At 45.8% G+C, this 56,903-nt stretch carries 57 protein-coding genes (2 of these 57 running past the window's edge); 39 read left to right on the top strand and 18 right to left on the bottom strand.

Annotated elements, in window-relative coordinates:
• Positions 1–1,394, top strand: the 3' portion of a protein-coding gene (gene gatB, locus Q369_RS0113920) for an Asp-tRNA(Asn)/Glu-tRNA(Gln) amidotransferase subunit GatB (RefSeq protein ID WP_031528411.1). 103 nt of this gene lie to the left of the window's left edge; 1,394 of the gene's 1,497 nt are visible here — the last part of the coding sequence; its start codon lies off the left edge, out of view; its stop codon occupies positions 1,392–1,394.
• A gap of 30 nt (positions 1,395–1,424) precedes the next feature.
• Entirely contained in the window at positions 1,425–2,576 is a 1,152-nt protein-coding gene (locus Q369_RS0113915) for a TlpA disulfide reductase family protein (RefSeq protein ID WP_031528410.1), read from the top strand.
• A gap of 70 nt (positions 2,577–2,646) precedes the next feature.
• Here Q369_RS0113915 and Q369_RS0113910 read toward each other — a convergent pair whose 3' ends face one another.
• On the bottom strand, positions 2,647–3,522 hold the full coding sequence (locus Q369_RS0113910; protein WP_031528409.1) for an NAD-dependent epimerase/dehydratase family protein: 876 nt from the start codon (positions 3,520–3,522) through the stop codon (positions 2,647–2,649).
• A 20-nt stretch (positions 3,523–3,542) separates the two neighbouring features.
• On the opposite strand from Q369_RS0113910, the gene Q369_RS0113905 reads away from it, so the two are divergent.
• Positions 3,543–4,553: a gliding motility protein GldB-related protein gene (locus tag Q369_RS0113905; protein ID WP_031528408.1), complete on the top strand. Its 1,011-nt coding sequence runs from the start codon at positions 3,543–3,545 to the stop codon at positions 4,551–4,553.
• 45 nt (positions 4,554–4,598) lie between these two features.
• Entirely contained in the window at positions 4,599–5,687 is a 1,089-nt protein-coding gene (locus tag Q369_RS0113900) for a complex I subunit 1/NuoH family protein (RefSeq protein WP_031528407.1), read from the top strand.
• Here Q369_RS0113900 and Q369_RS0113895 read toward each other — a convergent pair.
• From Q369_RS0113895 to Q369_RS0113885, 3 genes are read right to left on the bottom strand one after another with little or no spacing between them, the layout of a single operon-like run.
• On the bottom strand, positions 5,680–6,132 hold the full coding sequence (locus Q369_RS0113895) for a YEATS domain-containing protein (protein ID WP_031528406.1): 453 nt from the start codon (positions 6,130–6,132) through the stop codon (positions 5,680–5,682). The two genes, Q369_RS0113900 and Q369_RS0113895, sit on opposite strands and share 8 nt — an antisense overlap.
• A 52-nt stretch (positions 6,133–6,184) precedes the next feature.
• Positions 6,185–7,414, bottom strand: a complete 1,230-nt coding sequence (locus Q369_RS0113890) for an ABC transporter permease (RefSeq protein ID WP_031528405.1) — start codon at positions 7,412–7,414, stop codon at positions 6,185–6,187.
• 40 nt (positions 7,415–7,454) lie between these two features.
• Positions 7,455–8,081: an ABC transporter ATP-binding protein gene (locus tag Q369_RS0113885; RefSeq protein WP_031528404.1), complete on the bottom strand. Its 627-nt coding sequence runs from the start codon at positions 8,079–8,081 to the stop codon at positions 7,455–7,457.
• Between the two features lie 243 nt (positions 8,082–8,324).
• Between Q369_RS0113885 and Q369_RS0113875 the strand changes: the two genes are divergently transcribed.
• Genes Q369_RS0113875 through Q369_RS0113855 form a run of 5 tightly spaced genes read left to right on the top strand, consistent with a single transcriptional unit; the run spans position 8,325 to position 12,378 of the window.
• The gene (locus Q369_RS0113875) at positions 8,325–9,335 is read left to right on the top strand and encodes a DUF6089 family protein (RefSeq protein ID WP_229206835.1); all 1,011 of its coding nucleotides are present in this window, start codon (positions 8,325–8,327) and stop codon (positions 9,333–9,335) included.
• A 10-nt stretch (positions 9,336–9,345) separates the two neighbouring features.
• Entirely contained in the window at positions 9,346–10,044 is a 699-nt protein-coding gene (porG, locus tag Q369_RS0113870) for a type IX secretion system protein PorG (protein WP_229206834.1), read from the top strand.
• Between the two features lie 4 nt (positions 10,045–10,048).
• Positions 10,049–10,591 carry a DUF2911 domain-containing protein gene (locus tag Q369_RS0113865; RefSeq protein WP_031528401.1) on the top strand — a complete coding sequence of 181 codons (543 nt, stop codon included), beginning with the start codon at positions 10,049–10,051 and terminating at the stop codon, positions 10,589–10,591.
• Between the two features lie 24 nt (positions 10,592–10,615).
• Entirely contained in the window at positions 10,616–11,503 is an 888-nt protein-coding gene (locus tag Q369_RS0113860; protein ID WP_031528400.1) for a trypsin-like peptidase domain-containing protein, read from the top strand.
• 50 nt (positions 11,504–11,553) lie between these two features.
• Positions 11,554–12,378, top strand: a complete 825-nt coding sequence (locus Q369_RS0113855; protein WP_031528399.1) for a phytanoyl-CoA dioxygenase family protein — start codon at positions 11,554–11,556, stop codon at positions 12,376–12,378.
• A gap of 3 nt (positions 12,379–12,381) precedes the next feature.
• Here the strand turns inward: Q369_RS0113855 and Q369_RS0113850 are convergent, their stop codons facing one another.
• Complete coding sequence (locus tag Q369_RS0113850) at positions 12,382–13,077, bottom strand: YjjG family noncanonical pyrimidine nucleotidase (RefSeq protein ID WP_031528398.1); 696 nt, start codon at positions 13,075–13,077, stop codon at positions 12,382–12,384.
• Positions 13,078–13,457: 380 nt separating this feature from the next.
• Here Q369_RS0113850 and Q369_RS0113845 point away from each other — a divergent pair, with 380 nt between their 5' ends.
• From Q369_RS0113845 to Q369_RS0113830, 4 genes are all read left to right on the top strand, one after another.
• On the top strand, positions 13,458–14,057 hold the full coding sequence (locus tag Q369_RS0113845; RefSeq protein ID WP_026632052.1) for an RNA polymerase sigma factor: 600 nt from the start codon (positions 13,458–13,460) through the stop codon (positions 14,055–14,057).
• Complete coding sequence (locus Q369_RS0113840; RefSeq protein ID WP_031528397.1) at positions 14,032–14,280, top strand: hypothetical protein; 249 nt, start codon at positions 14,032–14,034, stop codon at positions 14,278–14,280. Before Q369_RS0113845 ends, Q369_RS0113840 begins: the two co-directional genes overlap by 26 nt.
• 81 nt (positions 14,281–14,361) lie before the next feature.
• Positions 14,362–15,024 carry an endonuclease III gene (gene nth, locus Q369_RS0113835; protein WP_031528396.1) on the top strand — a complete coding sequence of 221 codons (663 nt, stop codon included), beginning with the start codon at positions 14,362–14,364 and terminating at the stop codon, positions 15,022–15,024.
• A gap of 77 nt (positions 15,025–15,101) precedes the next feature.
• Entirely contained in the window at positions 15,102–15,959 is an 858-nt protein-coding gene (locus tag Q369_RS0113830) for an FKBP-type peptidyl-prolyl cis-trans isomerase (RefSeq protein WP_031528395.1), read from the top strand.
• A gap of 50 nt (positions 15,960–16,009) precedes the next feature.
• Here Q369_RS0113830 and Q369_RS0113825 read toward each other — a convergent pair whose 3' ends face one another.
• From Q369_RS0113825 to Q369_RS0113810, 4 genes are read right to left on the bottom strand one after another with little or no spacing between them, the layout of a single operon-like run.
• On the bottom strand, positions 16,010–17,140 hold the full coding sequence (locus Q369_RS0113825) for a DegT/DnrJ/EryC1/StrS family aminotransferase (RefSeq protein ID WP_031528394.1): 1,131 nt from the start codon (positions 17,138–17,140) through the stop codon (positions 16,010–16,012).
• A gap of 9 nt (positions 17,141–17,149) precedes the next feature.
• Positions 17,150–17,737, bottom strand: a complete 588-nt coding sequence (locus Q369_RS0113820; RefSeq protein WP_031528393.1) for an acetyltransferase — start codon at positions 17,735–17,737, stop codon at positions 17,150–17,152.
• Between the two features lies 1 nt (position 17,738).
• A complete protein-coding gene (locus Q369_RS0113815; protein ID WP_031528392.1) occupies positions 17,739–18,299 on the bottom strand; it encodes a sugar transferase in 561 nt (186 codons plus the stop codon).
• Positions 18,300–18,310: 11 nt separating this feature from the next.
• A complete protein-coding gene (locus Q369_RS0113810; protein ID WP_031528391.1) occupies positions 18,311–20,719 on the bottom strand; it encodes an alpha-ketoacid dehydrogenase subunit alpha/beta in 2,409 nt (802 codons plus the stop codon).
• Between the two features lie 203 nt (positions 20,720–20,922).
• On the opposite strand from Q369_RS0113810, the gene Q369_RS0113805 reads away from it, so the two are divergent.
• A complete protein-coding gene (locus tag Q369_RS0113805; RefSeq protein WP_031528390.1) occupies positions 20,923–21,321 on the top strand; it encodes a DUF1573 domain-containing protein in 399 nt (132 codons plus the stop codon).
• Positions 21,322–21,408: 87 nt separating this feature from the next.
• Here the strand turns inward: Q369_RS0113805 and Q369_RS0113800 are convergent, their stop codons facing one another.
• Entirely contained in the window at positions 21,409–24,321 is a 2,913-nt protein-coding gene (locus Q369_RS0113800; protein ID WP_031528389.1) for a putative LPS assembly protein LptD, read from the bottom strand.
• A 75-nt stretch (positions 24,322–24,396) separates the two neighbouring features.
• Here Q369_RS0113800 and Q369_RS0113795 point away from each other — a divergent pair, with 75 nt between their 5' ends.
• The 4 genes from Q369_RS0113795 to Q369_RS0113780 all read left to right on the top strand — a co-directional run bounded on the left by Q369_RS0113795 (position 24,397) and on the right by Q369_RS0113780 (position 28,911).
• Entirely contained in the window at positions 24,397–25,191 is a 795-nt protein-coding gene (locus Q369_RS0113795; protein ID WP_031528388.1) for an N-acetylmuramoyl-L-alanine amidase family protein, read from the top strand.
• 131 nt (positions 25,192–25,322) lie between these two features.
• A complete protein-coding gene (locus Q369_RS0113790; RefSeq protein WP_031528387.1) occupies positions 25,323–26,288 on the top strand; it encodes an MlaD family protein in 966 nt (321 codons plus the stop codon).
• Positions 26,289–26,376: 88 nt separating this feature from the next.
• The gene (locus Q369_RS0113785; protein ID WP_031528386.1) at positions 26,377–27,990 is read left to right on the top strand and encodes an acyl-CoA carboxylase subunit beta; all 1,614 of its coding nucleotides are present in this window, start codon (positions 26,377–26,379) and stop codon (positions 27,988–27,990) included.
• A 42-nt stretch (positions 27,991–28,032) separates the two neighbouring features.
• Positions 28,033–28,911: an NAD(P)-dependent oxidoreductase gene (locus tag Q369_RS0113780; protein ID WP_031528385.1), complete on the top strand. Its 879-nt coding sequence runs from the start codon at positions 28,033–28,035 to the stop codon at positions 28,909–28,911.
• Positions 28,912–28,978: 67 nt separating this feature from the next.
• Here Q369_RS0113780 and Q369_RS0113775 read toward each other — a convergent pair whose 3' ends face one another.
• Positions 28,979–29,263 carry a hypothetical protein gene (locus Q369_RS0113775; RefSeq protein ID WP_031528384.1) on the bottom strand — a complete coding sequence of 95 codons (285 nt, stop codon included), beginning with the start codon at positions 29,261–29,263 and terminating at the stop codon, positions 28,979–28,981.
• 94 nt (positions 29,264–29,357) lie between these two features.
• Between Q369_RS0113775 and Q369_RS0113770 the strand changes: the two genes are divergently transcribed.
• The 5 genes from Q369_RS0113770 to Q369_RS29870 all read left to right on the top strand — a co-directional run bounded on the left by Q369_RS0113770 (position 29,358) and on the right by Q369_RS29870 (position 32,498).
• Positions 29,358–31,298: an SGNH/GDSL hydrolase family protein gene (locus Q369_RS0113770; protein WP_031528383.1), complete on the top strand. Its 1,941-nt coding sequence runs from the start codon at positions 29,358–29,360 to the stop codon at positions 31,296–31,298.
• 149 nt (positions 31,299–31,447) lie between these two features.
• Positions 31,448–31,603 carry a DUF4160 domain-containing protein gene (locus tag Q369_RS29485; protein WP_310589003.1) on the top strand — a complete coding sequence of 52 codons (156 nt, stop codon included), beginning with the start codon at positions 31,448–31,450 and terminating at the stop codon, positions 31,601–31,603.
• The gene (locus tag Q369_RS0113765) at positions 31,603–31,932 is read left to right on the top strand and encodes a DUF2442 domain-containing protein (RefSeq protein WP_051664062.1); all 330 of its coding nucleotides are present in this window, start codon (positions 31,603–31,605) and stop codon (positions 31,930–31,932) included. Before Q369_RS29485 ends, Q369_RS0113765 begins: the two co-directional genes overlap by 1 nt.
• Before the next feature lie 54 nt (positions 31,933–31,986).
• Positions 31,987–32,199 (top strand): hypothetical protein, encoded by a 213-nt coding sequence (locus Q369_RS0113760; RefSeq protein WP_031528381.1) that lies wholly within the window; start codon positions 31,987–31,989, stop codon positions 32,197–32,199.
• A gap of 29 nt (positions 32,200–32,228) precedes the next feature.
• Positions 32,229–32,498, top strand: coding sequence for a type II toxin-antitoxin system RelE/ParE family toxin (locus tag Q369_RS29870; protein WP_084165743.1), 270 nt, complete (start codon positions 32,229–32,231; stop codon positions 32,496–32,498).
• 6 nt (positions 32,499–32,504) lie between these two features.
• Here the strand turns inward: Q369_RS29870 and Q369_RS0113750 are convergent, their stop codons facing one another.
• Positions 32,505–33,416, bottom strand: a complete 912-nt coding sequence (locus Q369_RS0113750; RefSeq protein WP_031528380.1) for a DUF1338 domain-containing protein — start codon at positions 33,414–33,416, stop codon at positions 32,505–32,507.
• A 39-nt stretch (positions 33,417–33,455) separates the two neighbouring features.
• Positions 33,456–34,259, bottom strand: coding sequence for a pyrroline-5-carboxylate reductase (gene proC / locus Q369_RS0113745; RefSeq protein WP_031528379.1), 804 nt, complete (start codon positions 34,257–34,259; stop codon positions 33,456–33,458).
• 314 nt (positions 34,260–34,573) lie between these two features.
• On the opposite strand from proC, the gene Q369_RS0113740 reads away from it, so the two are divergent.
• From Q369_RS0113740 to Q369_RS0113715, 6 genes are all read left to right on the top strand, one after another.
• On the top strand, positions 34,574–37,975 hold the full coding sequence (locus Q369_RS0113740) for a transglutaminase family protein (protein ID WP_031528378.1): 3,402 nt from the start codon (positions 34,574–34,576) through the stop codon (positions 37,973–37,975).
• A 25-nt stretch (positions 37,976–38,000) separates the two neighbouring features.
• Positions 38,001–40,559: a circularly permuted type 2 ATP-grasp protein gene (locus Q369_RS0113735; RefSeq protein WP_031528377.1), complete on the top strand. Its 2,559-nt coding sequence runs from the start codon at positions 38,001–38,003 to the stop codon at positions 40,557–40,559.
• On the top strand, positions 40,549–41,424 hold the full coding sequence (locus Q369_RS0113730; RefSeq protein ID WP_031528376.1) for a transglutaminase family protein: 876 nt from the start codon (positions 40,549–40,551) through the stop codon (positions 41,422–41,424). Before Q369_RS0113735 ends, Q369_RS0113730 begins: the two co-directional genes overlap by 11 nt.
• A gap of 205 nt (positions 41,425–41,629) precedes the next feature.
• Complete coding sequence (locus Q369_RS0113725) at positions 41,630–42,610, top strand: pyruvate dehydrogenase complex E1 component subunit beta (RefSeq protein ID WP_031528375.1); 981 nt, start codon at positions 41,630–41,632, stop codon at positions 42,608–42,610.
• 191 nt (positions 42,611–42,801) lie between these two features.
• Positions 42,802–43,185 (top strand): TraR/DksA family transcriptional regulator, encoded by a 384-nt coding sequence (locus Q369_RS0113720; protein WP_374754354.1) that lies wholly within the window; start codon positions 42,802–42,804, stop codon positions 43,183–43,185.
• 187 nt (positions 43,186–43,372) lie between these two features.
• On the top strand, positions 43,373–45,202 hold the full coding sequence (locus tag Q369_RS0113715; protein ID WP_031528373.1) for a YncE family protein: 1,830 nt from the start codon (positions 43,373–43,375) through the stop codon (positions 45,200–45,202).
• Positions 45,203–45,239: 37 nt separating this feature from the next.
• On the opposite strand, the gene Q369_RS0113710 is transcribed toward Q369_RS0113715, so the two are convergent.
• A complete protein-coding gene (locus tag Q369_RS0113710) occupies positions 45,240–46,460 on the bottom strand; it encodes a metallophosphoesterase family protein (RefSeq protein WP_031528372.1) in 1,221 nt (406 codons plus the stop codon).
• Positions 46,461–46,504: 44 nt separating this feature from the next.
• On the opposite strand from Q369_RS0113710, the gene Q369_RS0113705 reads away from it, so the two are divergent.
• Positions 46,505–47,323 (top strand): polysaccharide deacetylase family protein, encoded by an 819-nt coding sequence (locus Q369_RS0113705; protein WP_031528371.1) that lies wholly within the window; start codon positions 46,505–46,507, stop codon positions 47,321–47,323.
• 3 nt (positions 47,324–47,326) lie between these two features.
• Here Q369_RS0113705 and Q369_RS0113700 read toward each other — a convergent pair whose 3' ends face one another.
• From Q369_RS0113700 to Q369_RS0113685, 4 genes are all read right to left on the bottom strand, one after another.
• Complete coding sequence (locus Q369_RS0113700; protein WP_031528370.1) at positions 47,327–48,442, bottom strand: acyltransferase family protein; 1,116 nt, start codon at positions 48,440–48,442, stop codon at positions 47,327–47,329.
• Between the two features lie 11 nt (positions 48,443–48,453).
• Positions 48,454–48,975 (bottom strand): KdsC family phosphatase, encoded by a 522-nt coding sequence (locus Q369_RS0113695; protein WP_031528369.1) that lies wholly within the window; start codon positions 48,973–48,975, stop codon positions 48,454–48,456.
• 63 nt (positions 48,976–49,038) lie between these two features.
• Positions 49,039–49,842: a Rossmann-like and DUF2520 domain-containing protein gene (locus tag Q369_RS0113690; protein WP_031528368.1), complete on the bottom strand. Its 804-nt coding sequence runs from the start codon at positions 49,840–49,842 to the stop codon at positions 49,039–49,041.
• Between the two features lie 53 nt (positions 49,843–49,895).
• Complete coding sequence (locus Q369_RS0113685; RefSeq protein WP_031528367.1) at positions 49,896–50,627, bottom strand: 3-keto-disaccharide hydrolase; 732 nt, start codon at positions 50,625–50,627, stop codon at positions 49,896–49,898.
• A gap of 140 nt (positions 50,628–50,767) precedes the next feature.
• Between Q369_RS0113685 and Q369_RS0113680 the strand changes: the two genes are divergently transcribed.
• The 9 genes from Q369_RS0113680 to murD form a co-directional block, all read left to right on the top strand.
• Positions 50,768–51,466, top strand: a complete 699-nt coding sequence (locus tag Q369_RS0113680; RefSeq protein ID WP_031528366.1) for a hypothetical protein — start codon at positions 50,768–50,770, stop codon at positions 51,464–51,466.
• 131 nt (positions 51,467–51,597) lie between these two features.
• The gene (gene rplM, locus Q369_RS0113675) at positions 51,598–52,041 is read left to right on the top strand and encodes a 50S ribosomal protein L13 (protein WP_031528365.1); all 444 of its coding nucleotides are present in this window, start codon (positions 51,598–51,600) and stop codon (positions 52,039–52,041) included.
• Positions 52,042–52,044: 3 nt separating this feature from the next.
• Entirely contained in the window at positions 52,045–52,431 is a 387-nt protein-coding gene (gene rpsI / locus Q369_RS0113670; RefSeq protein WP_026631735.1) for a 30S ribosomal protein S9, read from the top strand.
• 154 nt (positions 52,432–52,585) lie between these two features.
• Positions 52,586–53,413: a 30S ribosomal protein S2 gene (rpsB, locus tag Q369_RS0113665; protein ID WP_031528364.1), complete on the top strand. Its 828-nt coding sequence runs from the start codon at positions 52,586–52,588 to the stop codon at positions 53,411–53,413.
• A gap of 127 nt (positions 53,414–53,540) precedes the next feature.
• Positions 53,541–54,377, top strand: a complete 837-nt coding sequence (tsf, locus tag Q369_RS0113660) for a translation elongation factor Ts (protein WP_031528363.1) — start codon at positions 53,541–53,543, stop codon at positions 54,375–54,377.
• A gap of 135 nt (positions 54,378–54,512) precedes the next feature.
• Positions 54,513–55,100 carry an RNA polymerase sigma factor gene (locus tag Q369_RS0113655; RefSeq protein ID WP_035333436.1) on the top strand — a complete coding sequence of 196 codons (588 nt, stop codon included), beginning with the start codon at positions 54,513–54,515 and terminating at the stop codon, positions 55,098–55,100.
• Positions 55,101–55,196: 96 nt separating this feature from the next.
• Positions 55,197–56,132, top strand: coding sequence for a DUF3078 domain-containing protein (locus tag Q369_RS0113650; RefSeq protein WP_031528361.1), 936 nt, complete (start codon positions 55,197–55,199; stop codon positions 56,130–56,132).
• A 20-nt stretch (positions 56,133–56,152) separates the two neighbouring features.
• A complete protein-coding gene (gene mscL, locus Q369_RS0113645) occupies positions 56,153–56,485 on the top strand; it encodes a large-conductance mechanosensitive channel protein MscL (protein WP_031528360.1) in 333 nt (110 codons plus the stop codon).
• A gap of 141 nt (positions 56,486–56,626) precedes the next feature.
• A protein-coding gene (gene murD, locus Q369_RS0113640; RefSeq protein WP_374754353.1) for a UDP-N-acetylmuramoyl-L-alanine--D-glutamate ligase crosses the window boundary here: on the top strand, positions 56,627–56,903 show its 5' portion. 1,067 nt of this gene lie beyond the right edge of the window; only the first 277 of its 1,344 coding nucleotides appear in the window; the start codon lies at positions 56,627–56,629; its stop codon lies off the right edge, out of view.

Genomic DNA, 56,903 nt, shown 5'->3' with positions numbered 1-56,903 from the left:
CCAAGCTTTTTACCCGGGATATCAATCTTTTTGGAACAGAACCGAATACGAATATTGGTCCGCTGACACTTGCATTGCCTGGAACACTTCCTAAAATCAATAAAAAAGCAGTGGAATATGCAGTTCGGCTGGGGCTAGCGTGCGGCTGCTCTATCAGCAGAAAGACTGTTTTTGACCGTAAAAATTACTTTTACCCGGATCTTCCAAAAGGATACCAAATCTCGCAGGATAAAAAGCCCGTTTGTGAAAATGGAGGAGTGACCATTTCGACTAAGGATCCCGCAGGAAAGGCGACTGAAAAGACAATACGTTTCCACCACATTCACTTAGAAGAAGATGCAGGAAAATCTGTTCACGAAGGCGATCAGGTTGAAACCTTGCTGGATTATAATCGTGCGGGAACTCCATTGGTAGAAATGGTATCAGAGCCGGATTTGCGGTCAGCAGAGGAAACTGGCGCTTTTGTTACCGAGATACGCCGGCTCGTTCGCTACCTTGGTATCAGCGACGGTAATATGGAAGAAGGTTCGCTGCGTTGCGATGTAAATGTGTCGGTAAGGAAGCATGGCGCCGAGCAGTATGGTACCAAGGTCGAGATCAAGAACATGAACTCGATCCGGAATATGATGCGGGCGATCAGTTTTGAAGAAAGAAGGCAGGTTGCATTGCTGGAAAGCGGAGGGACTGTACAGCAGGAAACCCGGATGTTTGACGTAGAAAATGGTCAGACGTATGGAATGCGCGTAAAAGAGACGATGAACGATTACCGTTACTTCCCTGATCCGGACCTGGCTCCGGTGGTAATTTCGGAAGAGTGGCTAAACGAGATAAAGAGTAGCATGCCTGCATTGCCGCATGAATTAAGGGAGAAATTTGTAAATCAATATGGTATCCCTGCTTACGACGCAATGGTGCTGACGGATACCAAAGAGATCGCGGATTATTTCGAGGCAGTGTGCAGTAAAACGTCGGCTTACAAAGCTGTTTCTAATTGGTTAATGGGACCTGTAAAGTCATTTCTGAATGAGAATGGCGGAAATATCGCACTGTTCCCAATCAGTCCGCAAACCCTGGCAGATCTGATCGAACTATCAGAGTCGGGTACGGTGAGTAACTCGGTAGCGACGCAAAAGATATTTCCGCTTCTGCTTACTGAGCCGCAGAGCGTGCCAAAGGAAATTGCATCAGCTAATAACTGGCTGCAAAACAGCAATACAAACGAGCTGGAATCGTTGGTAGAAGAGGTAATTAATTCAATGCCAGACAAAGTATCAGCTTACCGGAAAGGCAAAAAGGGGTTGATCGGGTTGTTTGTTGGAGAAGTAATGAAAAAATCAAACAATACTGCTGATCCTAAGCTGGTAAACCAGTTGCTGGCGCAAAAATTATCATAAAATAGTTTCTTAACAGAAATTCTCAGGCTTATGAAGGGGTTTTTAAAAGGTAGTATATTGTCTGTATTGCTCGTCGCCGGGGTACAATCCTGGGCGCAGCAGCTTGATCCAAAGGATTTTACAGTAACTGGCAAAGTTAAAAATGGTGCGAAAGGTGAGAAGGTTATACTTGCCAAGTCCACAGCTGCCGGATCTTCGGTTAAGCTCGATTCGACCCAATTGGCTGCTGATGGCAGTTTTACGATAAAAGGGACAGAAAGAGACCGGGGCAGTTTTTTTACGCTCAACATTGCCGACCGTCAGAAAGTAGTTCTTCTTGTTGAAGGTGGCGAAAATTTGAATGTACAGGCAGATGGTACCACCCGGGATGCCAAAGGTAATGGTGGAAAAGCCGAGGTGTCCGGTTCTAAAAACATGGAATATTATGGGCAGCTTGACAAGCTGATGCAGTCTTTTGCAGCCAAGGTGACGGTTTGGAATGAAGAATATGCAGCCGCAGAAGAGAAAAAGGATACCAAGAAAATAGCTGAGATCCAGCAGAATTTCACAAAGGCAGATCAGGAACGTTTGACGGCTATCAAATCGATGCTGCCAGAGATGGGCACTTCGCTGGTTGCCTTGTTCGCGGCAAACAACTTTCTAAATCCGGAAACGGATATTGAAACATTGAAAAAGCTTGCCGATGATTATGAAAAGGTACAGCCAACTCCTACACTGGCCAAAGGTTTTATTGGCCAAGTAAAGCGTTTTGCAGGTGTATCAATCGGTCAGGAAGCGCCTGATTTTACACTCAATAGCCCGGAGGGAAAACCGGTTTCATTGTCTTCGCTTCGTGGCAAGTATGTACTGATCGATTTCTGGGCTTCCTGGTGCGGACCATGCCGAATGGAAAATCCCAATGTGGTCAGAATGTATGATAAGTTTAAAGACAAAGGTTTTGATATCTATGGAGTGTCGCTAGACGATAATGAGAAAGCCTGGAAAACTGCGATTTCAAAAGACAATCTGAAATGGCAACACGGATCAGAGTTGAAAAAATGGAATTCCGGCGTAGCGCAAACCTACGGGGTGAATGCGATACCAGCTACTTTTCTCGTTGATAAAGACGGAAAGATCATCGCTAAAAACCTGAGGGGGCCTGCTCTTGAAAGCAAGCTGACAGAACTATTGGGCGCCCAATAATTGCTTTTTTGGTTATATCATAATAAAACCCGCAGAGAAGCTTCTTGCGGGTTTTATGCCTTTGGTATCCTCAAAGAGGATCTTCCAGGGAATAGAAGAAATGTAATGGATCCGGATATATAAAGTTGTACCGGTAGCTCTCGGTCAATTTGTTATTTGAAATAATCTTAAAATCAACTTGCGGTCCTTCGGCGAATGTGGGTGCTTCCCAGCCGAATTGAGCACAGGTAGCAATATAGATTTCGCTACGGGTTGGATGAAGCGGGGCTACTATGTTGAAAGTTTCATTGCTAACGCCCTGTTGGAGCATCGCCAGGATAATCGCGGCGCCATCGTCCCTGTGAATGTAGTTGACAGGGACCGTTCCCGTAGTCATATCTTTCTTTCCCTTCACATATTTCCCGGGAATGCGGTTGTAGCCAAGCAGCCCGCCGAAGCGGAGAATACTCGCGGTGCATTCCGGCCGCAAAGAAGTTATTAAGTTCTCAGCCTGCACCATTTCGGGATATGCTGATTCTTCCGGTGTAGTTACGTCATCTTCGGTAACAATCCGGTTCAGGTCGGGGTAAATGCTGGTTGAACTAATAAAAAGGACTTCTTTAACCTGAGATACCCTGATCGCTGCTACCACTGCTTGTACTTGCTGTGCATAAAAACCAGGGTCATTCTGACTGGAACGCGGTGGCAAAGAGATGACCAGTGAATCCACGTCAAAGAATGCATTTAGCTTTTCAGCATCTGCCGAAAAACCGGGAGTAAGATCAAGCAAAAAACCGTCCAGCCCGAGGGCATTGAATTTAGCGAGCTTGGATTCGGACGTAGTACTGCATTTGATTTGCAATGTAATAGGATCAGCAAGCAAACGTTGTGCTAGTGAAATCCCCAGCCAACCGCAGCCTAGAATGCCTATTCGTTTTTTTTCTACTTTTGAAGCTTCACCTGACATATTATATTTCCGATAGTCGAATGGTTTATTTAAAACAAATCAGTCTTATTGCCCTGCTGGCAGCCTTTTCATTTTCCTGTAAGCCCGACAACAGAGCTGTTGCTGATATCAGTGATATAGATTTAAAGGTTACTTCTGAAAACCTAGACGAGGAGCTATTTGCTTGTAAATCGCAGACAGAAGTACAAAATTTTTTGAACAAACATCCGCATTTAGGCAGGTATTACTTTTCTGAAGCGCCGGTTGAGCCTGGTAAGCTGGCAGGTTATCTGTTCAATATTCTTCAAAATCAGGATTTCAGGACATTTAAGACACAGCTTGATTCACTGATCGGCGACCGGCAAGCCGTGATTGTAGATTCCCTGACCAAAGCTTTCAAACACATTAAATACTATTACCCCAAATTCCAAGCACCGAAAGTCGAGTTTATGGTTTCGGGTTTTGCAGGAAATGATCTTTATATATCAGACTCTCTGATCATCATCGGTCTCGACTATTTTGGCGGCCCGAATGCAATGTACCGCCCCGACGTATTTGACTATCAGTTACGCCGCTACCAGAAAGAGTACATTGTTCCTTCTATCATTTTCTTTATTTCAAACAGGTTCAATAAGATAAGCCCTGGCGATCAGACTTTACTTGCAGATATGATCGGCTATGGAAAAGGCTACGAATTTGTGAGATACATGATGCCCGGAACACCGCAGAGCCTCATTATCGGCTACTCGGAGGATATTCTGAGAAAGACCTATAACAGTCAGCAGGATATCTGGGCTTATTTCATTGCGAGCAAGCTTTTGTATGAAAAGAATGTACTGCAAAAACGCAAGTTCATCGAAGAGCGGCCATTTACAACTGAAATCGGACAGAAAGTACCAGGTGCTATTGCCCGGTGGGTAGGGTGGCGCATTGTCAGTGTATTTATGAAAGAAAACAAGGATATATCCATTGTTGATTTAATGGAGATTGAAAATGCGAGCCGGATCCTGCAGGAGTCGGGTTATAGCGGCCAGCCGGACAAAGTAGAATAGTTTTTATTTACTTTTGCCAAATCCAGTTAACTCAACTAGCCTTTAATGCCATTTACCCTTATCATTTTCCTGCTGCTGGTACCCGGCTTCGTGGTGATCGGCGTATACCTTGAGAGGAAGGTATCCGCTTTCATTCAGGATAGAATGGGGCCGATGGAGGTAGGTAAGTGGGGGCTTTTGCAGCTTTTTGCAGATTTGCTCAAACTATTGCAGAAAGAGGATATTGTTCCCAAAGCAGCTGACCGGCGTCTCTTCCTGATCGCGCCATTTATCATTTTCATCTCCGTTTTCGCAGGTTTCGCGGTTGTTCCGCTCGCTCCGGAGCTTGCAGGTTCAGACGCAGCAGTCGGTGTTTTCTTTCTTTTGACAATTGTCTCGGTGGATGTTGTCGGGTTGTTAATGGCCGGCTGGGGTTCGAATAATAAGTTTGCATTGTTCGGCGCAATGCGCGCGGTAGCACAGATTATTTCCTACGAAATTCCACTGGGCCTTTCAATCCTTTGTGTAGTAATGTTGACGCAAACGCTTGACTTGCAGGTAATCAGCTTTCAGCAAGGTATTTACTCGCCAGACCCGGTTTACCTTTTTGGAATGAAACAATTGGGCGTAGATGTAACCCAGATAGGCGGGTTCCTGACCTGGAATATCATCCGGAATCCTTTCTTGTTAATAGCTTACGTCATATTCTTCATAGCCTCATTGGCTGAATGTAACCGCGCACCGTTTGACTTACCAGAAGGCGAATCCGAGTTAGTAGCCGGTTTTCACACAGAATATTCCGGAATGCGCTGGGCGCTCTTTATGCTTTCTGAATATGGAATGATGTTGCTGGTATCGCTGCTGGGCGCAATTCTCTTTCTGGGAAGCTGGAATACACCTTTGCCAAACATTGGGCCGCTCCGCCTGGCAGAATGGACAAGCGGAGAACCTGGGACTTGGTTTGGTTACATTACAGGTCTTTTCTGGATTTTGAGTAAGGCCATGTTCGGTATCCTACTGCAAATGTGGGCACGGTGGACTTTGCCACGCCTCCGCGTAGATCAGCTGATGTATTTAGGCTGGAAGGTGTTGACACCGATTGGTCTTGTGCTCTTTTTTATCTCCGGCATCTGGCGATTGATCGGTATCAGTTAGCGATTTCTGCGCCGTCCAGAATGTAGTTCATCTGGTAGATATCGTCTGCATTCAGCTTCAATGTACCCGTAAAAGTAAGCCGCTCATCGGTTTTGAACTTCCGCCCATCTTTCTTTTTAAAATTAAGCGTCATGACAGTTTCCGGTCCTGCGCCTCCGCAAAAGAAGCACGCGCTGAATGGGAATGCAGAAAGTACATACAGATTTGCGTCCAGATCAATGGGCAGAATGTAGCCTGTAATTGCTACCTGCTGGTTTTTCAACTTCTGAACACTTGGCCCGAAAGTGGGATGGAGCATGTAAATGGATTCTTCGGCATACCACTTTTTCTTGAAAGTCACATCGCGCAAAGTTTCCCAGGTCACCTTCACAGGCTCGTTGGCCGGCTTAAATGCAAGTAGTGTTGTAATGCAAAAAAATAGTATGGTTGCTTTCAAAGCTTTCATTGCTCTTCTATTTAAAAGGGATTGAACCTGATAAACAAATTTAAGCAGATTATCATTCCTCCGCCAGTGTGCGGGATATATTCAGCCGGTAAATTCCAGCCGAAGGAAGCGCCGCCGCGATTGCGCCAACAGCGAGAGCGGCAAAAAGAAGATAAATTTCCTCAGGCAGCAGTGCGAACTTGCCCAGCGTATAATGGAAATCCTGTTCAGCTGCTTTTGAGAAAAACCACAACCCGACCCTGCTGAGGATAATGCCGGAAAAGAAGCCGATAACCGCCAGGAACAAGCCTTCGATAAGAAGCATCAGAAAAAGGAAAGTTCGTGTAGCGCCGAGAGAAAGCATCAATGCCATTTCGTACTTGCGCTCTTTCAGGGAATTGTAAAGCGACACAAAAACACTCACACCAGCAATGGTAATTATGATGAGGGCGATCGCCCTTAATGTCTCGATGCCTACGCCCAGCAGCGAGAAAAGGCGGTTAATTTCAATACTCGGCAATGCGGCTTGCATGGAGGTATTCTGGTTGATTTGCCGCGGGATCGTCATTAAACCCATTGGATTACGGAACTGGATTAATGCGCTGGTAACATCCCGTCCATCTTCGTCGGGCTCGCCACCTGCCTGTTCTTCAGAATGGTTCTCGTGCTTTTCAGCTGTGGGTCCTTCGTGATCATGGATATCCCAGATACTGGATAATCTGGTAAGGATCAATTGATCTACTACCGAGCCACTTGGCTGAAAAATGCCGGTGACTTTGTATTTACGGTCCCCGTGTACATCGCCTGCACCATCCAGCCCATGGGAGCTCGCGAAAGTATCGCCGATTTTCAGCCCTGAAACCCGCGCCACTTTGCTCCCCAGCGTTACCTCCATGGATGCATTATATATGTGGCCTTCGCCGATCTTGGCTTTATAGTGTTCAATGTATTTAGGTGTGGTCCCCACTATCCTGAATCCCTGAAAATTATCTCCCATAGAGAGCGGGATCACTGTTTTAACAAAGGGATTTTTTCTCAATGCATTCACTTCTGCCAGCGGGACATTGCCTGTTGGCGCATCGATCTGATAAATGCTTGACAGGATAAGCTGCAGCGGGCTGCCTTTCGCGCCCACAACCATATCAATACCCTTGATGTTTTTGCGGAATTGTTCATCGAGCTGCTTGTTCAGAAGCAGAAGCAACGAGATCATCCCGATACCCAGTGCAAGCAAAAGTGCGCTCAGGAAGCTGTTAAGCTTTTTTTCTTTGATATTGGCGATGCTGATCTTGAGAAGGTTCATTGCTTTGATTTTTGCTGCCAAAAGAAACAGCCTTGATCCGTTATAAAATCACCTGGTTGGAAAATTCATCTTTCAGCCGCTGATCGTGTGTAACCACCACCAGGCTTGCACCTATCAGGGCCGACTGCGTTTTGAGTAAATCGATAACGCGCTGGCAATTGATATCATCCAGGTTGGAAGTTGGTTCGTCGGCCAGGATCACATTGGGTTCGTTCATCAATGCACGCGCGATACTTACCCGCTGCTGCTCTCCCTGACTGAGTTGTGCTGTTTTCTTGTTCAAGTGTTCGGCAAAGCCCAGTTCATTGGCCAGGAAAATCGCTTTTTTCCTATCCTGCGCCTTTTCTGCAAGGAAATTGGATAACAGCAGGTTGTCGATTACTGTCAATGCACTTACAAAATGAGCCCGCTGGTAAATGATCCCTATGTTTTTTGCCCTGATCAATGCAATCTGCTCAGGTTCGAGGTGGCTGATAGACCGCCCGGCAACAGACACTTCCCCGGATTCGGGCCGGAGGAGTAATGCGAGGAGATGGAGCAATGTGGTTTTACCCTTTCCGGATTGGCCTAAGATCAGCAAAGTTTCCTTGTCACCGCAATTGATATCAGGAAATTGGAATGTTTTTTGTGGAGAATACGAAAACCTGAGATTGTGACTCGTAATCATTTCCTGGATCTTTTTTAGTCTGCAATGATAACAAAGTTTTTGCGGCCTTCACAATTTAGGACGTGTGTTAATGCACTGTTCAAGCTCCGGTATTCGTTTTCCGCACACTGAAAATCGATCGGCGGTAGTCCGTTTTAAAAAAATTCCCTCCCACAAATAAATCCATGGTAAATACGTTGAAATGGTGTTGAAGCCGTAATAAAACCGACAACTATCCTATTTTTGCAAAAAAACGATCTGAAAATGCGTAGACATTTTGAATTCAAAAGAGTACCGGGGGCGCTGGCAGTGATCATGACTTTTGGACTTTTATTAACAGGAAAGGAAGCCAGTGCGCAAAGCAGAGGCATTTTCGTCCCTTACTCTACAGCAGGCGTTGGCATAGGTACATCCAGCTACTTCGGTGATTTCGCTCCATATAGACGACACTTTGCATCTGTATTCAACATGATGCGCTGGAGCGCCGGGGCAAATTACACGAGACACTTTACACCACGTTTGGCAGCAAGGGCCAGTTTCACTTACGGACGTATTGCTGGTGACGACTACATAATGAACCGCAAGCCTAAATACGAAACAAATATCTTTTATGCCCGCAACCTGCATTTCAGGAATGATTTAAAAGAGTTTTCTGTACAAGGTATCTTCAAGCTTATTCCTGATAACAGAAGTTATGACAGAAGACCTCAGTTTGGAGCCTATCTTTTTGCAGGAGTAGCATTAACGGCGCATAATCCGAAAGCATTGGATTCATTAAATGGGGATTGGGTTAAGTTGCAGCCGCTTGGTACAGAGGGGCAAGGGAATGAAGGTTATGCCAAGCCGTATTCACTTGTTCAATTTGCTATACCGGTCGGAGTAGGATTGCGGTATAAAATCAATCAGCGGTTTGATGTTTCGGTAGAGCTAGGTTTCAGAAAGACTTTTACGGACTACCTTGATGATGCGCACGGGAATTATGCTGACCCAGCAGTGTTCGCGGACAACCCACTTGCACTGGCATTGTCAAACAGAACTACCGAGAGGGTAGCAGTCAGGAAGGGAGCAGATCGTACCGAAGCTTTGACCAAGTTTTTACAAGTTAATTATCAGGTTGAAGCAAATGATCCTTTTGCAGCGCTTCCGGCCACGGGCTTTGCGGCACCGGGAACAACGCGTGGAAACAGTCCTACATTAACCGACAATTACCTTTTCGGCATGATCCACCTGAATTACATGCTGCCTTCGCAGATCAAATGTCCTCCGCTTAAATAAGAAGCACACATTGAAATCAATATTTCTAAACAGAATTGATAAATACTTGCTTTACCTTCTGGCAGCAGGTATTTATTTTTTTGTCCCGATCAATTCCGTAATCGCTCAGAAAATTGAGCTAGGCGGTGGTGTTGGCGCGTTCAATTATAAAGGGGATATCTCACCTTCGCAGCGGCTCCGCTTCATTAAGCCGGGGGGGAGCTTGTTTTTCCGTTACAATCCCAGTCAGGCACTATCGCTGCGGGCTGAGGTAGCAGCAGGGGTTATCAGCGCCAGCGACAAGCACAGCAAGGACCCGTTTCAGGTTGCGCGCAATAAATCTTTCAGATCAGGAATCTTTGAGGGCAGCGCAGTAGCGGAATACAATTTCCTCAATTTCCAGGATCGCCGTTTTGCGGTCAACTGGAGCCCGTATCTTTTTGGTGGAGTAGGCTATTCCAGGTTTAATCCTCAAACCAAAACCAGCGATTATAAAACATCCTCATTCATTCTGCCCTACGGCGTTGGTATCAAATATCAGATCCGGCGTCCCTGGAATATCGGTCTGGAATATGGTGCGCGAAAGACTTTTACAGATTACCTGGACGATTTGGGAGGAAAGCCAGTGAACACAGACAAATTACAGCAGGGAGACCCTTCGCTGAAAGATAACTATTACTATATTAGACTTTCGGTAAGCTACACATTCTACAAAATCGTTTGCCCCTGATTCTATGAAAAAACCTCTGCTGATCGTTTTGATTGTTATTATTGCTGGGCTAATCGGGTTTATCGGTATGCGAATGTATACCAAGTCATTCAGTCCCGAGGCTGTTGCTGAAACAAGTAAGAATGGGGTTAACATCAAAGTCACATACAGCAAGCCGAGCAAGAAGGGGAGGTTGATTTTTGGGCGCGAACAAGACAATGCTTTGCTGCCTTATGGGAAGGTCTGGAGAACGGGTGCAAATGAAGCAACTCTCATTGAGATCGGCGAGGGACTTACAATTGCTGGAAAGCCTATAGAGGCTGGTACCTATTCCCTCTACTCCGTTCCCGGCCAGGGAAGCTGGAAGATCATCCTGAACTCGGAGGTAGGGCAATGGGGAACAAATTATAAGGACGGGAAAGATGTACTTCGTGTAGAGGTTCCCATTCGCATTCGCTCCTCGGTGCAGGAGCTGTTTGACATTTACTTCGAGGAAATTCCAAATGGTGTAAATATGATCCTCAGCTGGGACCAGACAGAAGCCGTTGTTCCTTTTCTACACAAATAGGATTGGTTTGCTACCTTTGCCGGCATGTTTGTTGGAGCCATTGAGAAAGTAGACCAGTTTACCCGCCCGATCCATTTTATATTCCGGTATTACACGGGCAGCGACATTGTACCTGGCACAGCTACCTTATTTTTTGTAAACGAAGACGGTTTTGCGATTACCTGCAGGCACGTAGCGCGTCAGATACTATACGCCAATTCCATCTACGAGAATTATCTCAAATTCAGGGGAGAACTTAGAAAGTTCGAGAAAGATCCTGGTTTTGAGACGCAGCGGGCAAATCTTGAAAGTAAATACAAGATCTCTGCCGCCAATCCGATTCGCGTGCTCTTCAATTTCATTCAATGCGTCTCTGCCTATAAAGCGATGACGATACATCTGCACCCCACGCAGGATCTCGCAATTATACAGTTTCGGGAATTTGAGTCTGTGCAGTACCAGGGTTATGCGCAATTCCTGAAAGATTCGCGTCTTGTAAAGCAAGGCAGGTATTTGTGCAGGCTAGGTTATCCCTTTCCGGAATTTACCAATTATCAATACAACAAAATTTCCGGCGATATTGAATGGACCAAAGAGGGTCGCTCAAAAACACCGAGTTTTCCTATCGACGGAATCATAACCCGGCACATTGGAGAAGGTAGTGAAGTGACCGGAATAGAAATGAGCACGCCGGGGCTGCGGGGGCAAAGCGGCGGGCCGCTCTTTGACCCGAACGGAACCATTTACGGAATGCAAAGTGCGACGCGGCACCTGCATCTTGGATTTGATCAGGTTAATAGGGAAGTGGTATCTGACGGGCAGCGGCGGAGAGTATCCAATTATCCTTTCCTGAATGTAGGTCAATGCGTGCATGTGGACGTGATTAAACAGTTTTTGAGAGAGAAAAAAATCAAATTCTACGAACAGGATTGACCAGGTAGTTTTCAGGAAGTCAAATCTTTTGTAATCATAAAGATCTGACTATGACTGACCTGCAACACGATCTCCTTCAAAGCGAACTTTCGGAACCATTCATTCTTCCTGACGAAGCTGTCGCGCATTTCAATACTTACGGATACGTCAAGCTCAAAAATGTGCTGAGTGAAAGTGTGCTCGCCTACTACGGAGAATTGATCACCGAACTTGTTTTTAAGCTTAATAAACTCACTAAGCCAATGGAAGAGCGCACGACCTATGAACGCGCTTTTTTGCAGGTGATGAATCTTTGGAGGGAGAGTGACGAAGTGAAAGAGTTCGTTTTTTCTAAAAGGCTCGCAAAAATCGCCGCCGACTTGCTGCAGACTTCCGGTGTAAGGTTATATCATGACCAGGCGCTTTACAAAGAATCATCAGGTGGTATCACACCTTGGCATGCAGATCAATTTTACTGGCCGCTCTCTTCACCGAAAACGGCGACAGTTTGGATACCGCTTCAAGCGACATCAATGGAAATGGGCCCGCTTGCATTTGCAGAAAAGAGCCATCACGTTGAAATTGGACGCAATTTGGAAATCAGTGATGAAAGTGAGGCGCTGATGAATGAGGCGTTAAAGCAATTTGAACTGAACGAAACGCCCTTTGATCTTGGGGAAGTCAGCTTTCACGCAGGCTGGCTGTTTCACAGGGCCGGAGCCAATACTTCGGGAAGTCCGCGTAGGGTAATGACAATGATTTACATGGACCAGGATCAGAAAGTGGCGCAGCCCAGAAATGAGTACCAGCAGGCAGACTGGGAAACCTGGCTTTTATCCCGACCTGTCGGCGGCCTGGCTAACAGCGAGTTCAATCCGGTGTTGTTTGCTTATTGATTATTATAAAATAAGCAGGAGCTCTTCCAATCTCCTGATATCGTAAGTTGGGCTTTCGTCAAATTGCAATCCTGCGGGATTAAGGTAGGCAGTATCAATTCCCATTTGTTTTGCGCCCAAAATGTCGGCGATCCAGTTGTCACCGACCATCATGCATTCTTCAGGAGTAGCCTGGGCCGCATTCAATGCGAATTCGAAAATTTTCGGGTCGGGCTTCTTGGCACTGGCAGTTTCGAAGGTAATCACGTTCTCGAAAAAGTGTCCGATCTGAGAACCGGCGAGCTTTCTTGCCTGGATTTCATTGAATCCATTGGTGATAATGTGCATTCGGTAGCCTGCATTTAAAGCATAATTGAGCAGATCAAGCGCGCCTTCAAGCAAATGCTTCTTATCGGGAAGGGTGTTCAGATATAATTCTCCGATTTCTTCATGATTTTCCGGACACTGAATGCCCAGATCTTCAAAAACAAGACGAAATCTGTTCTGACGTATATAGGTGTGGTGAATCTGCCCGCGATCAAATAAGTCCCATAAAGACAGGTTGACTTTCAGAAAACATTGTATGAAATCTTCCATTGAGCTTATTCCATGGTTCTGGAGTGTGAGCTTATGGAAAATCTCTTCCAGGGACTCGGATGAATTTCTATCGAAATCCCATAGCGTGTGATCCAGATCGAAAAAAATATGCTTGTACTTCATTCTGGGAAAAGTTCAATATTTATTAAAAAAGTTAAATTTCGATTTTTGTGAGCTACACAATAAAGATAATGCGGACAAATAAGTCGATCTCCTCGGGTTAAGCGTATATTTATATGATAAGTTCTATTAAATATTTTAAAAGGGACATATATACGTGGTAAATTGCTATTAGTGCGCAAAAAGCTGCTTAGTTGTTAACATGTGTTAATGAAAATCGATTTCGAAAAAAAAGAAACTCAAACATTTGCAAATTATTTGCTAAATCTATTTCTTTGATTCGTATAATTTGAAATACAGATAATACTTCAATTTTTTCACCAGACAGAAAGGAGAAACAATATCGACGAACCGCTCTACGTTAACTAAATCGAATAATAAAAATGGAGAAAGTCCAAGTTAGCGACAGTGAGTTGGTGACGTTGTATATCCGCGGGAATGAGAAAGCTTTCGAAAAACTCGTCCAGCGCCACAAATCAAGAATATACACCACTATTTATCTAATTGTTAAGGACCAGTATGTAGCCGAGGATTTATTACAGGATACATTTATTAAGGCCGTCGATACGATAAAGGGAGGTAGATATAACGATGAAGGCAAATTCCTGCCATGGATTATACGGATCGCACACAATCTCGCCATTGATTATTTCAGACGCGATAAACGCTACCCCAATGTAGTGTTCGAAGATGGAAGCAGTGTTTTTAATACGCTGGATTTTTCGGAGGATTCCGTTGAGTCAATCCAGATTCGTCAGGAAACACATGAACAACTGCGGGAGATGATCCAGCGGTTACCCGATGTGCAGAAGCAAGTACTGATCATGCGTCACTATGAGGACATGAGCTTTCAGGAAATTGCAGATGCCACGGGGGTGAGTATTAATACGGCATTGGGGAGAATGCGTTACGCGTTGATAAACCTGCGTAAGCAATTTAACCAACGTGCCCCACAGTATGACAAAAACTTTTACCTACGATGATGTTGTAAGGTATTTATATGCCGAGACAACAGAGAATGAAAATGAACTGATTGTTGAGGCGCTTGCGCTTGACGATAATTTGATGAACTTCTACCTGGATTCTTTGGAGATCCAGACACAGATGAACAAAATCACCCGGACTCCTTCCGATAAGGTGGTTTCAGAAGTATTCAAATATTCCCGGCAATTCACATCGAAAACACCTGCTGCTTTTCTCTATTGAGCAAAGCGGCAGGTATTTTTTTGCCAGCTATTCACAGAATAGCTGGATTTTGTTGTTTCTATCAGAGTATGATTTCTCTTTATGCATAGACAGGAGCGTTTTAAATTATTTCTGGATTATTTCACTAAGAACTTTCCTGAACCCGAAACCGAGCTGCATTATTCAAGTCCGTATGAGCTCCTGGTTGCAGTAATTTTGTCGGCGCAATGCACAGACAAGCGCGTAAACATTGTAACGCCGCCTTTGTTCGAGCGTTTTCCTGATCCCGAGTCACTTGCAGCTTCCAATGTAGAAGAAGTCTTTACTTACATTCGCTCCATTTCTTATCCTAATAATAAAAGCAAACACCTCGTCGGAATGGCGCGGATGCTGGTGGAGCAGTTTGGTTCGGAGGTACCTGCGTCTGTGGAGGAGTTACAGAAATTGCCAGGAGTAGGAAGGAAGACAGCCAATGTGATTGCTTCCGTTATTTTCAATCAGCCTGCAATGGCGGTGGATACGCACGTTTTCAGGGTATCGCACCGGCTCGGACTGGTTCCGAAAACTGCGACTACTCCGCTAAGCGTTGAAAAGGTACTGGTGAAGTATATTCCAAAACAGCTTGTTCACAAAGCACATCACTGGCTTATCCTGCACGGTCGCTATATCTGTATCGCAAGAAGCCCGAAATGCATGCAGTGCCCGCTTTCACCCTTTTGTAAATTCTTTGAAAAAAATGTACTTACAGAAGTTTCGAAATTGTAGTTACAACCAATATTCCTTTTGCAGGGTCTATCGTTTAAAATATCTATCCCATTAAATTTAAGAAAGGAAGCAAGCAAATGAAGCGTACAAAGTTAGCATTGTTTATTTTACTGGCTATGGTAGTTAGTTTGTCCGGTTGCATGAACTCGGACAAAAATCAGGATGAAGAAAAAATTGCTGAAAACGATACCCAGATCCAGGAGTTTTTAAAGACAGACAGCCTGGGTACCTCGGCAATTCGTGATAGTACAGGACTTTATTACATCATTAGAAAGTCAAACCCGAGCGGGCAAAAGGCGAAGAGAGGTGAGGCAGCAACAGTACGGATCAATGGTTACCTGCTAAACGGAACCAAGGTGCTTTCAATAGAAAAGGATTCAACGTTGAGCTTTCCTGTTGACGGATTTTCTACTCAAATCTACGGTTTGGAGTTTGGCATCAAGCTGATGCGGACCGGTGAAAAAGCAACATTTCTGCTCCCATTCTATCTGGCTTTCGGGAATGTAGACAGAGTTAATATTCCCGCCTATTCTGTGATCAGAATGGAAGTTGAATTGATTAAAACGCGCACAGAGGTGCAGCAGATAGATGATTTCCTAGCTAAAAAGCAATTTCCGGTATCGGAACGTACAGCAGATAATCTCGTGATTATTAGAACAAATACCGTAACCGGGGACACGCTTGGACCTGGTAAGTCGGTAAGTGTGAAGTACGTTGGAAAGATGTTGAATGAAAAGGAGTTCGACAAGAACACTATTCCGATTACAACAGGAACAAATGGTACAATTCCCGGCTTCGACAGGGCGATTCGCAAACTGCGTAAGACCGAAAAAGCGATTATCATTTTCCCTTCTGCATTAGGGTATAAAGAGCGTGGATCGGGTTCAATTCCGCCATATACACCAATCATGTTTGAAGTTGAGGTATTGCCTTAATCATTGCTGAAAACATTCTAAAAGAGCTGCCGGAGAATTCTGGCAGCTCTTTAATTTTTACCGGCTTTAATAATGCACTCACATATATTATTAATGTCTTGTTTATCCAGGGTAGAGCCGGACGGGAGACAAATTCCGGCACTAAAAATCCGCTGAGCAACGTCCCCGCCAAAGTACTCTGCGTCTTTAAATAAAGGTTGCAAATGCATTGGCTTCCAAACGGGTCTTGTTTCAGTGCGCTGCTCCTCGAACATTGTTCTAAGCGCTTGCGGCAGAATCCCTGATGTCTTCGGGTCAAAAACAATGGTTGTCAGCCACCGGTTTGAAAAGGCACCCGCGGGCTCTTTCTGAAAGCTAATACCAGGAATATTCATTAGTTGATTCTTATACAGTTCGAAATTGAAACGCCGTTTTTCAACACGCGCTTCCAGAACTTCCATTTGCCCGCGTCCAATTCCCGCACAAATGTTGCTCATCAGGTAGTTATAGCCTATTTCAGAATGCTCATAATGCGGTGCATAATCCTTTGCCTGTGAAGCTAGGAACCTGGCTTTTTGCATGTAATCCAAACGCTGGCAGAGCAATGCGCCCCCGCCAGAAGTAGTGATAATTTTATTTCCATTAAATGAAAAAACTCCCATATATCCCAAGGTTCCCAAGCTGTGTCGCTGGTAAGAAGAGCCTAGCGCCTCAGCGGCATCCTCAATGAGTGGAATATCATATCTGGAACAAATCATAATAATTTCTTTGAGTTTCGCGGGCATTCCGTAAAGATGTACCAACATGACAGCCTTTGGTTTTTTGCCAAGCCTGATATAATGCCTGATGGCCGTCTCTAATGCCTCTGGGCACATGTTCCATGTTTCTGCCTCGCTATCAATAAACACGGGTACCGCTTGCAGGTAAAGGATCGGATTAGCGGAGGCAACGAAGGTAAGTGATTGACAAAGAACGATATCATCTCTTTGTACCCCTAACACTTGCAGCGCCAGGTGGATAGCAGCCGTTCCGGAAGAGACAGCCAATGCATACTTACTACCGGTAAATAGACAAAGATCCCGTTGTAAAGCATCTATATTAGGCCCGACGGGTGCAATCCAGTTACTTTCAAATGCGTCCTGAATGTACTTCAATTCATTCCCTCCAAGATGCGGAGGCGATAGCCAGATTTTGTAATCCATGTGTGTGTGTTAAATTTTAAGTTTTCGTGCGGGAATTCCGACGACTGTTGAATTATCAGGAATATCTTTTGTGACCACACTTCCGGCACCTACAATGCAGTTTGCGCCAATAGTAATATTAGGTAAAATGATGCAGCCGGCGCCGAGCAACGTATTTTCTCCAACCCGTACATTCCCGCAAAGAGTAGCTCGTAGTGCAACATGTACAAAGTTTCCAAGATGGCATTCATGCTCGATGATAGCGCCTGTATTCACAATAACGTGTTCGCCAACTTGCGCTTCAGACTGGATTATAGCTTGGTGAAATACCATCGAACCTATGCCAATGATTGTGTCAGCGCCAATTAATGCAGTTTTGTGAATCAATTTGCCAAAATGATGCGTCACCTTTTCGGCAACACTGCGTCTCGTGTGATTATCTCCGATCGTGACCAAAAGCAGCTTTTCGGGGAAGATTTCGGGATCGTAAGGCCTAACCCGATGATTTAGGAAAATGGATGAAAACTGATCATCGAAAATAGCTTCAACTTCAAACCCTTTTTCCAAAAGCATTTGATAAACAACCTTCGCGTGGCCGCCAGCTCCGTATAGCAGCATATCAATTTCCTTTAAATTCTTCGATAGAAGTCGAGGGCGCATCGACATTCCGGTCAAGTATTCTGGATAACGTAAGCCAAAGAATCTTTAAATCAAGCTTTAAAGAGACATTTTCTGTGTACCAGACGTCGTATTCAAACTTCTTCTGCCAGCTGATTGCATTGCGCCCATTCACCTGCGCCAATCCGGTTATACCCGGCAAAACAGCATGTCGCCGGTTTTGAAATGGATCATAAAGCGGAAGATAACTGGTCAGCAACGGGCGCGGACCAACAATGCTCATTTCACCTCGCAGTACATTCCAGAGTTGCGGGATTTCATCAATGGAAGTTTTTCTGAGTACGAGACCAATGCGTGTAGGGGCTCCGTCACGCATTGTCCGGAGTTTGATCAATGTAAAAAGCTTTCCATTCAGTCCTGGTCTTTTCTGGAAGAAAAGTGGCTTACCTCGGGAGTCAATGCAAACAATGAATAGTATCCAAACAAAAAGCGGCCACAGGAGGAGAATCCCTGTCGCCGCAATTGTGATATCTAAAATTCTTTTTCCTGATTTTTGATACATGTAATCAAACGCTAAAACAGTTCCGGATAGATCTCGGGCTCTGCTTCGCGCATGATTTGATAAACAGTTTCAAATATATCGTCCATATTAGGTTTCGAGAAATAATCACCGTCCGACCCGTAAGGCGGGCGGTGATCTTTGGCAGAAATCGTCACCGGCGCTGAATCCAGCCAGCGGTAAGCATTCTGTTTTTCCAAAACCTGCTGCATCATGTAACCTGACGCGCTACCTGGCAAATCCTCGTCAGCGAAGATCACCCTGTTCGTTTTCTTAATGGATTCTACAATGCTGCTGTTAATATCAAATGGTAAAAGTGTCTGCACATCGATTACTTCAACTTCAATGCCTACACTTTGCAATTGAGAAGCGGCCTCCATTACTATACGACACATTGAGCCGTAGGTCACAATTGTAATATCATTTCCTTCCTTTAAAATTTCGGGTTGCCCCAGCGGAATGCAGATTTCGCCTATATTATCAGGTAAAATTTCTTTTTGGCGATAAGAATTAAGTGGTTCAACGATTAAACCAGGATCGTCACCGCGCAATAATGTATTGTAAAAACCGGCTGCCTGTACAAAATTCCTCGGTACAATCACGTGCAAACCGCGCAAGCTGCTGAGCATAGTGCCCATTGGGGAGCCGGAATGCCAGATACCTTCCAGCCGGTGGCCTCTTGTTCTGATGATCAAAGGTGCTTTCTGTCCTCCGGCAGTACGGTAACGCAATGAAGCCAGATCGTCAGTCAGTGTGGCCAGTGCGTAGTAGATGTAATCGAAGTACTGGATTTCAACAATCGGCCGCAAGCCGCGCATGGCCATTCCGATACCCTGTCCGATGATCGTCGTTTCGCGGATACCTGTGTCTGTGATACGGAGCACGCCGAATTTCTCCTGCAAGCCTGCAAATCCCTGATTTACGTCACCGATCATCCCGATATCTTCTCCTAATGCAACTACTTTCTCATTTTTCTCAAAAGTCGCATTGAAAAAGGTCCGTATAACCTCGCGTCCGTCAACTACCGGGCTGTCTTCGGAAAATTCCGGTGCTACCGGCTGTACATGTAAAGGAGATTCAGAGGTTTCACTATAAAGGTGCGTATTGAACCGCGCCTGGTTCTCCTGAATGCTGGTTCTCAGGAAATCTTTCAATGCAGGTTTGAGCGGGATATCTTCTTTCCCGATAATCCGAAGCACTTTTCGGACACTCGCAATCATATCCCGGCGCACAGGCAGGTAAGTCCGCGATAGCTCGTTGACCACATTGCTGAGCTCCGTAGTGAACCGACTCTCACGTCCTGCATTCTGGATTAGCTGAATGGTTTCCAGGTATTCTCTATCTAAATCTTTCCGGTAAGCTTGCCACGCTTTATTCCGGGACTGAGAAGCAGTTTCTTTCGCCTCCACTTCAATTTGTTCCAGTTCCTCGTCCGTGGCATAGCCATTTTTAAGGATCCAGTTGCGGAAACGCACATTGCAGTCGCGTTCGTTTTCCCAGCTCAGTCTTTGTTTTGACTTATATCTTTCGTGGGAGCCGGAAGTGGAGTGGCCTTGCGGCTGGGTGAGTTCGGTAACATGTACCAAAACCGGTACGTGCTGAGTCCGGCAGATATTGGCTGCTTTTTCGTAAGTTTCAATCAAAGCCGGGTAATCCCAACCATGTACAGTCAGGATCTCGATACCTGGCTCATCTTCATTTCGCTGTAACCCTGCCAACGCTTTCGAAATGCTGCCTTTTGTAGTCTGATATTCAATCGGTACAGATATTCCGTAACCATCATCCCAAACAGAAACGAGCAATGGAACTTGCAGTACCCCGGCCGCATTCATTGCTTCCCAAAACATTCCCTGGGATGTAGAAGCGTCGCCGATGGTCGCGTAAGCAATTTCATTGCCCTGGCGTGAGAATTTTGTTAGGTTATGTAGCTGTTTGTTTGATTTGTATAATTTGGAAGCGTAAGCAAGACCTACTGCTCTGGGCATCTGGCCTGCTGTTGAAGAGATATCGCAAACAGAATTGTACAATTTTGTCTGGTCGAGCCACTGCCCGTTTTCATCCAGCCAGCGTGTCGAGAAGTGGCCGTTCATAGACCTGCCGCCTGTGTTTGGCTCGTGTTCAACGTCGGCGTGCGCGTACATTTGCGCAAAAAATTGCTGCCAGGTCAGGTTGCCAACTGCGGCCTCGATCGTCTGGTCCCTGTAATAGCCGGACCTGAAATCGCCGGGCCTGAAAGTGCGCGCGAGCGCAATTTGGGCTACTTCTTTACCGTCTCCGAAAATGCCAAATTTAGACCGTCCGCCCATGGTATCCTTTCTGCCCAGCAAACTTATCTGGCGACTCTCACACGCAAGACGGTAGTCGCTGATAATGTTTTCTTTACTTAAAATACCGGCACCAGTCAAACTATCATTTTGAAGCATAAGCAAAATTTTCGGGTATGAATCCGTAGTTAAATTACATTTTTTTGAATGCAAGCCAAAATTATGTGTCAAAATAATAATCGCCTCAGGCACGTTCAATCACTGCCTTCTGTTAATATTGGTTAACGATTATTAAATTTAATTTTTAAACATTAATCTTGTTTGCTAAATAGTTTTTCACCACTAAATGTATAGTCAAAGTTATGAAAGTATTTTTTTCAGCGCTGGTTCTATTGGTAGGCCTAAGTACCGTTAGTTTTGCTCAAAAAGGTGTTTTGAAATTCAAAGAGGAAACGCACAAGTTTGGTAAAGTACCTCAGGGAACACCAGTTACTCACGAGTTCGTCTTTACAAACACGGGCAGTGATCCGGTAGTTCTATCAAATGTGACAGTGTCTTGCGGATGTACTACTCCGGTTTGGTCAAAAGAGCCGGTACTACCAGGAAAAACAGGATCTGTAAAAGCTACTTTTAATGCAGCAGCAGCTGGTCCTTTCAATAAGCCTGTAACTGTTTTCAGTAACACAGAAGGTGGCTCTATTACACTTTACCTGAATGGCGAAGTTGTTCCGAAATCGGCAGCGAAGCCTTCTTCCAAGTAATCAAGCCAGAAGATCTTTTCAGGGCTGCCTTTCAGGCGGCCCTTTTTTGTGTGCAATGCAGGGCTTTACCGTTGCCAGTCTTGTAAGTTAGTAAGCCGATCTGTCGTAGAATGAGCGGCGGCGGGTCACTTTCAAATCTTGCAGAATGGCCGATTTAACCTTTAATGTGAAGCTGTAATTGCTCATACGTGCCGAGCTGCCGGCAAATGGAGTCCAGCTGAAACTCATATCCCAGCAATGCAAATCCCTGTAAAGGGTAAGTTGTGTGATCGTTGGAGAGAATGCGACAAAGTCAAAACCGCTGCTTACGCTGATTTTGAAGTTCTTGGACAAGCTCAGGTCGCCCGTCGCCTGCACCGCCTGGATCAGGCTGGCGCGTGATAAGCCGGGCTTTGTCAGGCCGAAGTTATAGTTGAGCGAAAGCGTCCAGGGTACATTGAAATCTACATACAGCTCCGGGTTTTGCGCAATGAATTCCCGCTGCTCCTCTGTGGCTGTGTTAGCCGGGTCAGTCGTAGCGCCATTCACTGCCGGTGTTTTGGTTTTGTCAGAACCTTTCGGTGCAAAGCTGGTACCTAATGTAAAGCCCAGGTTTTGAAGATTGGCCAAGCCCTGCCCCTGCGTAATTGCGTATTTATTCACCCGGTATCCTACCTGATTGGTCATAATGTTCGGGTTAGCCTCGTAGGCGTACGGATCGAGGTTCATATTGAAGTTAAGATTCAGGTTGCGGCCGATCCTTGCATTCGCATTGACAGTTATGTTGGAAAGATTAAGAGAGTCGGCCAGCAGGTTATAGCTTCCGCCCAAACTCAAATTGTCCAATAAGGATACCTTCTCAAACTGTGCCGCAGCCGTGTCGCTTTTCGATTTAAGCTTCATTTCAAACGAGTTGTTCAAACTGAATGAAACCACACTGCTCGCCCGTCCGTTCCCGACACCCTGACCAATTCCACGGAACCTCGAAAGCGAGTATTCCTTTACTTCTCCTTCTCTGTCCCTTACATTGATTTTCTGGTAAAAACCAAAAGCATCACCAGTGAAGTCAGGTGTGTAAGTAAATGAAAGAGAGGGAATTACTGTATGTCGGATCGCTTCCAGCCGCCGACCTCTGATGAAGAATGTACCGTAAAAACGTGTGTTAACACCTGCTCCAAAGTTGTAGGAGTATTCGGTACCAGCTTGCCGCAAAGTGTCTATTCGGACCCTGTTTGCTGTTGTGTCGACCGAATAGGCATATTGCTTTGTGAAAACTTCTCCATTCAGCGAAAGACTTGGCGTTACATTCACAAACCGCAGTACTTTAAAGTTGGGCAGCGAGATGGGTAAGCTGTACCGCCCTGTAAATTGCGCGTCTTTAAGCATTTCCGGCAATGTATTCAGATTGAAGGGAACCACCTTTGTTACTCCCACACGCGTAGGGTCGACAGAGTTCTCAATCTGGAAACCCAGACGGGTGGCAGATGTATCAATTGGAGTCAGCGAATTCGTCAATGCGTAGTTACCGCTGAAATCCAGACCCAGACGGAAGCTTTCGTACCAACGGCCGCGCCCGCCTTTCAATGCAAACGGGGCAATCTGGTTGATACCAAAACTGAAATCAGTAGAAACGTTTGTCTTACCATTTTCACGTAATTGCGTCTGAGGATTGATCTGCCCAAAGTTTTGGTTGACACGCAAGCTGGCCGCCGCTCTCGCATACTGCCCGAAAGTACGGTTATACTGAACAGACGAGCTCGCTACGTTGGATGTATATCGATCGGTTTCGAATGCCTGCAATTGATTGTAGCTGTTGCTGCTCACATTCACATTAGCGGAGAATTGCGAGTTGCCTCTTGGTTTAGGAGAATGCGACCATACTATGCTGAAATCGTTGGTTACGCCTCGGCCGATGAGCCTGTCAATTTCGTCGCTTGGTTTATTTCTATTAAACCGGAATGAGAAGTTACCACTGTATTGGTAGCGTTTGATGTAGGTAGAAGCGACCCCCAACCCCCAGCTTCCGGAAGAATAGATCTGCCCGGTCAGGATTGCATTTACATATTCATTGATCGCAAAGTAGTAGCCGCCTTCACGCAGGTAGAATCCGCGACCGTTTGGCTCCTCGCCATAAGTAGGGACAATGATCCCGCTGGTACCACTCTCTTTTTTCTTGGGAAATGGAAAAAAACCAAAAGGCAATGCAATGGGAAGTGGAACGTCGCTGATCACCAGGTTAAATGGTCCTGAGATCACCTGCTTTTTGTTCACCATCTTGATCTTTGGCGCATTGATAAAGTAGTGCGGGTGCGTCAGGTTACAGGTGGTGTACATCGAGTGACGGATGTAGAAATTGCCCTCTGCATCTTTCTTAACCTTTTCCCCCCGGATATTACCGTCCCCTTCCTGAGTTACAATCCCCTGAATCAGCGCTTTCTGAGATTTGAAGTTGTACCTGATCTCCTTGGTATTGTAAGTTTCAGGACCGTCCTGGAAAATAGGCTCGCCTGCCATTTTCTTGGCTGTAGAATCGTAGGTACCTATTGCATATACTTCGTTGGTGACCCAGTTGAGGCGGATATAATTGGCTTTCAGATTAATGGCCCCATATTTTACCTCTGCGTCTCCATACAGATGCACCTGTTTAAGGACTGCATCCATAATGGTCGAATCGACTGCGGTGTACTCGACTGTATTTTGTAAATCGTCGGGATTTGAAATAGTATCAGCCGCAACGGAGTCAGCCCGCGTAGAGTCGGCAAGATTGGCGCGCAATGAATCCGCTGCCGTAACTAGCTGGGACGTACGAGGGTTACCGGTACCTGAAGTGTCGGTGCCAGGCTTTTGTTTATCGGTAAGGAGAGGATCGGTTGATTGCTTTTCAGAAGAAGAAACATTCTGCTTACTCTGTTTTTTCCCGGCCCCTTTGGAGCGTTGCTGCACACAGGCTAAAGTGCTGAACAGGAGAAACGCCGCGACCACTGACGATATAATAATCGCCTTTCTTTTCAGTTTTAACAAATAGAGTATTTTTGCATAACGATTTTCAAAATTAGCAGAGAAACCTCGAACGAGTAACGCCCCAATTAAAAAATAATGTTAAAAGTTCTTAAATCAGTAATTGCTGCAAGTTTCCTGCTGGCAAGTCTTGCTTTCGTATTTCAACAGGAACCCGCAGCTTCCAAATCAAGTAAGGTAAAAACAGTGGTAATTGATGCGGGTCACGGAGGAAAGGACCCTGGAACAAGAGGGCGGAACACGAAGGAGAAAGATGTTGCATTGAGCGTGGCGCTTGAACTAGGCAGGAAGATCAAGGACGCAACCCCGGATGTAAAAGTACTGTATACCAGGTCCACAGATGTTTTTATAGAACTAGGCGAACGTTCCGCATTTGCCAACCGCAATAACGCTGATCTTTTTATCTCCATTCACTGCAATGCAACCCCGCGGTCCAAAACTGTTCACGGTACCGAAACCTTCGTAATGGGTTTGCACAAAACAGAAGGTAACCTGGAAGTAGCGCGGAGGGAGAACTCGGTAATCTTGCAGGAAACCAACTACAAGCAGAAATACAAAGGTTTTGATCCTAACTCGCCACTGGCCCACATTATGCTGGCCAACTACCAGAGCGCATTCATTTCGAGCAGCTTGCGCCTCGCCGATTTGATCGAGAAAAAATTCCAATCCGTTTCTGATCGGGAAAGCCGCGGCGTGAAACAGGCCGGGTTCCTTGTTTTGTGGCGCTGCGCAATGCCCAGTGTGCTGATCGAAACAGGCTTTTTGTCTACCCCCGACGAAGAAGATTACCTCAGCTCAAAGGACGGACAAGAGGAAGTAGCAGAGTCAATTCACCAGGCATTTATGGCGTATAAAAAAGATATGGACCGTTAAGTAACCGGTTCACAGATGTTTTGAATTGTCAAAACAATTTTTGATAATTTGATGTTGCTCTTTAAGCAACCGAATTAAACTTAATACTGCCCATACCTGCCCCCTGATTAATGCAGGAAATTACTTAGTCCATGAAATTATCAAGAGAAGCAAAGGTTGGAATAATGGCTGTTGCCGCAATGGTAATGCTCTATTTCGGCTTCCATATCCTCAAAGGTTCCGACGTTTTCTCAAGAACCAACCAGTATTATGTGATTTATGACAATATCGATGGTCTCACAGCATCCAATCCTGTCCTGCTCAATGGACTGAATATTGGTCGGGTACGGGAAATCAGGCTGTTGCAGGATCGTGAAAACCAGCTGCTGGTTTCACTTGACATTCAAAAGGGTGTCGCAGTTCCTGGCGGAAGCGCGGCCATTCTAGCAGATGGCGGTTTGCTCGGCGGGAAAGTGATTCATTTGTCGGCAGGAACCGGAGCCCCGATGCAGGATGGTGATACGCTTCTTGCCAAAAAAGAGGCAGGTATTACAACCGTTTTGCAGCAGCAGGCATTGCCGCTTGTGACCCACGCCGACTCGCTGATCAAAAATCTGAACCAGGTGGTATCGGGTTTTGAAGAAACCGGGCTCATTTTGAATCAGGTTCTTAAAAACTATAATCAAACAGGCAGCAGTCTGCAGGGATTATTAAATGAAAACCGCACAAATCTGCTCACGCTTACTTCCAATCTGAACAAGCTGTCAACATCTCTGGTGGAAACCGAAAAGGAGATCAAACCGCTTTTGACCAAAACAGGTACATTGGCGGATTCACTGAATGCATTGCAGCTGGGAGAAACAGTCCGCAATGCGAACCGCACGATCGGCGAGCTGCATAACTTGCTCGCGAGTGTAGAATCCGGTAAAGGAACTGCCGGCAAGCTGATCAAAGACGAGACACTTTACACAAATATTGATCGGACGATCGTAAGCCTCAATAAGTTGCTGACCAATCTGAGAGAACATCCGAAACGATATATCAACATTTCAGTTTTTGGTAAAAAAGACAAAGGCCCGTCGGAATCCCCGCTGGATACCGCAACGGTGATCAAATAAGAAAGTATTTCTCAATAAGTATGAAAGTCGTTTGCTTGCGGGTAAACGACTTTTTATTTTGTGAAATAATCCACACTTCATCTGTCCTATGACTACACAGGAAAGCCTACCGCAACTGCTGCAAATTCTCCGCCAAAAATATGATCAGGTGAAACTGGGCGGCGGAGTCAAGAAGATCGAAGCGCAGCACAAAAAAGGAAAGCTCACTGCCCGCGAAAGGATTGATTACCTCATTGACACAGAATCACAATTCGTGGAAATTGGTGCATTCGTGGCTGATAAAATGTATGTCGAAGAAGGCGGCTGTCCCTCAGGTGGCGTAGTAGCCGGCATCGGAATAGTATCAGGAAAGCAATGCATGATCGTTGCCAACGACGCGACCGTCAAGGCCGGCGCCTGGTTTCCGATTGCAGCCAAGAAAAACCTCCGCGCCCAGGAAATAGCCATGGAAAACCGCCTGCCTGTGATCTATCTGGTGGATAGCGCCGGCGTTTATCTTCCCATGCAAGCAGAGGTATTTGCGGATAAAGAACATTTCGGGCGGATTTTCAGGAACAATGCACAAATGTCGGCAATGGGAATTGTGCAGCTTTCCGCGATCATGGGGAGCTGTGTGGCGGGCGGTGCTTACCTCCCCATTATGTCAGACGAAGCTTTTATCGTGGAAGGTACCGGGTCTGTTTTTCTGGCCGGGCCTTATCTGGTAAAATCATCCATTGGCGAAGATGTAGATGCCGAGGTACTCGGTGGTGCAGCAATGCATTGCGAGATTTCAGGTGTAACAGATAACAAATTTCCCGACGATAAATCGTGCCTTGATGCGATCCGTCGGCATATTGATAAGATTGGAAAACCACTCTCGGCTGGATTTGACAGGAAACCACCAATAGCTCCACTCCGCAATCCCGAAGAAATATATACGCTGCTTCCCGTTGACAGGCTGAAACCCTATGATGTGTTTCCTATTCTGGAATGCATTGTCGACGGTTCTGAGCTGGACGAATATAAGCCTGACTACGGCAAGACTTTGATCTGCGCTTATGCCCGAATCGACGGTTGGGCCGTAGGAATTGTAGCGAACCAGCGGAAAATGGTGAAATCTGGCAAAGGCGAAATGCAAATGGGCGGCGTGATCTATGGTGAGTCTGCCGACAAGGCTGCGCGGTTTATCATGAACTGCAACCAGAAAAAGATCCCGCTCATATTCTTCCACGACGTGACCGGATTCATGGTCGGCAGCCGCGCTGAGCAAGGTGGTATCATCAAAGACGGGGCGAAAATGGTCAATGCAGTTGCTAATTCGGTTGTGCCGAAGTTTACATTCATTATCGGCAATTCTTATGGAGCAGGTAACTATGCAATGTGTGGAAAGGCCTATGATCCGAGATTGATTTTTGCGTGGCCGACTGCGCAAATGGCCGTGATGAGTGGCGCCACCGCAGCAAAAACGCTGTTACAGGTGCAAACAGCCACATTAAAAGCAAGAGGAGAAGTAATCACACCGGAGCAGGAAGAGAAGTTACTAAAAGAGATTACTGACCGCTACAACGAGGAGCTCTCGCCTTACTATGCTGCCGCGCGGCTCTGGGTTGACGGGATTATCGATCCTGTGGAGACGAGAACTATTATCTCAACCGGAATACAAGCCGCCGACCAGGCTCCGATCGAAAAACCCTTCAATGTTGGAATTATGCAGGTTTAAATCGCATTCATTAAGTATTCATATCCACATATCAATTGTATTATGGCTGAAAAAATAGCATTTCTGGGGCTTGGTAACCTGGGTTCACCAATAGCAGAAAGATTGATTGATTCGGGCTTTGAGCTGACAGTCTGGAACCGGACCAGCTCGAAAGCGGAGCCGCTGGCTAAGTCAGGCGCGAAAGTGGCAGGTAGTCCGGTCGAAGCAATCGTTCCCGGCGGAATTGTGTTCTCTGTGCTTGCAGATGATAATGCCGTTGAGACAACATTTTCTGAGGAACTGCTGGCAAAGCTGGGCGAAGGCGCATTGCACGTTTCCATGAGTACGATCTCACCTGATTGTTCAAGAAAGTTAGCCGAAACGCATAAAAAACACGGCGTAAGTTACGTAGCGGCGCCAATCTTCGCGCGGCCCGACGCGGTGCGTTCGGGAATGGGGAATATCGTTATTTCAGGGGAAGCATCAGCCCGGGAGCGTGTAAAACCTTTGGTACAAAACTTCGTAAAAGGCATTTTCGATTTCGGGGATGATCCCGGCGCTGCAAATGTGGTGAAGCTTTGCGGTAACTTCATGATTGCTGCGAGCCTTGAAATGATGGCAGAAGCATTTACGCTGGCTGAAAAAAGCGGTATCCCGCGCCAGAACATTTATGATATGCTCACATCTACCTTGTTTGCGGCACCCATATTTCAAAATTATGGCAAAATGGTGGCGCAGCATACCTACGAACCGGTACTGTTCAGCCTGCCACTTGGCTTGAAAGACATTAACCTTGCATTACAGGCTTCTGCCAATGTAAATGCACCCATGCCGCTGGCTGATCTGGTTAAAAACCGCTTTGTATCCGCGTTGGCAAAAGACCGGGCTCACCTGGATTGGGTAGCGCTGGCAAAAGGCGCATCTGACGATGCCGGACTTTAAACCATCACATCTGAAAACGAGAAAAGCTGCATCACGCAGCTTTTCTCGTTTAAATGGAAGTAGGAGACTACTCTCTGATTTCCATTAACATCTCATCAGTAATATTGTTTTTCTCCTTGAAATCCGATACGGTTTCTGTAAAAGAATTATGGAGTGTTTCCACGTTTTCCAGGTTTTTATAAGCACCGTCGTAAATCTCATTGAGTGATTTATCAAGGTCCTGAATGTTCAGGTTCATATTTTCTGTTTCAATCTGTCCGATTTTCTTGATCACGGCAGTTTCACTGTTTTTCAAATCTTCAATTTCACGGAGAATCTTCTCCATCGATTTAAACTTCTCGATCTTATCCATAAGTTCCTAGCTTGTTTGAATGAACTACACTCAAATATCATACCATTGAAATAGTCAGTGCGGTAAATCTTCCCTGATCTCAACTTTACTGATTATGGTAAAAAATTACGTAAAACGGTTCTTTATAGGCGTTTTGGTGCTCACGACGCACGTTATTGTCGCACAGAACCCGGAAAAAACCACTTCCTGGAAAGGGTTTGAAAAGGTAACATTCACATTCGAGAACCGGGAAGCCTGGTACATAAAGCCAGCTAAGGAAATCCCGGGCAAACCGTGGGTTTGGCGGGCACATTTCCCCACCTGGCACACCGAAATGGATAGTATCCTGCTGTCGCGAGGCTTTCACATTGCCTATGTAAATACCAATGACATGTTTGCACATCCCCAAGCAATGCAGGTGTGGGATGCTTTTTACGATTACCTGGTCAAACAAAAACAGTTTGCTCCCAAAGTGGCATTGGAAGGAGTAAGTCGGGGCGGCTTGTATGTGTATGGTTGGGCAAAAAGAAACCCGGACAAGGTAAGCTGCATTTACGCCGAGGCGCCGGTATGCGATCCCAAAAGCTGGCCGGGCGGGAAAGGAAAAGGGCCGGGTTCGGAAAAGGACTGGGCTGAGTGGCTTAAACTGTTCGGCGTGAATGAGGAGCAAGCAGCCAAATTCACTGATATCCCATTAAACGATCTTGCCGGATTAGCTGCGTACAAAGTGCCGGTAGTTCATGTGATTGGTTTAAATGACAAGTTGGTTCCTCCTGCCGAAAACAGTGACTTACTGATTGAAAACTATCAGCAGCTTGGCGGACCGGTTGCGGTTTACCCGATGACACGCGGCGAACAAACGCTGGAAGGGCACCATTTCCCAATTGAACATCCCGAATTCTTCGCTAGTTTCATCGAGCAAAACAGTGTTCCGGTAGCGAAGCCACTTCCGCATGAACCTTACATGGAGGTAAATGCGGGATTGAAGAATGCATTCGAGAAGTTCAAAACAACCAGAAAAGGCACTGTCGCATTCCTGGGCGGCTCGATCACGCACAATCCGGGTTGGCGGAATAAGACCTCGCAATATTTGCAGGAACGTTTTCCTGACACTGAGTTTACCTTCATCGCCGCAGGTATCCCGTCGCTTGGGAGTACGCCGCACGCATTCCGGTTTAGCCGCGACGTTTTGTCAAAAGGAACTCCCGATCTGTTGTTTCTCGAATCGGCTGTAAATGACCGGGGAAATGGATTTAGCGAAAAAGCGCAGGTTCGCGCGCTGGAAGGTATCGTCAGGCAAATGCACGCAGTGAACCCGAAAGCGAATGTCGTGTTAATGGCTTTCGCAGAACCGTTGAAAAATGCCGACTACGAGAAAGGGAAAGAGCCTAAGGAAGTGGCAGTGCACCAGCGCATTGCGAGATATTACGGAACTGCATTCATCAATCTTGCCAAAGAAGTCTACGACAGGATTAAAGCCGGGGAATTTTCGTGGGAATACGATTTCAAGGATTTACATCCGTCTCCATTTGGGCAGGAGATTTATTTTCAGACTATCAAAGAATTGTTGAAAAAGGATTTCAGTAACGCCGAGATATCGGGCCAGTTCCCAACTGCAATTGATAAATTCTCCTACGAAAAGGCAAGTTACCACTCCATTGAAGAGGCTAAAAACCGCAATGCATTTACATTAAATCCGAGCTGGAAGCCGGCTACAGAACTGTCTACCCGCGAAGGATTTGTTGGTGTACCAATGCTGGTTGGCGAAACTGCAAATGCGTCTTTCGAGCTGCCGTTTAAAGGTCGCGGCGTGGGGATAGCGATCATTTCCGGTCCGGATGCGGGGATCATTTCGTACGCTATCGACGGCAAGAAACCTAAAATGCTGGATCTTTTTACAAGGTGGAGTACGCAGCTGCATTTACCCTGGTACCTCATGCTCGACGACGAATTATCCGCTGGCAAGCACACATTGACAGTGACAATCTCTTCTGAAAAGAACACGGAAAGCATCGGTACCGCCTGCCGGATCGTGCACTTTCTGGTTGCAGAATAAAGGTTATTTTTGTGGGACAACTAACACACTATCCGTTAAACATATGCCAGAGATACCCGTTTTTTCGGAATTGTAATTTTTATGTATTTTAAAGACCACCTTCCGCCGCATTTCATGCGGAATATGCCGGGCAGGAGGCGCAATTCTCGATTGAGTCCGGCAATATACTGGCAAGAGATTTACCTCGTAAACAAATCCGCCTTGTGCAGGCTTGGGTTGAACTTCACAGGGAAGAGTTGTATATTAACTACTTCGAGTCTCAGAAAGACAATGCTCAGTTCAGGAAAATCAGACCTTTGCAATAATGAATCCCAGGATCAAAAAGATAATAGCAATCGACGCTTTTGTGATCACTGCGTTGTGGTCAGACGGAGTCGTGCGGGTCATTGACTTCGGGGCTTTTTTGGCTGAGTATTTTCAAAAACCAGAGAGTATTTACTTTCAACTGTTACAAACAGATACTTTTAAAAAAGCGAAAACTGACGGCAGGACAATTTACTGGGACGATCTGGCTTCAATAATCGATTACAATGGAGCTCCGATCGCAGCCCCGCTCGATTTTGATCCCGACGTTTTATATGAAATTTCAGAACCTTTGAGCTCGGTTACTTCCCGGATCGATTCTAACTTTTAAGTATTTAAAAGTAATTCATATATTAACAGTACGCTTTCAAGAAATTAAACCCGTATGAGTCAAGACGATCTTAAATCCAGCCTGCACGCGTTGATAGATGGTATCGACGATACCGCAGTTTTGCAGGCGTATCTCATTCTACTTTCTCGCGAGGCCAAATCGCAAGAAGATTTCTGGGAAGTTCTTGACGATAAAACAAAAGCAGCGATCGTGGAAGGATTATCCGATTTCGATTCTGGAAAACATTCTGATTCTTTGATCACATGAAGTCCACCTATGGCATTGAACGTTAGACTATATCTGACAGAGCTCGCGGGGATATAGAGGAAATAGCGGCCTATTTAGCCGCTCGCTGGTCAGAGAAAGCCAAGCTAGACTTTCTTCTAAGCCTTACCCAACAAATTGATCTAATCAGTAAAATGCCTTACATGTACCGGGCATCAGCGTCGAAATCTGGTGTGCGTGAATGTGTAATGAAGAAGCACACTTTGATCTACTATGAAATTGTGAACGATGACTTAATCAGAATTCTGACGATTCGTAACACAAGAAAAGAAAGCATTTGAAGTCCCTCACTTCCCAGTCTGCGTAGTGTAAGTACTCTCGAAAATCTTGTCCGCATTGCCAGCTTCGAAACCATCTCTGCGGTGTTTTCTTAAAACTTCTGCAGCAGGAATGTCTTTGAAATCAGGCAGCACTTTTCGTTCGGCAAACTCTACGTAAGAACCAGAAATCCGCAATTTTTCGCCATTTGCAAATTTCGCGTCGATCATTTCGGCAATAGTCGAGCTTTGCAGTAAGCCTCCGTCCGGACTTACTTTGATCTTTCCGCCCGAAGTATTCAGTTTTATCCCGATATCCTCTAAAAAAGCATTGAAGTCAGCAACAGTATTGTAGCCTTCGGGAAGGTTATGTACGCTGATCGTGAAGTGATTGAGGTAATATCTGTTGTAAATCACCCAAGCCGCATATTCGCTTTCTTTTAGTAAAGTCTGATAATCCGAGACCGTGGGCGTGCGCCACAGCGGCTTGTGAAGAAATGCATCTACTTCCAGCCCATTGTCCAGATCGAGCGAATCAGCAGGGTCGCTTGTTACTTCGTCGGTGTAGCTACGGATAATGCGTTGTGCCTCTTCCGAAAGATCGCCTACGCGCAGCTCGCTGACGAAAATGCGAGGGTCAGTCTCGCGTGGCGGACTGTACCACCAGGCATCCAGCTTTTTCCCTTCAAAAAAATAATGGTCGCGCTTTTCATAACCATAATGCAGGAAAATCTTCTCGAACGATTGCACACCAAGTTGAGGCACACCCATTGTCCGGAATGCAATATGGTCGTTTTCAATTTCGTCGGCACTTTTGATAATACCTGTGCGCACCATCGCATTCAGGATAGTGCCCACATCAGGCACGCGCTCTTTGTACCTCCGCATCAGGCCGTTCAGGACAATGTCCAGTGTAGCCAGTTTGTCTGATCTTGCTTCCATTATTTGTTGATTGAATGTGTGTAAAACTTGAAAAGGAATTTAGCCTTTCGATAGTTCAGTCGACCTTACCTGCGCAGCGATAATGCCTTTTTTCAAAGTATCATCCAATTCTCCGCCTTCAAATTCCCGCAGAGCAGCCTCTGTTGTTCCGCCTTTGGAAGCTACTGCTTTGATCAGGTCATCGAGTGACTTGTCCGCCGTATTGATCAGGTGGTAAGAGCCAAGCATGGTTTGCTTCACAAGCAATGCAGCCACAGATTCCTCGAAACCCATTTGTTTTCCAGCATCGATCATCGCTTTCACCACATAAAAGAAATAAGCCGGCCCGCTGCCGCTCAGTGCAGTAACTGCATTCAGCTGTTCTTCATTTTCCAGGAAGACTGACCTTCCCGTTGCATTGATCAGGTTTTCGACCCTTCTTAACTGCTGTATATCCACTTCAGGCGAAGCTGCGTAGGCAGTAATGCCCATTCCCAGCATCGCCGGCGTATTCGGCATCGCGCGGATCACCGCTTTATGCTGTAATGTATTTTGAATACTTTGAATCGTAATACCGGCCATAATAGACAGAACGACCTGATTGGGCTTTACTACTTCTCGTAAACTATCGCCTACCGACGCAAAATCCTGCGGCTTCACGGACAGGATAATCAGGTCATATTCGCCGATCTGCGGCCCGATCACGCCAGTAATCACGCCTGGTTGAAAACTGGTCAGGCTCTCCATTCGGTCGACGCTTTTCTCTACCAGTAAAAAGTCTTCTTTTTTAACAAGGTCAAATTTGAGAAAGGCACGCGCAAACGCCATTCCCATGTTGCCGCAGCCGATAATTGCGATTTTCATTTTAAAATTAATAACAGATAAATGGTTAGGATGAAGGCGAATTACGCAACTTTTAAAACAATTATCAGCTTGAACCGGCTATTCCGGGCGCATTTGTTTTGGAATGAATTAAGCTATCCGCACGTTCCTAACAATGTCTCCTCTCAGAAGTGATCAAGCACGCGCGGTTCGTGTCTGTCCATTGAATGAAATAAAATTTTGCATATACTATTTACTGCCGGTATATATTTTGAAAAACAACTATAAACCGCTTTTTTAGGGTCAGGTATAATCCTGGATACCAAATTACTTTGAATTATTGTAATACTCCAACTATGGCTATAAAAGTTGCTATTTCGCACAAGACCAAATATCAGTTTGACCGGAGTGTTTCACTTTCACCGCATATTTTTAGGCTGCGCCCAGCCCCGCATTCCCGTACACCCATTGAAGGCTATTCATTGAAAATTACGCCTGAAAACCACTTTATCAACTGGCAGCAGGATCCTTTCGGAAACTACCAGGCGAGGGTTGTTTTTCCTGAAAGAACTACGGAATTGAGCATTGACGTGGAGGTGATTGCCAAAATGCAGGTGATCAATCCCTTCGACTTTTTTGTAGAAGAATATGCGGAGATGTTCCCATTCAATTACGATCCAACACTCAAAATGGAGCTTGGTCCGTACCTCGAACCTCGTGAGTCAGGGCCGCTGCTGATGGATTTTGTTGAAAGATCGAAGGTTAACAGGGATATTAAGACAGTTGATTTTCTGGTGCATTTGAACCAGGAACTTTATAAGGCGATCCATTACAATATCAGGATGGAGGCCGGGGTGCAAACCTGCGAGAGTACACTGAACATTAAAAGCGGCTCCTGCCGGGATTCCGCGTGGCTGCTGGTGCAGGTGTTGCGGCATTTGGGTATAGCGGCGCGCTTTGTGTCCGGCTACCTTGTGCAGCTTACTTCGGATATCAAGTCGCTCGACGGACCTTCCGGGCCTGAGGCTGATTTTACGGATCTGCATGCGTGGACAGAAGCTTACGTCCCAGGCGCAGGCTGGATCGGATTGGATCCGACGTCCGGTCTGTTCGCCAGCGAAGGCCACATTCCCCTCTGCTGCACACCTGATTACGCCAGTGCAGCGCCGGTTTCAGGCGCGACCGACATTGCGCAGGTTACATTTGAATTTGACAACAAAGTTTACAGGATACACGAAGATCCGCGCGTTACCAAACCCTACACCGAAGAGCAATGGGCCCAGGTAATGCAGGTAGGATACGATGTGGAAAAGGATTTGCAGGAAAACGATGTCCGTCTCACAATGGGCGGCGAGCCTACATTTATCTCTATCGACGATTTTGAATCCCCGGAATGGAACACGGCGGCCGACGGGCCAATGAAACGCCAGCTGGCTTACGATCTTTCCCTCAGGCTTAAAAAGCGTTTTGCGCACGGCGGACTGCTGCATTTCGGTCAGGGCAAGTGGTACCCGGGCGAGCAGTTCCCGCGCTGGCAGTACGCATTGTACTGGAGAAACGACAGTGTGCCGATGTGGCGCAATGATGAACTGGTAGCCAAAGAGAACGGGACGAAGTATACCTTCCGAGAAGCCGAGACTTTCATGACCGAGCTTTCGAAATACCTCGGCATTGATACAAATAACATTACCCCGGCTTACGAAGACCCGATTTATTGGGCAATGGAGGAGGGAAAGCTGCCGGTCAATGTGGATCCGTTGAAAGTAAATCTCAAAGATTCCATTGAAAGAAGAACACTGGCCAAAGTGCTGGAAAGAGGCCTGAACAACCCAGCGGGGTTTGTGTTGCCGGTGAAATGGGATGAGAAGGGCAATCACTGGACGAGCTCTGCGTGGCAGTTCAGGAGAAATAATTGCTTTTTGATCCCGGGAAACTCAGCAATGGGTTACAGGCTTCCATTGAAAGCACTGCCCGAAGTAGCGAAAGAAAAACGAGATCAGCCGGTCGAACGCAGCCCGTTTGAAGATCTGCCTTCATTGCCTGATTACAAATATGTTGTACAAAACCGGTACGGTTCTGTTGCGCCTGCTTACGAGTTACCTTTTAATAAGGATGAAGGGGAGAAAAGGGATGAAAGGGACGAAGGTATTTTGTTTGATGTTCCGATTGTGAAGACGGCAGTTTGTGTGGAGGAGCGGGATGGGATCATCTATGTTTTCCTGCCGCCAACCGATTATCTGGAACATTACCTTGATCTGATCGCTTCCATTGAAGCGACTGCGGAAAAGCTGAAAATGCCCGTCCGTATTGAAGGTTATCCTACACCTTCTGATTACCGGGTTCAAAAGCTGATTGTTACGCCGGATCCGGGAGTAATTGAAGTAAATATTCATCCTGCTAAAAACTGGCAGGAGCTGGTTGATAATATCAGTGCATTGTACGAAGAGGCATTCTTTTCAAGGTTAGGTACTGATAAATTCATGGTGGATGGTCGCCACACGGGGACTGGCGGAGGTAACCACGTAACCATCGGAGGCGCGAAACCGGCGGACAGTCCCATTCTGCGCCGCCCTGATTTGTTGAGAAGCCTGCTGACCTACTGGCAGCATCACCCTGCATTGAGCTACCTGTTTGCGGGTCCATTCATTGGCCCCACCAGTCAGGCGCCGAGGATTGATGAAGGCCGGGATGAAAGGTTATATGAAGTTGAAATTGCATTTGACCAGATCCCGGAAGACAAAGAAGTGCCTTTCTGGATGGTGGACAGGATTTTCAGGAACCTGCTGGTTGATATAACAGGCAATACCCACCGGTCGGAGTTCTGTATGGACAAGCTGTATTCACCAGACTCGTCGACGGGAAGATTGGGTATCCTCGAATTCCGTGCATTCGATATGCCGCCGCACAAGCACATGAACCTGGTTCAAACGCTGCTGATCCGCGCATTGATCGCCAAATTCTGGAAGAATCCCTATAAGCATAAGCTGATCCGCTGGGGTACCGAGCTGCACGATCGCTTTCTGCTGCCGCATTTTGCTTATCTGGATATGGTAGATGTGGTAAATGATCTCAAAGACGCAGGTTATCATTTCGATATCTCGTGGTTTGATCCATTCTTTGAATTCCGTTTCCCGCATTATGGGGGTATTACGGTCGACAATATCCAGCTCGATCTCCGTTTGGGCATCGAGCCCTGGCACGTGCTCGGTGAAGAGCTGTCCAACTCCGGTACCGCGCGTTTTGTAGATTCCTCGTTGGAAAGGTTACAGGTGAAAGTGAGCGGATTTGTGGAAGGCAGGCACATTCTGGTGTGTAACGGCTGCCGCGTGCCGCTGCGGAGCTCGGGTATTAAAGGGGAATATGTATCCGGGATCCGCTACAAAGCCTGGAACCCGCCGTCGGCATTACACCCCACTATCGGGGCAGATGCGCCACTGGTTTTTGACATTGTGGATACCTGGAATAACCGTATATTGGGCGGATGTACCTACTTCGTTTCGCACCCCGGCGGGCGCGCTTTTGACACCCATCCTGTCAATGCATTTGAAGCAGAATCGCGTAAGATCAGCTTGTTCCAAGGCTTTGGACACACGCCTTCCTCGCGGCAGGAAGTGCAGATCATGGAAAAATCGTCGGGCACAGTTTCGCGTTTTATCGCCGAGACCAAAAAAGAAATGAAGGCGGATACACCTATTGAATTAATTAATCCGGAGTATCCAAATACGCTGGATTTACGTAAATACTGGAAATCAAAATAGTTTTCAGTGGATATCCCTGTCATTTATGCTTACTGAGGCTGCCGTGAATCTTTTACAATCCTATCGAAGCGGCCTGAGCTCCTACGATGAGGTGCTCGACCTGCGCGGGAATGTCAAGCCACATTGGAATGCATTGTTTGCAACGCTTGAAAAGCTTGGTTTGGATGAACTGAAAAGCCGGAATCAGGAGATTATCGGTAAGCTGCGGGAGAATGGGGTTACTTACAATGTATACGGTTCACCCGACGGCATGAACCGCCCCTGGCAGCTTGATCCTATTCCTTTTTTGATTGAACAAAAGGAATGGAATCATATCGCGAAAGGCTTGCAGCAGCGGGCTATTCTGCTGGATTTGATGCTGAAAGATCTTTACGGTCCCAGGAACCTTGTGAAAGACGGAATCATTCCTGCCGAGCTGATCTTCGATAATACGGGCTTCTTCCGGCCGTGCATTGATATCAAAGTGCCAGGCGCCAATCAGCTTATATTGTATGCCGCAGATATGGCGCGCGGCCCGGATGGACAAATGTGGATCGTCGATAACCGCACCCAGGCTCCGTCAGGTTCGGGTTATACCCTCGAAAATCGGGTTGTAATGAGCAAGCTGCTGCCTGAGCTGGCCGACGGAATGTATGTCAGCAAGCTGGCGCCTTATTTCAATAATCTTCAAAGTACTATTTTGCGCCTTGCGGATAAAAGCAAGGACGCGCCCAATATCGTTTATCTAACGCCCGGACCAAGTAACGAAGCCTATTTCGAGCACGCTTACCTGGCTTCTTACCTGGGTTACACACTCGCTCAGGGCGACGATCTGCTCGTTCGTAATGGCTGTGTGTGGCTGAAATCCATTGATGGTCTGCAGAAAGTGGATGTGATCCTGCGACGTATCGACGACGATTGGTGCGATCCACTCGAACTGCGCGAAGATTCACGGCTCGGCGTGCCGGGTTTGCTGCAGGCGATCAGAATGGGAAATGTGCAGGTAGTGAATGCACCGGGTTCGAGTGTGTTGGAAAATCATGCATTTCTCGCATTTATTGAGAATATCAGCCAATACTTTTTGGGTGAAAAACTGATTATGCCTTCGGTGGCCACCTGGTGGTGCGGGCATACCAAAGAGCTCAATTACGTACTCGACCACCTGGACGAGCTGATCATTAAAAAAGCCAATCGCAAAACGAAGTTCCGGTCCATTTACGGCAGGTTACTGAGCTACCAGCAAAAGGAAGAAGTAAAGAGAATGATTTCGCAGAGCCCGCATGAGTTTATCGCCCAGCAGGAAGTCAGCCTTTCTACCACTCCTTCATTAATCGACGGCAATATCGTACCCCGGTATGCGGCACTGCGCGCATTCATGGTCGCTGACGAAAAAGGGTACCACGTAATGCAGGGCGGACTGACGCGCAGCTCGCCAGTGAAAGACAGGTTTGTGATTTCAAATCAATACGGCGGCTTGTCGAAGGATACTTGGATTGTTTCCGATAAGACAGAGGATATTCAGGAGAAGATCAGTTTACCAAGTCCGGCGGCAGTTAACAAGCACGTTTCGCTGCCCAGCCGGAGCGCGGAGAATTTGTTCTGGGTAGGCAGGTACTGCGAGCGCACAATGGCGGTGATCAAGTTTATGAACATCACCATTAACGTGCTGAATCTTGACAGAAACTTCGGCGGATCTGCCAAGCAGGAGCATATCAAGGTTTTGCTGCAATCCGTAACGCATTTGTCAGCGACTTACCCCGGCTTCCTGGATGAAGGAACGGATCATTTCCAGGATCCATATAATGAAATTATCGATCTGATATCCAATACAAACCGCCCAGGCTCGATCGCTTCGAACATCGGTGCGTTTTTGAATGCAGTGGGCGCAGTACGGAATCAATGGGACCTGGAAATCTGGCGGATCGTGGACCTGATTGACAATGGGTTTCACGAGATCAGGAATGCGTCGAGCATGAACAGCAACAATATCCAGAAAACGCTCGACGGACTTTTTAACAATATGTTCACTTTCCTGGGCGTGATTGCCGAAAGTATGCCGCGCGACAATAGTTTTCTGTTGTTGGAAACGGGCAAGCTGATTGAGCGCATTTTGTCCCGGATTAGTGTGATACAATCCAATTTCGGTGTACGCAACTCCCAGGCCGTTGAGAATGAATTGATCGAAGCGACTTTGATCAACCATCATTCGCTGGTGAATTACCGGCAGATTTATAAATCGCATTTAAGTGTGGAGGCAATGCTGGATATGGTTTTGCTGGAAAAAACACTGCCTTATTCGCTGGTGTACATGCTCGACGAACTCAATAAGAATCTGGCACAATTGCCCATTACCACACGAGGCGACAGACTGAATGAAGCGGAAAGGTCCGTTTTAAAGGCAGCTACGCTAGTCAAGCTCGCGAATGTAGCTGATTTGTGTAAAAGCAACCGTGTTTCGGAACGGACTGAATTATTCAGCCTGCTGTCGGAAGTTTCCAAATTGATCAGCTCGGTATCTACCAGTCTCACGAACATGTATTTCAGTCACGCGATCATGCATCATTCTTTCTTTGAACCGGCCGATTACAATACCGATGAAATATAAGCTGGTACATAAAACAAAGTACAAGTACGCGCAGGCAGTGAATAATTACCATAGCCTGCTTTGCCTTACACCCCGCACTTTGCCCGGTCAAACGTGCAGCGACTTTAACATTCAGATCAGCCCGGAGCCTTCACAAGTAGTAGAGCGAACGGATTTTTACGGAAATAAAACGCATTACTTCTCGCTGCATTCGCCGCATAAGGAACTGACTGTGCTCACAACCAGCATTGTGGAAAGGGAGGCAACGAACACAGGTACGTTGTTTATGCCTTCTGAAATCACTTGTTCTGCAGCCCGCCAGCGGCTGGTTAGCGACCGGTCTTTGAAGATCGCATTGCTGGAATACATGCTGCCGAGTCCGCTGGTGAAATGGGACGAGGAAATTGTCGCATTTGGCAGGGATTGCTTTGTAGACAGTGTTCCGCTCTATGAATGCGTCCGCAATCTTTGTCGTAAAATTTACACCGAGTTCGATTTTGTACCTGATTTTACGACGGTACACACGCCGATTAAAGAGGTACTGGCTGCACGAAAAGGAGTTTGTCAGGATTTCTCGCATTTGGCAATTGCCTGTATCCGAAGCTTCGGCTTTGCTACGAGATATGTGAGCGGTTACCTCGAAACCCTCCCGCCTCCCGGCAGGCCCAAGTTGCAGGGTTCTGATGCATCGCATGCCTGGATATCGGTCTTTATACCCGATTTCGGCTGGTGTGATTTTGATCCCACTAACAATGTGGTACCCGGCGAGCGGCATATTGTTACGGCCTGGGGACGTGATTACAGCGACGTGCCACCATTGAAAGGGATCATTTTCAGTTATGGCAAACATACGCTTACGGTGGAAGTGGACGTAATTCCCGTTTAATGCACAGCCCGCTTCAAATAAGCCGGTGATATTTGGCTGAATGGGTTTTTAAAGATTTGAGAATTGGGCTTGTTTCTCTAATTTTACCAGACGTTTTGAAAACTAGTTTATCAAACCTCTTTTGATGTAACCGGGCAAAGTAGTTGATTGAATTAGCTGGATTTTGCGAAGGTTTCTTCTAAGATTAAATATTATATAATTACGAATGAAAGAATTAGCATTCAGAGATGCCATTCGCGACGCAATGTCGGAAGAGATGCGCCTTGACAAAAGTGTCTTTTTGATGGGGGAAGAGGTTGCAGAATATAACGGAGCTTACAAAGCCAGTCAGGGAATGCTGGACGAATTCGGGCCGGAACGCGTGATTGATACACCGATTGCTGAGCTTGGTTTCGCAGGGATCGCGGTAGGAGCAGCGGGCAACGGACTTCGCCCGATCGTTGAATTCATGACTTTCAACTTCTCACTGGTTGCAATTGATCAGATCATCAATAGTGCTGCGAAGATTCTTTCGATGTCTGCCGGTCAGTACGGCTGTCCGATCGTATTTCGCGGACCAACCGGGAATGCAGGTCAACTTGGTGCACAGCACTCTCAGAACTTCGAAAACTGGTACGCCAATACACCAGGTTTGAAAGTAGTTGTTCCTTCAAATGGGTATGACGCGAAAGGACTTTTGAAATCATCAATCCGTGACAATAACCCGGTCATTTTTATGGAATCCGAGGTAATGTACGGTGACAAAATGCAGATCCCGGATGAAGAATACCTGATTCCGCTGGGCAAAGCTGATGTGAAACGCCAGGGAAAAGATGTTACCATTGTTTCATTTGGTAAAATGATCCCGAGAGTGGTAATGCCGGCGATTCTGCAGTTGGAAAAAGAAGGTATCGATGTTGAATTGGTGGATTTAAGGACTGTTCGTCCGATCGACTATGCAACTGTTGTTGAATCAGTTAAGAAAACAAACCGTTGCGTGATTGTTGAGGAAGCCTGGCCGCTGGGTTCTATTGCCACAGAGGTAACTTATCACATTCAGCGTCACGCATTTGATTATATGGATTCTCCGGTAATCCGCGTAACAAACCGGGATGTACCACTTCCATACGCACCGACTCTGATCGAAGAGATACTGCCAAACGCGAAGCGGGTAGTAGATGCCGTGAAGTCGGTTATGTACAAGTAAAAGTGCATTGTTATACCACAAAGCCATTTCCTGAAACAGGTTGTGGCTTTGTTGGTTATTACCCTCATATCAGTGTCAGTAAGTTTCTTGTAGAAAGCGGATGCCGATTTAAATGTGCATAAATAGCCGGATACTCGTATTTTTGTATTTGAAAACGCTCCTTCATATAGATAACATAATTCATTAAGATCATGCAAGAAGAACGCACAAGATATTCAGAGGAAGAATTAAGGGAGTTTGAAGAGCTTATTCGTGGAAAATTGGATGCTACTATGAGCGAGCTCAATTACATTAAAGGAGGATTGAGTAAAAAGAATGACAGCGGAACAGATATAACTGCGGGATCGGCGAAGTTGGTAGAGGATGGAGCAGATGCAAGTGAGCGCGAGAACCTGAGCCAGCTGGCAGCCCGCCTTCAAAAATATTCGGTTCAGCTTGAAAATGCATTGATCCGCATTAAAAACGGAACTTACGGAATCTGCATCGACACTGGCAAATTGATCCCAAAAGAGCGTCTTCGCATTGTACCACATACACAACAGACTATTGAAGCGAAGTTGAGAAGAGCGAGCTGAGATTCATCACGACCAAATAGGACGCAAAGAGGCTATTTCTATCCGGAATAGCCTCTTTTGTTTAAATGCGGACGCGGATAGCTTACTGATAGAGTAATACTGTTTAAATAAGGTGAAATAATTGCAGTTATCTGATTGAAAGAGATAAATTTGTAACCATTATTTTACCCCTGATCTTCAGTGTTACATGATTAAAAAACTACCCATTGTGCGCATGCTGGCGGCATGTGTAATGTTGCTTGGCGGCTGTAAAAAAGAAATTGACCCAAAAATTACCACAGGTGACCTTTTCGTAACAGTTTATCTCTCCGAGAACTACAATCAAGTTCCTGCAAAGAATGTAAATGTGTTCACAAAACCGCAAAGCATTCAGGGCATTACGGACGAGTTTGGAAGTGTGCTGTTGAAAGGCATTAAGCCCGGTTCGTATGAGGTATTTGCCAGCCAAACCGGTTTTGGTTCAGGCAAGAGTGTCGTGGAAATCCGGAAGGATTCGCTGGTGAAAGTCTTTATTAGCATTGTCAAGGGTGTTACTACCGCCATTGCACCGGAGATTAAGCTCATATTACCGGCACTTCCGGCGGCCTATTCACCCAATGATCAGATCAACTTTTCAGCGGATATTACCGATCAGGATACTTCTCCGAACGACATTACCGTGAAGTGGGAAAGTAGCTTGGATGGTGTTTTCCACACATCTTCGCCCGATCAGAAAGGAAATGTGGCCTTTACGAAAAGCTTGTCCAAAGGGCAGCATACCATTACTGTAACCGCGACGGACAAGGATCAATATTCATCGACATTCACTTTTGCGCTTTCCACAACGGCTCCAAAGCCGGTCACCTTGACAAGTGCCGTCAAAAAGGAATCCAATATTGCATTGGTATGGACAAAGTATGCGGGCGATGATTTCAGGTCCTATGAAATCTACCGGAGTGAAGCGGAGAACTCTGCGAATGAAAGTTTGGTCGCTACGGTTGATGATATTAATACATTAACCATGCTGGATCCGCTCGCGCCATTCTCGACACAGATTTTCTACTATCTGAGAGTAGTTACGAAAACTGAAAGTTCGAGGAACAGTAATTCAATCAAGGTGGACAACCCGGCAGGATCGGTCTTCCTGTACAATCCCGAAGATGTAGTCATGCACCCGACATCGAATCGTTTTTACATTGTAGATAAAGGGGCCGGGAAATTGCGGGTTATCAACATCGATACGTTTGAAGAAACAGGTAGTGTTACCTTGCAAGGCACACCGGGATTCATCGATGTAGGTGATAACGGCTTTGGAATGGAAGTTTACATACCCAGCAGTGATGGCTGGATTTATGTGTACGACGCCGACAAGCTGACATTGAAGAAATCGATCAATACGGGACTGTCGACACCTTGCGTGGTGACCAACAACAGCGGCTACCTTGCGGCTTCGGTGACGCCGTCGCCCTGGTGGGAACAACCCGTACGAACATATTCTAGAGCAACAGGGATCAATATCGCAGGTAATGGTGGTTTTGAAGGCGACCGGTTGCGGTTTGTACCCGGCCAGCAAAAGATCATCTCGATTTCCCGCAGCGTCAGCCCGATAGATATGGAGTATTTTGAACTGAATGCCAAGGGAGAAATTCTGCTGCACATGGACGACACCCAGCACGGGGATTTTCCTCTGAACCCAAATATTTTCAGGATTTCCAGGAGCGGTGATTACCTGGTGACCGGCGGGGAAGGTGCGGTGTACCTGACCACCAAAGCTATGGAATATAAAGGTATGATCCAGCGCGGGAGCCTGATGTTTTCCGACTTTGCATTCAGCGACGACGGCAAAACGATTTATGCGGCAACGCAAAACCGAAAGTCGATTCAGATTGCGCATTATCCGGAGCTGACGCGGGACAATGAAATTCTCCTTCGGGGCACGCCGAGATTTGTATTTTATCGTAATGGAAAGCTGTATACGATTAGTATGGTTGGAGAAGCGCCTTACAAGTTCGGTATCGAAGTGGTAAATGTAAAATAGCTGATAACATCCGGAGCTCTGCGTGGGCCTCCGGATGTTAGTCCCCCTCCGTTCCCAACACTTCCCTAAATACCTCCAATAAACCTTCCGAAGGTTCCTGGCCTTTGTTTTTGGTTTTGAAATATTCCTGAAACAGCTTTTCCATACTGAGCGAAAGGTCAATTTCGGAGCTCGCTTCTGCCAATTCTGCTTTTTTAATTTGGGGGATGATCTGAATAATACCCGGATGTGCTTCCATTAAGCGCTTTTTGTCAGCAGCTTCCAGGTAATTGTCGGAAATGATGGTCAGTTCAATGAGATCGTCGGGATATTCGGCCAGCCAGATGAGCGCCTCGTCGATGCTGTTAAAGCTCCTCCTTCTCAACTTTTTGCCTTTTGTAAGTTCAATGGGCTGATAGTTCAGGAGTTTCCCTGCTGCTGCATCAATCAGAACAACATACTTGGTCTGATTGGATTCTGAAAAACTGTAAGCAAGCGGACTGCTTGAATAAACCGATGGCGCAGGTTTCTTATCAACAACCTGAAACCGGTGCAAATGTCCAAGTGCAATGTAATGCACCTTATCCGGGAAATTTTCGGTGTAAATGGCTTGCGCGCCACCAATATGAAGGATAGGCCGCTCTTCCTCCGGCTCTTCGGGAATCGGCTCTCCCTTTTTCATTACGAATAAATGGGTGGCAAGCAGGTTAAATCCCTTCTCGTCGAGGTATTTGTCTGCCAGCTTTTGCCAGTGTTCCTGCAAATGCAGCCTGAGCAATTCTTCCGAATCTTCCACGCCAAGGAAAGTTTTAAGTCGCTGTTCATTGGCATAAGGAGTATGTAAAATCCGAAGGGGGAAATCGCAATTAGGTAAGTTTATTTCGATAAAACCGCGCGCTGTCTGCACGATATCGACTTTTCCCTGCGTACAAAACGGTTTTACTTCTGTATTGGGAAATCCGACAAACAGAATGCCGCATACCTTTGCCAGTGCGTCGGGTACCTGAATGCGTTCAGGAGAATCGTGGTTACCCGCTATCGCGATCACTGCACGTGCTCCATTTGCGGAAAGTCGGTGTAATGTGCTGTATAGTAGCTCCGTAGCTTCGGACGAAGGGTTGTAATTGTCAAAAAGATCACCGGCAATAACTACCGCATCGACCTGCTCACGCTCCGCTATCTCACAGATTTCTTCCAGTACAAGCCTTTGTTCATCCAGCCTGGAATACAGGTCGAGCTTTTTGCCGATATGCCAGTCGGCTGTGTGCAGTATTTTCATTTGTGTGATTAATTTAGCGAAAATAACATTTCATTCCCGAAGTATTGAAACAGCTCATTGCCGGAAATAATGCAATATTGCTTTTTACCCTGATTTGTGTCTGGGTAACTGGTGCTGGCTGTCAGCAGAAGGGAAGCGCGGATCAGCGAGGCGGAATTGCTATTTCTTTTGACGACCATTTTATCGACGAATGGTACAATCTGCGGCCGCTTTTTCAGAAGTACAATGCAAAAGTCACATTTTTTATCACTTGTCCCGATAGTTTATCTGCTGACGAAATCACTAAGTTGAGGCAGCTAGAAAAGGACGGTCACGAGATCGGTTTTCATGGAACAATTCACGGCAGATCGACGCAGCTGATAGAAGCAGAGGGGCCAATGGGCTACTATGAAACTGAAATTAAACCGGGAATGGGGTATATGTCAGCCGCGGGGTTCAAACCGACTTCTTACGCGCATCCTGGTGGAAATCACAATGAGCAGGTCGATTCTGTGCTGTTTGCGAATGGTTTTAAGATCATCCGCGATGTAGCAATCTCAAAACGCAAGCTGCTGGGATTTCAGATGTATGCACTGGCTCCCCGGTTGATGTCGTGGATTTTTTACGATTTTAATAAACAAAACGCAGTAGACGCGCTATTGATAGATATTGATTCCGGACTGACAGTACAGGAAATGAAGGATGCAATTCAGAAAGCTAAAAAGACGAGGACTTCTTTAATGCTTTTTGGACACGAACCCCTGTACAAATCTCCTGAAAATGGTGAATATGGATTCAGCGTCGACTTTTTAGAAGCGATTTTGAAAGAGGCGCAAAAGGAGGATCTCTATTTCTACAAAATGTCGGAGCTGGTTGAAAAGTAAAGCTTACCTGCCGAATTTCCTGTCTTTGAATTCCAGTAAGGGTTTTTCAAAATAGGAAAACGAGAATGAGGCTACTGCGACCGAACCGACGAATGTGAGTACGTAAAGTGCTATCTGGTAAGAAGTTCCACTCCAATCGGGCAGGTACTTATTCAGCAGATTGATAATTAAAACAATCACAACTACGTGGTAAATGTAAAGTCCGTAGGAGATCTTACCTAAATGATCCATTACCGGATTTTGCAGACTGATCATGGAGTTCGGATTGCAGGATACATTAAGAATAAAGAAGGCAAAAAAGAGCGCGTAGACTTCCAGGAAACCAAAGAAATGCACGCCGGACAAGAAAAGCCCCGCAAGTAGAACGTAGGCAACAATCTGTACGTCTTTCCTGAAAAGCAGATCAAGTATTGAGTTTTTGTCATTATAAACCAGCCACGCACACAGCCCGCCCAGCGCCATGGTCTGAATTCGGAATTGTCCGAGGAAGGTAGAGATAATCGCATTCCTGGCTTCTTCCGAAGGATCAAGCAGCGTAATGCCGGCATAAAGCAATGCTGCGGAAATAGCAAGAAAAGCTATGATTATCGGAATGCGTCTTTTAGGATACTTGATCAGCCACGGCCACAAATAGTAAAATTGCTCTTCCACTCCAATGGACCACGCTTGCGCGCACCAGTAAGGTAAGTCGTACAGCACGAATGCGTAATTCGGCAAGACTAAAAAGAGGAGCGTTAATCTTTCAACCGAGTTTGTTCTCAACTTTTCATCAATACCCGGATAATCAAGAATATCAATGTGGGGGAAGACGAAAAATGAAAGGATAATAATCAGGAAGTAAATGGGCCAGATCCGGAATACGCGGCGGAGATAAAACTTACGGGCGTCCACATTGCCGAAGCGACCTCTTTCATCGAGCAGCAGGTAAGTAATCAGAAATCCGCTGAGTACAAAAAACAGACCAACGCCTAATCTTCCTGCGTGCTGAATGATCGGCAGCTCGTATAAATTGGCAATCCCCAGCGCATGTTTTGCCTGTTCCAGGTGATGGAATACAACCAGAAGTGCCGCAATGCAGCGAATGCCATTGAGATTAGGAAAGTACCGCTTTTTTTCCACTTTGGATGTATTTATTCAAACCAAGCCATCCATTTTCCCTGCACTTTCATCACCTGCTCGATCAGATCGCGAACTGCGCCGTGACCGCCATTTTTAGGAGAGATATAGTCGGACAATGCCAGGATTTCGTCAGTGGAATCGGCGGGGCAGGCTGAGAGTACGCCGGTACGCATCACCTCGTAATCGGGCAGATCGTCGCCCATAAATACGATCTCGGATTCACTCAGACCGGTTTCTGCAAGATACTTTTTGAAAACAGGAAGTTTTCCGTCCGGAGAGGTGCCGATGAAAATGTCTCTTATACCCAGGTATTCAAGTCTTTTTCGCACGCCCATTTGGTTCTGGGCTGAGATAATGGCAACCCGATAACCCATTTTAATAGCACGGTTGATTCCATACCCGTCTTTTACATTGAATGACCTGGGTTGTTCTCCGGTTTCCAATGCGATAACGCTTCCGTCGGTCATCACACCATCGATATCAAAAATGAAAGTAGTAATCTGTTTGAACCGCTCGGTCAGGTTGGCGCTCATGAAAATGGTTAATTGGGGAATCCTGCAAATATAGGCTAACTTTTTTCCCGCCCGCAGGATTTGCTATTTTGAGATGTAGGTATTCCTGATTTTGTCCGTTAAAAGCCGGTAGATCTCGGTCCAGTCTTCATCAGTTTCCTGCAGATATTCCAGGTGCCTTGCAGTTGTCTTCCAGTCACCGCGCCGGGCCGGACCCGTTTGCACCAGCGAAGGGTCGTCGGAAGCAAGTGCTTTATAGATTGTAGTCTGAATCAAAGGTTTTAACAGCTCAAAATTCAACTGTTCCCTTTCCAAAATATCATTTGAAACAGTAAGCATGTAATTGGTGAAGTTACTAGCAAAAACTGCCGCCACATGCAGGATAAACCGCTCGTCCGAATCCATTCTGTTGACCTGGTCACTGATACTCTGGGCGAGCTGCATCAGCTTGTTTTCAATCAGCTCCGTTTTTGATTCAATACAAAAAGGTATTTCGCGGTAATCCATTTCGACTTCTTTGGTGAAAGTCTGTAAAGGGTAAAACACGCCCGTATGCACAAATACGTCGCTGTAAATCTCCACCAGGTTCTGAAATTCGGCGAGCGAGCGGGTGCCTGAGGTATGAACCAGTATTACTCCTTCGGGGAGCACAATGCGCTCTAAGACACTTTCAATCGCGTCGTCGCTGACAGCGATAACAATCACTTCGGCTTCGCTTTCGGAGAAGTTGAGGTCGGGCTGGATGTTGGTATCGTACAGGTTGGAGGCAAGCTGCCGGGCTTTTTGCGTGTCGCGGCTGTATACCTCACAAATCCAGTGTCCGGCATCTTCAAAAGCCTGAGCAAGGTGCCAGGCCACGTTCCCGGCCCCGACGAAGGAGATTTTCATGTAAAAGAATTGTTATAGCTGACCTAAGTTAATGCAGAAAATCAAGTTCACAATCAGTCGACAAGCGGCGCTGTTTGTTCCGGCGAGGTAATGCCGCCCGGGAGCTCCATTATTTTCATATTCCTGAAATGGATCTCAGCGCCTTCTGCTTCGAGGCAGATATACCCTTTCTTTCTTTCAGAATTGCGCAGTCCGTTTACACACTTTCCATTCACTGACAGCTTTACAGTGCCGTCTATACAAACCACCACATATTTATTCCATTCTCCTTTGCCCTTGCACCGTTTTTCGAGCGACTTGCTTCTGTTACCACGTGGGTTATCGGGGATAGCGGTCATTCCCATTGTCGGGAACAGTTCGCCATGTACATAATCTTCTGTTGCATTATGCTGCGGCGCATACTCCAGTTCAAGCATTTGTACTTCTATCGCTTTCGTAAGCGGATCGTGCTCCTGTGGTGTTCCTTCACTCCACACGAATATGCCCGAGTTGCCGCCGGCTTCCATGTGTTTCCATTCCACTTCGAGGATGAAATTTTCGTATTGTCTGTCAGACCGCATGACGCCAATTGGCTTTCCCGAGCAGATCAGCGTTCCATTTTTCACTTTCCAGGTTTCTTTGGAAGTGTTGACGTCCACCCAGCCGTCAAGGTTTTTTCCATTAAACAAAGGCCTGAAAGCCAGCTCGCCGGAATCCTGCGCGTAGAGCATTTTGGAACAAAAGAACAGAACGAGCGTAAAGCACATGGCGCTGCTCCATAAGGTTTTGGTGAAAAGTATTTTCATGGGTTTAGTTTATACTTAATATCAGGAAATGGAATGCAGCTTGAAATTTGCAATATCGCAAATCTTCTGGTGCTGCAAGTTATATTTGCCTGTCATAACTTTAAGGCTTTAAAATCATCACTTATCCAAGTTTCATTTGAATGAGAACTATTCACATACTACCGCTTTTAATCTTCACATTAGCCAGCAGCATTGCTTTCGGGCAGCGACAGTCGCAGGTAAGCGCAGGTGTGGATGTAGGCGCGGGTTTTAACAGCACTTCGTGGGCTCCCTCGGTTCTTTACCATGAAGAAATCAGTCCGAACAATGTGCCCTGGCTGCGCGCGGGACTTGGGTTCAGGGCGTGGGGATATTATGCTGGGCGGACCAATCTTTATTCAAAAAAATCGAACAGCGACTTTCTTGAATACACAAATGTTTCTGCGAATGGCGTAAGTTTTGTGATAGGCGCGAATTTCAGGATCTGGCGGGTGGATCTTGGTGTGAATACGGATCTTATCGGCGCATCTTATGGTACAAGGCGACGCGGTTTTTACGATAAAGAACCAAGTGTAGAACCAACCGTAGGAGCGCCTTATTATCAGCAATGGATATCAACTTCTCCGGTAATTTTCAATTTTGCCCCGCTGGCTTTGAAGAACTACAATGGACAGTCAGAGATTTATGCAAGGGTTTTTCTCTTTAAAAGGCTTGGTGTAAAGCTGGGATACCTGCACGGTCAGATTGCCTACGTTACCCGCAAGCAAAGTAATCGTAAGGTGCTGCTGGATAACAGACAGCGGCGTGTTTACAACCTGTATAATATGCCGTATGTGGCACTTAGCTTCCCCATCTATTGAGCCGCTACGGGAAATTTCCAATACATTCTTGTAATTCAATTTGTTAAACTCTATATTTGCACTCCCATTTTGCGATGGGACTGTCTTGTTGCAGTGTAATATATTGAAAATCAATTAAATTTTTGTTAATCGTGGATACGTTAAGCTACAAAACCATCTCGGCGAACAAAAACACAGTAAACAAGGAGTGGGTTGTTGTGGATGCTCAGGATGCAGTTCTTGGTCGTTTGGCCAGTGAAGTTGCAAAAATCATCAGGGGCAAGCACAAAGCCAGTTACACTCCTCATGTGGATTGTGGCGATAACGTAATTGTTATCAACGCCGATAAAATTAAGTTGACAGGAAAGAAGATGACAGACAAAGTTTATGTTCGTCACACTGGCTATCCGGGAGGTCAACGTTTTCAAACTCCTCGTGAGTTGCTCGAAAAGCACCCAGAGCGGGTACTTGAGAAGGCCGTAAGAGGTATGCTTCCAAAGAATCGTTTGGGACGTCGTTTATTTACAAACCTGTTTGTTTACGCAGCGGCAGAACATCCGCACAGCGCTCAGCAACCAAAACAAATCCAATTGTAATTCATGGAAGTGATCAACACAATAGGTAGAAGAAAAACTGCCGTGGCGCGCATTTATATGACGCCAGGTAAAGGAGATATTAAAGTAAACGGCCGCGATTACAAAGAGTATTTTCCATTCGAAGTACACCAGATCGTTCTTCAACAACCTTTCGCTGTAATTAGCGGAGGTAATGGTTATGACCTTAAAGTGAATGTAAGAGGCGGCGGGATCTCAGGACAGGCGGAAGCAATCCGTATGGCTGTTTCCCGTGCACTTTGCGAATATAACGGAGAGTTCCGTGGCGCTTTGAAAAAAGAAGGATTCCTTACGCGTGACCCTCGTATGGTGGAACGTAAGAAATACGGACGTGCTAAGGCTCGTAAGCGGTTCCAGTTCTCGAAACGTTAATAAGTTTAAAGTTCAGGAGTTTAGAGTTCAGTTCATACTTGCAACTCATAAACTCAAAACTCATAAACTTCAAAAGTCCAGGCAGTACTTATCGTGCCCGATGTGCTGTGCTGCGTAATTTATTAAGACATTCTTTCAAAACATTTTATCTGTAATGGCACAAATAGAATATAAAGAACTATTGGATGCAGGTGTCCATTTTGGTCACCTTACCCGCAAGTGGGATCCGCGTATGGCTCCATATATTTTTATGGAGAAGAACGGGATCCACATCATTGACCTGAACAAAACTTTGAGCTGCATCAACGACGCCGAAGCTGCGTTGAAGCAAATCGTTCGTTCTGGACGTAAGATCATGTTTGTTGCTACTAAAAAACAAGCACAGGAAATCGTAACAGAAGAGGCGAAACGCCTTAAAATGCCTTACGTAACTGATCGCTGGTTGGGTGGTATGCTTACAAATTTCGGCACTATTCGCAAGTCTTTGAAAAAAATGCAGACTCTTGAGAAGATGCTAAAAGACGAAACCACGGTTAGCAATATAGCGAAGAGAGAGCGCCTGATGCTTACACGTGAAAAGGATAAACTGGAAAGAGTTTTAGGTGGTGTAGCTGACCTAACCCGTCTTCCTGCTGCCCTTTTCATCGTTGATGTAAAACGCGAGCACATTGCCGTTTCAGAGGCAAAAAGATTGAACATCCCCATTTTTGCGATTTGCGATACGAACTCAAACCCTGAATTAGTTGACTTTCCAATCCCAAGCAATGACGATGCTTACAAAGCAATCTCATTGATCACATTGGCGATCGGAAAAGCAATCGAAGAAGGTTTGATGGAACGCAAACAAGATAAAGACGATCAGCGCCTGGTAGAGGAAGAAGAAGCCAAACGTCAGGTTGACAAAGGCAACGAGGAAGCTGCTCCTGCTGCACCACGCGCAGAAGTTGCTGAAGAAGCAGTAGCCGAGGGTGATGACGAATAAAAATTAGGGCGATATGGCATGGGTTTTCAAATCCACGTTTGTATCTGATTAGATAAAATAGCCCATAGCCATTTCGCTATGGGCTATCATTTTTTAAACGAGTTAATAATTCATATTAAATAAAATCATGGCAATTACCGCACAAGATGTAAACAAACTCCGCCAAATGACCGGGGCGGGCATGATGGATTGTAAAAAAGCACTTCAGGAAGCTGATGGTGATTTTGACAAGGCCGTTGACATTCTTCGTAAACAAGGACAGAAAGTCGCTGCGAAACGCGCGGACAACACCGTTTCCGAAGGTGCTGTACTGGTGAAAATCAGCGAGGACGGTACCAATGGTAAATTGGTAGCTCTTGCATGCGAAACTGAGCCTGTTTCAAACGTTGAAGATTTCAAAAACCTTGCGCAGAGCATTCTGGATAAAGCTGCTGCTGACAACATCGCTGACAAAGAAGCGCTGCTTTCAGCTACTTTGGCCGATGGTCGCCCGGTAAGCGAGCATATCGTTGATCTGGTTGGTAAATTGGGAGAGAAACTGGAAATCACTGCTTACGAAAATGTAACAGCTGATCAGGTTGTTCCTTACATCCACTCAAATGGTAAATTGGGAGTATTGGTTGCATTCAATGGTGTGAACGGTACTGACGTGACGGAGCTTGGTAAAGATGTTGCCATGCAAATTGCGGCAATGAAGCCAATCGCTTTGGATAAAGACGAAGTTGACGCTGCTACTATCGAGCGCGAAATCGAAGTTGGTAAAGAGCAGGCACGTGCAGAAGGTAAGCCGGAAGCAATGCTTGAAAAAATTGCACAAGGCAAGCTGCAGAAATTCTATAAAGACAATACATTGCTGAATCAGGAATTTGTGAAAGATTCTTCTTTGACAATCCGTCAGCTTTTGGAAAAAACAGCCAAGGGATTGTCTGTTACATCGTTCAAGCGTGTATCCATTGGAGGATAAGGATTTTTCGAAATAAAATAATGTTGACAACGCCTGGTATGTATTTGTATACCAGGCGTTGTTTTTTAATATTTACGAAAAATTAATATACCCTCTTAGTTTTTTACACACGCTATCAGCGAATTGCGAACCAGGATGATTGAACTTTTATTTGAAGATTATGCACAGCATAATGCATCGGACGAAGAGCTAGTCAAGCTTTTCTTGGATTCACAAGACAACCGCTATTTTCAGAAGCTTTACGAGCGCTATGCTTTTAAAGTATATCAAAAATGCCTTTCCCTCACCAAAGACATTTCCCGCTCGGAGGACCTCACCCAAGATATATTCCTCAAACTGCTCTTTAAAATGAGCTCCTTCAAAGAGGACGCCAAATTTGCTACCTGGCTGTTTTCAATTACTTACAATCATTGCATGGACATCATGCGGTCGGGACGGCGAAAAATTGTGACCATTTACGTAGAAAATGCTGATCAGGAGGATGATTTTGATATTCAGCGGATATTTGAAGTTGAAGAAGTCAATACAACCAGTCTGAAAGCGGCACTCAGTCACTTAAACCTGGAAGAGAAGTCGTTGCTGTACCTTAAGTATCTGGACGATCGCACAATCAGAGAAATTGCACATATTTTCAAAATGACTGAGAGTGCGGTGAAAATGCGTTTAATGCGGTCCCGTGAGAAGCTCAGGAAAAAGTATCTGGAGACAGTTCTATGCCATTGATTTGGCATATTTTGCGAAAATTGCTTTACTTTATCCGGCTCACAACAGGCAAAATACCCGTTTACTCAATTACCTCACTCATTAAATTAATTGATAATGAGCAGAATACTGCGTGGTTCACACTATGTCGTCTCCCTGTTTTTTCTTTTCATTACTTTCCAGGCATTTTCTCAAAATAATGTCGATTTGTCAAATCCAATCTATGCAAACCGGCTGAAATTACCCGGTGATACCATTTGGAAAAAAATGGAGTTTGGAGCTAACCTGAACCAGGGATCGTTCAGCGGTAACTGGACTGGCGGTGGCGTTAACTCAGTTGCATTGGGCCTTTTTTTCAATGCATTGAAAGAGAAGAAACAAGGCAAAAATGCCTGGCGGAATGACTTTCAATCTCAGTACGGAATCGTCAGAAATAAAGGTCAGCAAAGCAGGAAAAACGTTGACAGGATCTTTTTCGACACAAAATATAACCGTGAACTTACGCCTGCGTGGAGCCTTTTTGCAAATGTTAACTTCCTCTCACAATTTAGCGCAGGCTATACTTATGATGATAATCCGGATTCGGCAAGTGTAAAAAGGAAGGTCTCAGGACTCCTCTCTCCTGCATATCTTACCGAGGCGATAGGTATTGAATACAGGCCGGTCCCTTACTTCTTTGTTGACTTTGCTCCCGGCGCCTTGCGCCATACAATCGTCATAGATACTGATTTGTATGTAAATACCCCTGATCAGAATAATTATGGCGTACCTATAGGCAGGCGCGTGAGAACAGAAGCAGCCCTAATACAGGTGGTTGCCAACTTTGATAAAGATATCGCCAAGAATGTAAACCTGAAATTCAGGTACCTGATGTATTCTAGCTTTAAACATCCATTGAATATAGATAACCGTTTGGACGCGCAGCTGACAGCCAAGATTAATAGGTATGTCAATGTAAATCTGGGTGCAATTGTGGTTTACGACGAAGATCAAAGCAACAAAATCCAATTTGCACAGGCACTTAGTATCGGATTTTTGTATCAGTTTAAATAACTAACTAACCTCAACTTATTATGCTTCAGGAATTCAAAATTTTTATTGCCAAAGGCAATGTGCTTGATTTGGCCGTCGGCGTTGTTATTGGTGCCTCATTTGGAAAGATTACAACATCTCTGGTCGAGGATATCATTAATCCCATTTTAGGATTGATAATCGGAGGCGTAGATTTTACGCAGCTGAAAATTGTTTTGAAGGAAGCTGTGGGAGATACACCTGAAGTGGCTGTCAAATACGGTAACTTCATTCAGGTGCTGATCCAATTTGTTATTATCGCCTGGGCGATATTCATGATCGTCAAGCTGGCTAACCGGTTAAGGCTCTCCGAATCGCTCAGAAAAGAGGAATAAACACTAAATTATTGTTGCAAAGAGGCGTATCCGATATGCCTCTTTTTTATTCGCCTTAATTGCTGAAAGAGTAAAAAAAGTTTTCTGTAAATGATTTACCTTCGTAGTTAAGGCGATTTTTAATTTCTAATTCTAATTCCTGTGCAAGAAAAAGTAGTCGTTTTGGGAGGCGGAGAAAGTGGCGTAGGAGCAGCTATTCTCGCGAAGTCCAAAGGTTTTGATGTTTTTTTGTCAGATAAAGGTAAGCTTCAAGACAAGTATTCGCAGGTTCTTTTACAGGAGAACATTGCATTTGAACACGAAAAACACACTACAGAGAATATCCTCAATGCCCAACTTGTCGTAAAAAGCCCGGGTATACCTGACACTGCGCCACTGATCGTTGAGCTACGGGAAAGAGGTATTCCGGTGATCTCCG

This window comes from Dyadobacter crusticola DSM 16708 (assembly GCF_000701505.1).
Classification (GTDB): Bacteria; Bacteroidota; Bacteroidia; order Cytophagales; family Spirosomataceae; genus Dyadobacter; species Dyadobacter crusticola.
The sequence above is the reverse complement of the archived record's forward strand: the minus strand, read 5'-3'. Positions and strand labels throughout refer to the sequence as shown.

What these genes read in the sequence shown, in the direction of transcription:
- Q369_RS0113820 (WP_031528393.1), bottom strand. Translation starts at nt 17,737, where the DNA reads ATGCTGCTATACGGAGCTGGCGGCCACGCGAAGGTTGTTTATCAAATG.
- Q369_RS0113910 (WP_031528409.1), bottom strand. Translation starts at nt 3,522, where the DNA reads ATGTCAGGTGAAGCTTCAAAAGTAGAAAAAAAACGAATAGGCATTCTA.
- Q369_RS0113900 (WP_031528407.1), top strand. Translation starts at nt 4,599, where the DNA reads ATGCCATTTACCCTTATCATTTTCCTGCTGCTGGTACCCGGCTTCGTG.
- Q369_RS0113730 (WP_031528376.1), top strand. Translation starts at nt 40,549, where the DNA reads ATGAAATATAAGCTGGTACATAAAACAAAGTACAAGTACGCGCAGGCA.
- Q369_RS0113740 (WP_031528378.1), top strand. Translation starts at nt 34,574, where the DNA reads ATGGCTATAAAAGTTGCTATTTCGCACAAGACCAAATATCAGTTTGAC.
- Q369_RS0113710 (WP_031528372.1), bottom strand. Translation starts at nt 46,460, where the DNA reads ATGAAAATACTGCACACAGCCGACTGGCATATCGGCAAAAAGCTCGAC.
- tsf (WP_031528363.1), top strand. Translation starts at nt 53,541, where the DNA reads ATGGCAATTACCGCACAAGATGTAAACAAACTCCGCCAAATGACCGGG.
- rpsI (WP_026631735.1), top strand. Translation starts at nt 52,045, where the DNA reads ATGGAAGTGATCAACACAATAGGTAGAAGAAAAACTGCCGTGGCGCGC.
- Q369_RS0113885 (WP_031528404.1), bottom strand. Translation starts at nt 8,081, where the DNA reads ATGATTACGAGTCACAATCTCAGGTTTTCGTATTCTCCACAAAAAACA.
- Q369_RS0113905 (WP_031528408.1), top strand. Translation starts at nt 3,543, where the DNA reads ATGGTTTATTTAAAACAAATCAGTCTTATTGCCCTGCTGGCAGCCTTT.
- mscL (WP_031528360.1), top strand. Translation starts at nt 56,153, where the DNA reads ATGCTTCAGGAATTCAAAATTTTTATTGCCAAAGGCAATGTGCTTGAT.
- Q369_RS0113735 (WP_031528377.1), top strand. Translation starts at nt 38,001, where the DNA reads ATGCTTACTGAGGCTGCCGTGAATCTTTTACAATCCTATCGAAGCGGC.
- Q369_RS0113765 (WP_051664062.1), top strand. Translation starts at nt 31,603, where the DNA reads ATGAATCCCAGGATCAAAAAGATAATAGCAATCGACGCTTTTGTGATC.
- Q369_RS0113790 (WP_031528387.1), top strand. Translation starts at nt 25,323, where the DNA reads ATGAAATTATCAAGAGAAGCAAAGGTTGGAATAATGGCTGTTGCCGCA.
- Q369_RS0113680 (WP_031528366.1), top strand. Translation starts at nt 50,768, where the DNA reads ATGAGAACTATTCACATACTACCGCTTTTAATCTTCACATTAGCCAGC.
- Q369_RS0113785 (WP_031528386.1), top strand. Translation starts at nt 26,377, where the DNA reads ATGACTACACAGGAAAGCCTACCGCAACTGCTGCAAATTCTCCGCCAA.
- Q369_RS0113780 (WP_031528385.1), top strand. Translation starts at nt 28,033, where the DNA reads ATGGCTGAAAAAATAGCATTTCTGGGGCTTGGTAACCTGGGTTCACCA.
- Q369_RS0113655 (WP_035333436.1), top strand. Translation starts at nt 54,513, where the DNA reads ATGATTGAACTTTTATTTGAAGATTATGCACAGCATAATGCATCGGAC.
- Q369_RS0113795 (WP_031528388.1), top strand. Translation starts at nt 24,397, where the DNA reads ATGTTAAAAGTTCTTAAATCAGTAATTGCTGCAAGTTTCCTGCTGGCA.
- Q369_RS0113685 (WP_031528367.1), bottom strand. Translation starts at nt 50,627, where the DNA reads ATGAAAATACTTTTCACCAAAACCTTATGGAGCAGCGCCATGTGCTTT.
- Q369_RS0113895 (WP_031528406.1), bottom strand. Translation starts at nt 6,132, where the DNA reads ATGAAAGCTTTGAAAGCAACCATACTATTTTTTTGCATTACAACACTA.
- Q369_RS0113650 (WP_031528361.1), top strand. Translation starts at nt 55,197, where the DNA reads ATGAGCAGAATACTGCGTGGTTCACACTATGTCGTCTCCCTGTTTTTT.
- Q369_RS0113845 (WP_026632052.1), top strand. Translation starts at nt 13,458, where the DNA reads ATGGAGAAAGTCCAAGTTAGCGACAGTGAGTTGGTGACGTTGTATATC.
- Q369_RS0113770 (WP_031528383.1), top strand. Translation starts at nt 29,358, where the DNA reads ATGGTAAAAAATTACGTAAAACGGTTCTTTATAGGCGTTTTGGTGCTC.
- Q369_RS0113875 (WP_229206835.1), top strand. Translation starts at nt 8,325, where the DNA reads ATGCGTAGACATTTTGAATTCAAAAGAGTACCGGGGGCGCTGGCAGTG.
- rpsB (WP_031528364.1), top strand. Translation starts at nt 52,586, where the DNA reads ATGGCACAAATAGAATATAAAGAACTATTGGATGCAGGTGTCCATTTT.
- Q369_RS0113855 (WP_031528399.1), top strand. Translation starts at nt 11,554, where the DNA reads ATGACTGACCTGCAACACGATCTCCTTCAAAGCGAACTTTCGGAACCA.
- Q369_RS0113865 (WP_031528401.1), top strand. Translation starts at nt 10,049, where the DNA reads ATGAAAAAACCTCTGCTGATCGTTTTGATTGTTATTATTGCTGGGCTA.
- Q369_RS0113860 (WP_031528400.1), top strand. Translation starts at nt 10,616, where the DNA reads ATGTTTGTTGGAGCCATTGAGAAAGTAGACCAGTTTACCCGCCCGATC.
- Q369_RS0113805 (WP_031528390.1), top strand. Translation starts at nt 20,923, where the DNA reads ATGAAAGTATTTTTTTCAGCGCTGGTTCTATTGGTAGGCCTAAGTACC.
- Q369_RS0113825 (WP_031528394.1), bottom strand. Translation starts at nt 17,140, where the DNA reads ATGGATTACAAAATCTGGCTATCGCCTCCGCATCTTGGAGGGAATGAA.
- Q369_RS0113915 (WP_031528410.1), top strand. Translation starts at nt 1,425, where the DNA reads ATGAAGGGGTTTTTAAAAGGTAGTATATTGTCTGTATTGCTCGTCGCC.
- Q369_RS0113695 (WP_031528369.1), bottom strand. Translation starts at nt 48,975, where the DNA reads ATGAGCGCCAACCTGACCGAGCGGTTCAAACAGATTACTACTTTCATT.
- Q369_RS0113760 (WP_031528381.1), top strand. Translation starts at nt 31,987, where the DNA reads ATGAGTCAAGACGATCTTAAATCCAGCCTGCACGCGTTGATAGATGGT.
- Q369_RS0113830 (WP_031528395.1), top strand. Translation starts at nt 15,102, where the DNA reads ATGAAGCGTACAAAGTTAGCATTGTTTATTTTACTGGCTATGGTAGTT.
- Q369_RS0113715 (WP_031528373.1), top strand. Translation starts at nt 43,373, where the DNA reads ATGATTAAAAAACTACCCATTGTGCGCATGCTGGCGGCATGTGTAATG.
- Q369_RS0113840 (WP_031528397.1), top strand. Translation starts at nt 14,032, where the DNA reads ATGACAAAAACTTTTACCTACGATGATGTTGTAAGGTATTTATATGCC.
- Q369_RS0113725 (WP_031528375.1), top strand. Translation starts at nt 41,630, where the DNA reads ATGAAAGAATTAGCATTCAGAGATGCCATTCGCGACGCAATGTCGGAA.
- Q369_RS0113810 (WP_031528391.1), bottom strand. Translation starts at nt 20,719, where the DNA reads ATGCTTCAAAATGATAGTTTGACTGGTGCCGGTATTTTAAGTAAAGAA.
- Q369_RS0113690 (WP_031528368.1), bottom strand. Translation starts at nt 49,842, where the DNA reads ATGAAAATCTCCTTCGTCGGGGCCGGGAACGTGGCCTGGCACCTTGCT.
- Q369_RS0113775 (WP_031528384.1), bottom strand. Translation starts at nt 29,263, where the DNA reads ATGGATAAGATCGAGAAGTTTAAATCGATGGAGAAGATTCTCCGTGAA.
- Q369_RS0113815 (WP_031528392.1), bottom strand. Translation starts at nt 18,299, where the DNA reads ATGTATCAAAAATCAGGAAAAAGAATTTTAGATATCACAATTGCGGCG.
- Q369_RS0113850 (WP_031528398.1), bottom strand. Translation starts at nt 13,077, where the DNA reads ATGAAGTACAAGCATATTTTTTTCGATCTGGATCACACGCTATGGGAT.
- Q369_RS0113750 (WP_031528380.1), bottom strand. Translation starts at nt 33,416, where the DNA reads ATGGAAGCAAGATCAGACAAACTGGCTACACTGGACATTGTCCTGAAC.
- proC (WP_031528379.1), bottom strand. Translation starts at nt 34,259, where the DNA reads ATGAAAATCGCAATTATCGGCTGCGGCAACATGGGAATGGCGTTTGCG.
- Q369_RS0113720 (WP_374754354.1), top strand. Translation starts at nt 42,802, where the DNA reads ATGCAAGAAGAACGCACAAGATATTCAGAGGAAGAATTAAGGGAGTTT.
- nth (WP_031528396.1), top strand. Translation starts at nt 14,362, where the DNA reads ATGCATAGACAGGAGCGTTTTAAATTATTTCTGGATTATTTCACTAAG.
- Q369_RS0113890 (WP_031528405.1), bottom strand. Translation starts at nt 7,414, where the DNA reads ATGAACCTTCTCAAGATCAGCATCGCCAATATCAAAGAAAAAAAGCTT.